The organism is Rhodococcus oxybenzonivorans, from assembly GCF_003130705.1.
Lineage (GTDB): Bacteria > Actinomycetota > Actinomycetes > Mycobacteriales > Mycobacteriaceae > Rhodococcus_F > Rhodococcus_F oxybenzonivorans.
This window is the reverse complement of record NZ_CP021354.1, coordinates 3,784,491-3,842,161: the sequence shown is the minus strand read 5'-3', so window position 1 is coordinate 3,842,161 and position 57,671 is coordinate 3,784,491. Positions and strand designations below refer to the sequence as shown.

The 57,671-nt window shown below is 66.3% G+C and carries 56 protein-coding genes (1 of these 56 only partly in view); 39 read left to right on the top strand and 17 right to left on the bottom strand.

Features of this window, described 5'->3' with window-relative positions:
• Positions 1–24 precede the first annotated feature (24 nt).
• The gene (locus tag CBI38_RS18075; RefSeq protein WP_109330927.1) at positions 25–804 is read left to right on the top strand and encodes a siderophore-interacting protein; all 780 of its coding nucleotides are present in this window, start codon (positions 25–27) and stop codon (positions 802–804) included.
• Between the two features lie 15 nt (positions 805–819).
• On the opposite strand, the gene CBI38_RS18070 is transcribed toward CBI38_RS18075, so the two are convergent.
• Positions 820–1,989, bottom strand: a complete 1,170-nt coding sequence (locus CBI38_RS18070; protein ID WP_109330925.1) for a multidrug effflux MFS transporter — start codon at positions 1,987–1,989, stop codon at positions 820–822.
• A gap of 85 nt (positions 1,990–2,074) precedes the next feature.
• Between CBI38_RS18070 and CBI38_RS18065 the strand changes: the two genes are divergently transcribed.
• A complete protein-coding gene (locus CBI38_RS18065; RefSeq protein ID WP_109335179.1) occupies positions 2,075–3,001 on the top strand; it encodes a tyrosine recombinase XerC in 927 nt (308 codons plus the stop codon).
• Positions 3,002–3,076: 75 nt separating this feature from the next.
• Positions 3,077–4,150, top strand: coding sequence for a MinD/ParA family ATP-binding protein (locus CBI38_RS18060; RefSeq protein ID WP_230989879.1), 1,074 nt, complete (start codon positions 3,077–3,079; stop codon positions 4,148–4,150).
• 9 nt (positions 4,151–4,159) lie between these two features.
• Here CBI38_RS18060 and CBI38_RS18055 read toward each other — a convergent pair whose 3' ends face one another.
• Positions 4,160–4,684, bottom strand: a complete 525-nt coding sequence (locus tag CBI38_RS18055; RefSeq protein ID WP_109335178.1) for a M23 family metallopeptidase — start codon at positions 4,682–4,684, stop codon at positions 4,160–4,162.
• Between the two features lie 331 nt (positions 4,685–5,015).
• Between CBI38_RS18055 and rpsB the strand changes: the two genes are divergently transcribed.
• The 6 genes from rpsB to CBI38_RS18025 all read left to right on the top strand — a co-directional run bounded on the left by rpsB (position 5,016) and on the right by CBI38_RS18025 (position 9,992).
• Positions 5,016–5,879 carry a 30S ribosomal protein S2 gene (gene rpsB / locus CBI38_RS18050; protein WP_109330923.1) on the top strand — a complete coding sequence of 288 codons (864 nt, stop codon included), beginning with the start codon at positions 5,016–5,018 and terminating at the stop codon, positions 5,877–5,879.
• A gap of 113 nt (positions 5,880–5,992) precedes the next feature.
• Positions 5,993–6,820: a translation elongation factor Ts gene (tsf, locus tag CBI38_RS18045; protein ID WP_109330921.1), complete on the top strand. Its 828-nt coding sequence runs from the start codon at positions 5,993–5,995 to the stop codon at positions 6,818–6,820.
• A 173-nt stretch (positions 6,821–6,993) separates the two neighbouring features.
• Complete coding sequence (gene pyrH, locus CBI38_RS18040; protein ID WP_109330919.1) at positions 6,994–7,722, top strand: UMP kinase; 729 nt, start codon at positions 6,994–6,996, stop codon at positions 7,720–7,722.
• 33 nt (positions 7,723–7,755) lie between these two features.
• Complete coding sequence (gene frr / locus CBI38_RS18035; protein WP_109330917.1) at positions 7,756–8,313, top strand: ribosome recycling factor; 558 nt, start codon at positions 7,756–7,758, stop codon at positions 8,311–8,313.
• Between the two features lie 28 nt (positions 8,314–8,341).
• Positions 8,342–9,271 carry a phosphatidate cytidylyltransferase gene (locus CBI38_RS18030; RefSeq protein WP_418328268.1) on the top strand — a complete coding sequence of 310 codons (930 nt, stop codon included), beginning with the start codon at positions 8,342–8,344 and terminating at the stop codon, positions 9,269–9,271.
• 10 nt (positions 9,272–9,281) lie between these two features.
• Entirely contained in the window at positions 9,282–9,992 is a 711-nt protein-coding gene (locus CBI38_RS18025; protein WP_109330915.1) for a class I SAM-dependent methyltransferase, read from the top strand.
• Here the strand turns inward: CBI38_RS18025 and CBI38_RS18020 are convergent, their stop codons facing one another.
• Together CBI38_RS18020 and CBI38_RS18015 are read right to left on the bottom strand one after the other, a co-directional pair.
• Entirely contained in the window at positions 9,993–10,847 is an 855-nt protein-coding gene (locus CBI38_RS18020; RefSeq protein WP_204164767.1) for an HpcH/HpaI aldolase/citrate lyase family protein, read from the bottom strand.
• A gap of 83 nt (positions 10,848–10,930) precedes the next feature.
• Entirely contained in the window at positions 10,931–11,344 is a 414-nt protein-coding gene (locus CBI38_RS18015; protein ID WP_109335174.1) for a LapA family protein, read from the bottom strand.
• A 114-nt stretch (positions 11,345–11,458) separates the two neighbouring features.
• Between CBI38_RS18015 and rlmN the strand changes: the two genes are divergently transcribed.
• Positions 11,459–12,568, top strand: a complete 1,110-nt coding sequence (gene rlmN, locus CBI38_RS18010) for a dual-specificity RNA methyltransferase RlmN (RefSeq protein ID WP_109330913.1) — start codon at positions 11,459–11,461, stop codon at positions 12,566–12,568.
• Positions 12,569–12,652: 84 nt separating this feature from the next.
• On the opposite strand, the gene CBI38_RS18005 is transcribed toward rlmN, so the two are convergent.
• Positions 12,653–12,922 (bottom strand): DUF2631 domain-containing protein, encoded by a 270-nt coding sequence (locus CBI38_RS18005; protein WP_201453466.1) that lies wholly within the window; start codon positions 12,920–12,922, stop codon positions 12,653–12,655.
• Between the two features lie 120 nt (positions 12,923–13,042).
• Here CBI38_RS18005 and dxr point away from each other — a divergent pair, with 120 nt between their 5' ends.
• From dxr to CBI38_RS17975, 6 genes are all read left to right on the top strand, one after another.
• Entirely contained in the window at positions 13,043–14,200 is a 1,158-nt protein-coding gene (dxr, locus tag CBI38_RS18000; RefSeq protein ID WP_109330909.1) for a 1-deoxy-D-xylulose-5-phosphate reductoisomerase, read from the top strand.
• Positions 14,201–14,206: 6 nt separating this feature from the next.
• Positions 14,207–15,427 carry a M50 family metallopeptidase gene (locus tag CBI38_RS17995; protein ID WP_109330907.1) on the top strand — a complete coding sequence of 407 codons (1,221 nt, stop codon included), beginning with the start codon at positions 14,207–14,209 and terminating at the stop codon, positions 15,425–15,427.
• A 41-nt stretch (positions 15,428–15,468) separates the two neighbouring features.
• A complete protein-coding gene (gene ispG, locus CBI38_RS17990) occupies positions 15,469–16,626 on the top strand; it encodes a flavodoxin-dependent (E)-4-hydroxy-3-methylbut-2-enyl-diphosphate synthase (RefSeq protein WP_109330905.1) in 1,158 nt (385 codons plus the stop codon).
• A 93-nt stretch (positions 16,627–16,719) separates the two neighbouring features.
• Complete coding sequence (locus CBI38_RS17985) at positions 16,720–17,556, top strand: GNAT family N-acetyltransferase (protein ID WP_109330903.1); 837 nt, start codon at positions 16,720–16,722, stop codon at positions 17,554–17,556.
• 53 nt (positions 17,557–17,609) lie between these two features.
• On the top strand, positions 17,610–19,424 hold the full coding sequence (locus CBI38_RS17980) for a penicillin-binding transpeptidase domain-containing protein (protein ID WP_109330901.1): 1,815 nt from the start codon (positions 17,610–17,612) through the stop codon (positions 19,422–19,424).
• Positions 19,425–19,595: 171 nt separating this feature from the next.
• Complete coding sequence (locus CBI38_RS17975) at positions 19,596–19,901, top strand: hypothetical protein (protein WP_109330899.1); 306 nt, start codon at positions 19,596–19,598, stop codon at positions 19,899–19,901.
• A gap of 4 nt (positions 19,902–19,905) precedes the next feature.
• On the opposite strand, the gene CBI38_RS17970 is transcribed toward CBI38_RS17975, so the two are convergent.
• Complete coding sequence (locus tag CBI38_RS17970; protein ID WP_109330897.1) at positions 19,906–21,333, bottom strand: APC family permease; 1,428 nt, start codon at positions 21,331–21,333, stop codon at positions 19,906–19,908.
• Positions 21,334–21,384: 51 nt separating this feature from the next.
• Complete coding sequence (locus CBI38_RS17965) at positions 21,385–22,263, bottom strand: LuxR C-terminal-related transcriptional regulator (protein WP_109330895.1); 879 nt, start codon at positions 22,261–22,263, stop codon at positions 21,385–21,387.
• 140 nt (positions 22,264–22,403) lie between these two features.
• Here CBI38_RS17965 and CBI38_RS17960 point away from each other — a divergent pair, with 140 nt between their 5' ends.
• The 4 genes from CBI38_RS17960 (at position 22,404) to CBI38_RS17945 (ending at position 27,178) form a co-directional block, all read left to right on the top strand.
• Complete coding sequence (locus tag CBI38_RS17960) at positions 22,404–24,026, top strand: AMP-binding protein (protein WP_109330893.1); 1,623 nt, start codon at positions 22,404–22,406, stop codon at positions 24,024–24,026.
• An 81-nt stretch (positions 24,027–24,107) separates the two neighbouring features.
• On the top strand, positions 24,108–24,965 hold the full coding sequence (gene map, locus CBI38_RS17955) for a type I methionyl aminopeptidase (protein ID WP_109330891.1): 858 nt from the start codon (positions 24,108–24,110) through the stop codon (positions 24,963–24,965).
• Between the two features lie 11 nt (positions 24,966–24,976).
• Positions 24,977–26,500, top strand: coding sequence for a cobyric acid synthase (locus CBI38_RS17950; RefSeq protein ID WP_418328345.1), 1,524 nt, complete (start codon positions 24,977–24,979; stop codon positions 26,498–26,500).
• Positions 26,501–26,611: 111 nt separating this feature from the next.
• Positions 26,612–27,178, top strand: a complete 567-nt coding sequence (locus CBI38_RS17945) for an alpha/beta fold hydrolase (protein WP_109330887.1) — start codon at positions 26,612–26,614, stop codon at positions 27,176–27,178.
• A gap of 15 nt (positions 27,179–27,193) precedes the next feature.
• Here CBI38_RS17945 and mtr read toward each other — a convergent pair whose 3' ends face one another.
• Both mtr and CBI38_RS17935 read right to left on the bottom strand, forming a co-directional pair.
• Entirely contained in the window at positions 27,194–28,582 is a 1,389-nt protein-coding gene (gene mtr, locus CBI38_RS17940) for a mycothione reductase (RefSeq protein WP_109330884.1), read from the bottom strand.
• Entirely contained in the window at positions 28,579–29,589 is a 1,011-nt protein-coding gene (locus CBI38_RS17935) for an alpha/beta hydrolase (protein ID WP_109330882.1), read from the bottom strand. The genes mtr and CBI38_RS17935 overlap by 4 nt, the downstream gene beginning before the upstream one ends.
• A gap of 122 nt (positions 29,590–29,711) precedes the next feature.
• On the opposite strand from CBI38_RS17935, the gene mqo reads away from it, so the two are divergent.
• The 9 genes from mqo to CBI38_RS17890 all read left to right on the top strand — a co-directional run bounded on the left by mqo (position 29,712) and on the right by CBI38_RS17890 (position 40,830).
• A complete protein-coding gene (gene mqo / locus CBI38_RS17930; protein ID WP_109330880.1) occupies positions 29,712–31,259 on the top strand; it encodes a malate dehydrogenase (quinone) in 1,548 nt (515 codons plus the stop codon).
• A gap of 62 nt (positions 31,260–31,321) precedes the next feature.
• On the top strand, positions 31,322–31,846 hold the full coding sequence (locus CBI38_RS17925) for a GNAT family N-acetyltransferase (RefSeq protein ID WP_109330878.1): 525 nt from the start codon (positions 31,322–31,324) through the stop codon (positions 31,844–31,846).
• 194 nt (positions 31,847–32,040) lie between these two features.
• Positions 32,041–33,966 carry a magnesium chelatase subunit D family protein gene (locus CBI38_RS17920; RefSeq protein WP_418328267.1) on the top strand — a complete coding sequence of 642 codons (1,926 nt, stop codon included), beginning with the start codon at positions 32,041–32,043 and terminating at the stop codon, positions 33,964–33,966.
• A gap of 67 nt (positions 33,967–34,033) precedes the next feature.
• Complete coding sequence (cobO, locus tag CBI38_RS17915; protein ID WP_109330876.1) at positions 34,034–34,648, top strand: cob(I)yrinic acid a,c-diamide adenosyltransferase; 615 nt, start codon at positions 34,034–34,036, stop codon at positions 34,646–34,648.
• On the top strand, positions 34,642–36,042 hold the full coding sequence (locus CBI38_RS17910; protein ID WP_109330874.1) for a cobyrinate a,c-diamide synthase: 1,401 nt from the start codon (positions 34,642–34,644) through the stop codon (positions 36,040–36,042). Before cobO ends, CBI38_RS17910 begins: the two co-directional genes overlap by 7 nt.
• Positions 36,043–36,049: 7 nt before the next feature.
• Entirely contained in the window at positions 36,050–36,415 is a 366-nt protein-coding gene (locus CBI38_RS17905) for a cobalamin biosynthesis protein (RefSeq protein ID WP_230989878.1), read from the top strand.
• A 47-nt stretch (positions 36,416–36,462) separates the two neighbouring features.
• The gene (gene cobA, locus CBI38_RS17900) at positions 36,463–37,689 is read left to right on the top strand and encodes a uroporphyrinogen-III C-methyltransferase (protein ID WP_109330870.1); all 1,227 of its coding nucleotides are present in this window, start codon (positions 36,463–36,465) and stop codon (positions 37,687–37,689) included.
• A gap of 131 nt (positions 37,690–37,820) precedes the next feature.
• Complete coding sequence (locus tag CBI38_RS17895; RefSeq protein WP_230990244.1) at positions 37,821–39,218, top strand: MFS transporter; 1,398 nt, start codon at positions 37,821–37,823, stop codon at positions 39,216–39,218.
• 79 nt (positions 39,219–39,297) lie between these two features.
• Complete coding sequence (locus CBI38_RS17890) at positions 39,298–40,830, top strand: flavin-containing monooxygenase (RefSeq protein ID WP_109330866.1); 1,533 nt, start codon at positions 39,298–39,300, stop codon at positions 40,828–40,830.
• A gap of 48 nt (positions 40,831–40,878) precedes the next feature.
• Here CBI38_RS17890 and CBI38_RS17885 read toward each other — a convergent pair whose 3' ends face one another.
• Positions 40,879–41,553 (bottom strand): response regulator, encoded by a 675-nt coding sequence (locus CBI38_RS17885; protein WP_109330864.1) that lies wholly within the window; start codon positions 41,551–41,553, stop codon positions 40,879–40,881.
• Positions 41,554–41,583: 30 nt separating this feature from the next.
• The gene (locus tag CBI38_RS17880) at positions 41,584–43,200 is read right to left on the bottom strand and encodes a sensor histidine kinase (RefSeq protein WP_109330863.1); all 1,617 of its coding nucleotides are present in this window, start codon (positions 43,198–43,200) and stop codon (positions 41,584–41,586) included.
• A gap of 66 nt (positions 43,201–43,266) precedes the next feature.
• Between CBI38_RS17880 and CBI38_RS17875 the strand changes: the two genes are divergently transcribed.
• From CBI38_RS17875 to CBI38_RS17860, 4 genes are read left to right on the top strand one after another with little or no spacing between them, the layout of a single operon-like run.
• A complete protein-coding gene (locus CBI38_RS17875) occupies positions 43,267–44,256 on the top strand; it encodes a Bug family tripartite tricarboxylate transporter substrate binding protein (RefSeq protein WP_109335172.1) in 990 nt (329 codons plus the stop codon).
• Positions 44,253–44,792, top strand: coding sequence for a tripartite tricarboxylate transporter TctB family protein (locus CBI38_RS17870; RefSeq protein WP_109330861.1), 540 nt, complete (start codon positions 44,253–44,255; stop codon positions 44,790–44,792). Before CBI38_RS17875 ends, CBI38_RS17870 begins: the two co-directional genes overlap by 4 nt.
• Position 44,793: 1 nt before the next feature.
• Positions 44,794–46,353: a tripartite tricarboxylate transporter permease gene (locus CBI38_RS17865; RefSeq protein ID WP_109330859.1), complete on the top strand. Its 1,560-nt coding sequence runs from the start codon at positions 44,794–44,796 to the stop codon at positions 46,351–46,353.
• Entirely contained in the window at positions 46,350–46,736 is a 387-nt protein-coding gene (locus CBI38_RS17860) for a universal stress protein (RefSeq protein WP_109330857.1), read from the top strand. The genes CBI38_RS17865 and CBI38_RS17860 overlap by 4 nt, the downstream gene beginning before the upstream one ends.
• Positions 46,737–46,788: 52 nt before the next feature.
• Here the strand turns inward: CBI38_RS17860 and yaaA are convergent, their stop codons facing one another.
• Positions 46,789–47,532, bottom strand: coding sequence for a peroxide stress protein YaaA (yaaA, locus tag CBI38_RS17855; RefSeq protein WP_109330855.1), 744 nt, complete (start codon positions 47,530–47,532; stop codon positions 46,789–46,791).
• Positions 47,533–47,621: 89 nt separating this feature from the next.
• On the opposite strand from yaaA, the gene CBI38_RS17850 reads away from it, so the two are divergent.
• The 4 genes from CBI38_RS17850 (at position 47,622) to CBI38_RS17835 (ending at position 53,136) form a co-directional block, all read left to right on the top strand.
• Complete coding sequence (locus CBI38_RS17850; protein ID WP_109330853.1) at positions 47,622–49,367, top strand: proline--tRNA ligase; 1,746 nt, start codon at positions 47,622–47,624, stop codon at positions 49,365–49,367.
• Positions 49,368–49,435: 68 nt separating this feature from the next.
• Positions 49,436–51,163: an acyl-CoA dehydrogenase family protein gene (locus CBI38_RS17845; protein WP_109330851.1), complete on the top strand. Its 1,728-nt coding sequence runs from the start codon at positions 49,436–49,438 to the stop codon at positions 51,161–51,163.
• 334 nt (positions 51,164–51,497) lie between these two features.
• Positions 51,498–51,959 (top strand): Hsp20/alpha crystallin family protein, encoded by a 462-nt coding sequence (locus tag CBI38_RS17840; RefSeq protein WP_109330849.1) that lies wholly within the window; start codon positions 51,498–51,500, stop codon positions 51,957–51,959.
• Positions 51,960–52,173: 214 nt separating this feature from the next.
• On the top strand, positions 52,174–53,136 hold the full coding sequence (locus CBI38_RS17835; RefSeq protein ID WP_109330847.1) for an alpha/beta fold hydrolase: 963 nt from the start codon (positions 52,174–52,176) through the stop codon (positions 53,134–53,136).
• Here the strand turns inward: CBI38_RS17835 and CBI38_RS17830 are convergent, their stop codons facing one another.
• From CBI38_RS17830 to CBI38_RS17810, 5 genes are all read right to left on the bottom strand, one after another.
• The gene (locus CBI38_RS17830; protein WP_109330845.1) at positions 53,137–53,757 is read right to left on the bottom strand and encodes an FHA domain-containing protein; all 621 of its coding nucleotides are present in this window, start codon (positions 53,755–53,757) and stop codon (positions 53,137–53,139) included. It lies immediately after the preceding gene.
• A gap of 105 nt (positions 53,758–53,862) precedes the next feature.
• Complete coding sequence (locus CBI38_RS17825; protein ID WP_109330843.1) at positions 53,863–54,690, bottom strand: SDR family NAD(P)-dependent oxidoreductase; 828 nt, start codon at positions 54,688–54,690, stop codon at positions 53,863–53,865.
• Complete coding sequence (locus CBI38_RS17820) at positions 54,687–55,172, bottom strand: nuclear transport factor 2 family protein (protein WP_109330841.1); 486 nt, start codon at positions 55,170–55,172, stop codon at positions 54,687–54,689. Before CBI38_RS17820 ends, CBI38_RS17825 begins: the two co-directional genes overlap by 4 nt.
• A 114-nt stretch (positions 55,173–55,286) precedes the next feature.
• Complete coding sequence (locus CBI38_RS17815; protein ID WP_109330839.1) at positions 55,287–55,730, bottom strand: ferritin-like domain-containing protein; 444 nt, start codon at positions 55,728–55,730, stop codon at positions 55,287–55,289.
• The gene (locus tag CBI38_RS17810) at positions 55,727–56,260 is read right to left on the bottom strand and encodes a hypothetical protein (protein WP_109330837.1); all 534 of its coding nucleotides are present in this window, start codon (positions 56,258–56,260) and stop codon (positions 55,727–55,729) included. Before CBI38_RS17810 ends, CBI38_RS17815 begins: the two co-directional genes overlap by 4 nt.
• A 207-nt stretch (positions 56,261–56,467) precedes the next feature.
• On the opposite strand from CBI38_RS17810, the gene rimP reads away from it, so the two are divergent.
• Complete coding sequence (gene rimP, locus CBI38_RS17805; RefSeq protein WP_109330835.1) at positions 56,468–57,040, top strand: ribosome maturation factor RimP; 573 nt, start codon at positions 56,468–56,470, stop codon at positions 57,038–57,040.
• Positions 57,037–57,671, top strand: the 5' portion of a protein-coding gene (gene nusA / locus CBI38_RS17800) for a transcription termination factor NusA (RefSeq protein ID WP_109330833.1). It continues 397 nt past the right edge of the window; only the first 635 of its 1,032 coding nucleotides appear in the window; the start codon lies at positions 57,037–57,039; its stop codon lies off the right edge, out of view. The genes rimP and nusA overlap by 4 nt, the downstream gene beginning before the upstream one ends.

Here is a 57,671-nt window from a genome sequence, read left to right as displayed (position 1 = left end):
TGATGTGTAGTGGAGAGGTGACGTATGGCCAAGCCGAGTGCCACATTGACCGTCCGCCGGACCGAGTGGCTTACCCCCCACATGGTTCGCGTTTTCCTGGGTGACCCGGGATTCGACAGCTTTGTGCCCAACGCATTCACCGACGCCTACGCGAAGCTCGAGTTCGGCCCCAGCGAACAGCCCACGCTCCGCACGTACACGATCCGCTCGGTGAACTCTGTCGAGCGCGAAATCGCCATCGACTTCGTGGTCCACGGCGACGCCGGCGTCGCAGGGCCGTGGGCGGCAGCCGCCACGGCGGGTGACACTGTGCGGCTTCGGGGTCCCGGCGGCGCCTTCGCTCCGGACACCGCTGCCGACTGGTACTTGTTCGCCGGCGACGAGACCGCGATCCCCGCCATCTCGGCGGCGGTCGAGAAGCTCAACGCGGCGGCGAAGGGGTACGTCTTCCTCGAGGTGGCAGGACCGGAAGACGAGGTCGGCTTCGACGCACCGGCAGGGGTCGACATAGCGTGGATACACCGCGGTGACACAGCAGACCGAATCGGTGACGACGCGTCCGGAGACAGCGCGCCCCTTATCGAGGCGGTGAAGAACGCCGACTGGTTGTCCGGCAATCCGCAGGTCTTCATCCACGGCGAAGCCCAGGCCGTCATGCACAATCTGCGGTCCTATATGCGACACGAGCGCGGAGTGCCGGCCTCCTCCGCATCGATCTCCGGCTACTGGCGTCGCGGGCGCACCGAGGAAGGCTTCCGCGTGTGGAAGTCCGAACTCGCCGCCAGCGAGGGCGCCGCACGCTGATTTTCGCGGTGGACGTTACGCCGTGTGCGTCCGCCGCGTCAGCAGCATGAGCGCGAGCATCGCGATGGCGCCCGAGAGCGGAATCGCTACAGCCATCGGGACCGCGGTGGCGGGGCCGGCGACTCCGACCAGAGGGGAGACGAGTGCCGCCAGCCCGAACTGGCCGGCACCCAACAGGGCGGAACCAGTTCCCGATGCCTTGGTCACCTCGCCTTGAGCAAGCGCGGTCGCATTTCCCATGACGAACCCGAGGCTCGCCACCGAGACGAACAACGGAACCAGGATCATCCACCACGACGGAGCATCGGTCGTTGTCGCGGCGATGAGCAGTACCGTGCCGCCGACAAGCAGCACCGTGACCCCGAACCCGAGCAGCTGACGGGCGCGGAACGTGCCGAGCAGGCGCGTGTTCGCGATCGCGGCAATCACCATGCCCGAAGCATTGATCGCAAACACAATAGAGAACTGGCCGGGGCTGAGCCCGAGCACGTTCTGAACGACGAAGGGTGAAGCGGAAATATAGGCGAAGAGTGCGCCGAATCCGAAGATGAACGTCAACGCATAGCCGAGATACACGCGGTTGCCGACCACATACCGGAGATTCCGGGCGAGAGCCGCGAGACCGCCTGCGTGCCTCTTCTCGACGGGAAGTGTTTCCGGCACGAGCGTGAGCACGCCGAGCACCATCACGAACCCTGCGCCGGCGAGCACCCAGAAGATTCCCCGCCAGCCAACCGGGCCCAGTAGCGCTCCTCCGATCAGCGGAGCGATAACGGGCGCGACCCCGCCGATGATCATCATGATGCTGAAGAGCCGCGCGGCGTTGTCGCCGCGGGCGCGGTCCGCAATGCAGGCACGTGCGAGCACGATCGCGGCGCCACCACTGAGGCCCTGGAAAAGTCGTGCCGCGATCAGAGTCTCGACGCTCGGTGCCAGAGCGCACACCATCGCTGCGATCGTCGTGACTACCGTGGCCGCGAGGAGAAGTCGTCGTCGACCCAGACCATCCGACAGTGGACCCACCACCAATTGGCCGATGCCGAGCCCGGCCATGAAGGTGGTGAGTGTGAGTTGAACACTGGGCGCCGACGTGCGCAGGCTCTCCGCCATGACGGGTAGTCCGGGGAGATACATGTCGGTGGCCAGCGGGGCGATCGCCGACAGTAATGCCAGCACACACAACATGGGAATGGAGATCGTTCGCTGCACGAATGAACTCTACCGGCGCGGCCGCTTGACTCGTCGTCCCTGCGCGGCGACTCTTGCCACCATGAGTACCGCCTTGCCGCCGCATCTCGAGACGGTACTCGACGAGTACGCGCGGCATCTCGGGCTCGAACGCGGACGCTCCCCGCACACAGTGAAGGCGTACCTCGCGGACGCGAGATCGCTGATGCGCCACTGGCTGTCGACAGCGCCCGGCGCACAACTCGCGGAATTGGACATCCGGGTGCTGCGCTCGTGGCTGGCCGGCCAGTCCGTTGCGGGAGTCGCGCGCACGACACTCGCTCGGCGGACGTCGTCCGTGCGAAACTTCACAGCCTGGTTGTTACGTACGAGGCGAATCCCGGTCGATCCGGGCGCCAGGCTGGGCGCGGCGAAAGCGCACCGGACGTTGCCGGCGGTTCTGCGACAGTCGCAGGCCGCCGACGCCATGGACGCCGCAGAAACGGGTGCGCGGGAGCAGGACCCCCTTGCCCTGCGTGATCGCCTCATCGTCGAAATGCTCTACGCCACGGGTATTCGGGTCGGCGAACTGTGCGGGCTGGACCTCGGCTCGGTGGATCGCGAGCGGCGGCTGCTGCGTGTGATCGGCAAGGGCGACAAGGAAAGGTCCGTGCCGTACGGCAAGCCGGCGGCCGAGGCGGTGGACGTCTGGCTGCATATCGGCCGTCCGGCTCTGGCGACCGAGTCGTCCGGGCAGGCATTGCTGCTCGGGAAGCGCGGGAGGCGGCTGAATCAACGTCAGGCGCGGACAGCCGTTCACGAGGTTCTGTCCGCCGTGCCCGGTGCCCCCGACCTCGGTCCGCACGGTCTCCGGCACACTGCGGCAACGCATCTGCTCGAAGGTGGAGCCGATTTGCGCGTGGTTCAGGAACTGCTCGGTCACGCGAGCCTGGCCACTACTCAGCTGTATACGCATGTGTCCGTGGCGAGGTTGCGCGCCGTGCACGATCAGGCGCATCCCCGCGCCTGAGCCCATTTGGTAGCGTCGCCCCACGAATCTGCAGTTTTTCTGCACTATCCCGGGGGAATCGTGGACCGCGAAAACGTGACAGGGCCGCAGCCGGCGTGGCTGAACGACGGCGGCGAAGCGCCGAGGGGGACCGCGGCTACGGATCCGTGGGGGCAACAGTCGTGGGACGAACACCCTTCGGCGACGAGCCAGCATCAGATCAGCAACCAGGACCTGGTGGCGGATGCCCTGCTCAGGCGGCCGCGACGTGCCCCCGCCCGCGGGTGGCGGCGGGGTCTGCACCGGCTGACGGGCGGAACGCTGAATCCGGGGGAGTCCGCGGGGGAAGCGCGCGACGCCGCACTCCTCGCCCGTATTCGTCAACCGATTCAGGGGGATTACCGGATAGCGTTCCTGTCCCTCAAGGGCGGTGTCGGTAAGACGACGACCACCATCGGACTGGGCTCGACATTCGCGTCCTTGCGTGGAGACTGCGTCATCGCTGTCGACGCAAACCCCGACTTCGGGACGCTGGCGCAGCGGGTACCTCTTCAGACCCATTCGACGGTCCGCGATCTCATTGCGGCTGAGCCGACGATCCGCCGCTATTCGGATGTCCGGGCGCACACGTCGCAGGCGCCGAGTCGGCTCGAGGTGCTCGCGAGCGAACAGGACCCGGCCATCTCCGAGGCCTTCAGCGAGGACGACTACCGCCGCGTGATCGACATCCTGCAGGTGTACTACAACATCATCTTGACGGACTGCGGCACGGGCATCATGCACTCTGCGATGAACGGCGTTCTGCAACTGGCAAATTCGTTGGTTCTGGTCAGCTCGCCCGCGATCGACGGAGCGCGGAGCGCGGCGGCCACTCTCGACTGGCTGGGGCATCACGGTTACGGTCACCTCGTCTCCCGCACCGTCGTGGTGATCAGTGCCGCCAGGCCGGGGTCGTCCGGAATCGATCTGACAGAGCTGGCCAATCACTTCCTGCAGCGCTGCCGGGCTGTGAAGGTGGTGCCTTTCGACGAGCATCTCGCCGAGGGGTCGGTCGTCGATCTCGACCTCGTGCGACCGCAGACACGTCAGGCATTCGTCGAACTGGCAGCGATGGTGGCCGACGACTTCCCCGAGTCGGCTGGCCGGCACGCCGTCGCGGAATGGCGATAGCTCCCCGGATCACCGCGGAACGACGGGTTTCAGCCGTATCGGTGCCACCCGGACCAGACCCAGCGGGTCGAGATAGACGCGGTCGCGGCGAAGGCCCCAATGCAGGCACGCGGCGACGGGCGCGATGCAGCCCGGGTGCCCGGGTTCGAGCGTGCCGAGCACGGTTCCCCTGCCTACCCGGAGACCGGCGGTGACGCGGGCGGTGACCGGTTCGTACGTGGTGCGTAGCCCACCGAGGTGGTCGACGGACACGACGGGTTTGCCGGCCACCGTGCCGGCGAATACCACTACCCCTTCCCCCGCAGAGAGCACCGCTTGATCGGGCACGCCGCCCAGATCGACGCCGCGGTGACCGGGAAGCCAGTCGTGCTCCGGATTGTCGAACACCCGGACGACGCGTGGTCGCGGGTGGAGCGGCCAATCGAACTCCGCGGTGGGAACCGCGTCGGCGGGCGTGGCGGCGACGACCGAGCCGCACAGCATGGTGGCGACGGCGACCGCCGACGCCAGCGTCCGAAGGGTTGCACCGATCATCGTCACGGCTGGAACCATGCCGCAGTTCCGGGGACCCGAACCCGGCGCCGGGGAATCTGTGGACAGGTCCGGGTCGATCCACAGATGCGCGGGCACCACTTGCGCGACGGGCGCGTGTGTGCCCGGGAGACGGCGGGTTAGGGCGAACGCCGCCGAGGCCGTACACTGATCGAGCGGTCTGTGCTCGCACAGTCCGACTTCGCGCGCCCGCGCAGGTTATCGGCCATCGGCTGGTCTCGCATCTCGGTGTGAGTTCCGGTGGTCACGGGCGTCAGGGCACAGCATCACCGGTGCTGTGCATCAACCGGCAATGAAAGAGAGATACACAGCCATGGCTGTTGTAACAATGAAGCAGCTGCTCGACAGCGGCACGCACTTCGGTCACCAGACCCGTCGCTGGAACCCGAAGATGAAGCGATTCATCTTCACCGACCGCAACGGCATCTACATCATCGACTTGCAGCAGACGCTGACGTACATCGACAAGGCGTACGAATTCGTCAAGGAGACCGTTGCCCACGGTGGCACCGTTCTCTTCGTCGGCACCAAGAAGCAGGCACAGGAGTCCATCGCGGCCGAGGCCACTCGCGTCGGGATGCCCTACGTCAACCAGCGTTGGCTCGGCGGCATGCTCACCAACTTCACCACCGTCCACAAGCGTCTGCTCCGCCTCAAGGAACTCGAGTCGATGGAGCAGAGCGGTGGCTTCGAGGGACGCACCAAGAAGGAAATCCTCATGCTCACGCGTGAGATGACCAAGCTGGACCGCACCCTCGGCGGTATCCGCGACATGGCCAAGGTTCCTTCCGCGGTGTGGGTCGTCGACACCAACAAGGAGCACCTGGCGGTTGCCGAGGCTCGCAAGCTCAACATCCCGGTCATCGCGATCCTGGACACGAACTGCGACCCCGACCTCGTCGACTACCCGATCCCGGGTAACGACGACGCCATCCGCAGTGCCGCGCTCCTCACCAAGGTCGTCGCTTCCGCAGTGGCCGAGGGTGTGCAGGCCCGTGCCGGACTGAGCGCCGACAAGGACGCGAAGCCCGAAGCCGGCGCCGGTGAGCCCCTCGCCGAGTGGGAGCAGGAACTGCTGTCCCAGGCGACCCCCGCGGACGAGGCCGCTGCCGCTCCGGCAGCCGAGGCGCCCGCAGCCGAAGCTCCCGCAGCAGAGGCACCGGCCACCGAGGCCTGATCCGATGACAACGGCCCTGACCAGAAGCTCGAGTGGTCAGGGCCGTTTCACGGTCTGCACCGAGTACTACCCTGACTTACGTCCCGACAGACATATGAGGAGGCTCGCTCACCATGGCGAACTACACCGCCGCTGACGTCAAGCGGCTCCGCGAGCTGACCGGCTCCGGAATGATGGCCTGTAAGAATGCTCTCGCCGAGGCCGACGGCGACTTCGACAAGGCTGTCGAGCAGCTGCGCATCAAGGGTGCCAAGGATGTGGGTAAGCGTGCGGAGCGCACCACGGCCGAGGGCCTGGTCGTCGCCAAGGACGGCGTCCTGCTCGAGATCAACTGCGAGACGGACTTCGTCGCCAAGAACGAAGACTTCCTGAAGTTGGCCGAGTCGATCGTTTCGGTCGCCGCCGCGGAGAAGCCCGCTGACATCGACGCCCTCAAGGCGCTCGAGCTCGACGGCAAGACTGTCGACACCGTCGTTCAGGAACAGTCCGCGAAGATCGGTGAGAAGCTCGAACTGAGCAAGATCGCGTCCTTCGACGGGCCGGTTGCCGTCTATCTGCACAAGCGCAGTGCCGACTTGCCGCCCGCCGTTGGCGTTCTCGTCGAGTACACCGGCGAAGGCGACGCTGCGGCCGAGGCCGCTCGCGCCGCAGCCATGCAGGTTGCTGCGCTCAAGGCCAAGTACGTGACGCGCGACGAGGTCCCCGAGGACATCGTCGCCAACGAGCGCCACATCGCCGAAGAGACCGCCCGCGCGGAGGGCAAGCCCGAGCAGGCGCTGCCGAAGATCATCGAAGGCCGTGTCAACGGGTACTTCAAGGACGTCGTGCTGACCGAGCAGTCTTCGGTTCAGGATTCCAAGAAGTCCGTGAAGGCGATCCTCGACGAGGCCGGCGTGACGATCAAGCGCTTCGTGCGCTTCGAGGTCGGTTCTTCGAGCTAGTCGTGTCAGTCGTATGACCCCGTCGGACGAGTGCGCTCGCCCGGCGGGGTCTACGTGTGCCGCCACTGCCTCGATGAGGCAGGATGAGGATGGCCGTCTGTAGGTGTCGAGCCGGCCCGTCGGTCCGCTCGGCTGTAGTGGAACCGACGAGTGCGGATGAACCGAGGAGAGCAATGTCCGAACCAGCCAGCGAACGTCCAGGATTTCATCGAGTCCTTCTCAAACTCGGTGGCGAAATGTTCGGTGGTGGGAAGGTCGGCCTGGACCCTGACGTGGTGACCAAGGTCGCCGAACAAATCGCCGGAGTCGTGCGGTCCGGCGTGCAGGTGGCGGTAGTGATAGGCGGCGGAAACTTCTTCCGCGGTGCCGAACTGCAGCAGCGAGGACTCGACCGTGCTCGTTCCGACTACATGGGCATGCTCGGCACCGTGATGAATTGCCTTGCCCTTCAGGATTTCCTGGAGAAGGAAGGCGTCGACAGCCGCGTGCAGACAGCGATCACCATGGGGCAGGTGGCCGAGCCGTACATTCCGCTGCGCGCGCAGCGTCATCTGGAGAAGGGTCGCGTCGTGATCTTCGGGGCGGGGATGGGAATGCCCTATTTCTCGACCGACACGACGGCTGCTCAACGGGCTCTCGAGATCGGCGCCGAGGTGGTGCTGATGGCGAAGGCGGTCGACGGCGTATTCACGGCGGACCCCAATCTCGACCCCACCGCGACGATGTACACGCAGATCACCCACCGCGAGGTCATCGAACAGGGACTCAAGGTGGCCGATGCGACCGCATTCAGTCTCTGCATGGACAACGAAATGCCGATCATGGTGTTCAATCTGCTCACCGAGGGCAATATTGCCAGGGCGGTATCTGGTGAGAAGATCGGAACGCTCGTCAAGTCATGACGAATCGATGCAGAACGACATGGAGGAACAGCCGTGATTGATGAAGCTCTCTTCGAAGCCGAGGAGAAGATGGAGAAGGCTGTCACGGTGGCCAAGGATGACCTGGGTTCCATCCGGACGGGCCGGGCGAACCCTGGAATGTTCTCGCGCATCGGTATCGACTACTACGGTGCGTTCACCCCGATCACGCAGCTGGCCAGCATCAACGTCCCGGAAGCGCGGCTCGTGGTGGTCAAGCCCTACGAGGCCTCTCAGCTCGGACCGATCGAGAACGCGATCCGTAACTCTGATCTGGGCGTCAACCCGTCCAACGACGGCAACCTGATCCGCATTTCCGTGCCGCAGCTCACGGAGGAACGCCGCCGTGAACTCGTGAAGCAGGCGAAGGCGAAGGGCGAGGATGCGAAGGTGTCGGTGCGCAACGTCCGCCGCAAGGCGATGGACGAACTGTCCCGCATCCAGAAGGACGGTGAAGCCGGCGAGGACGAGGTCGGGCGCGCCGAGAAGGAACTCGACAAGACGACTGCTCGTTACGTCGCGCAGATCGACGAGCTGGTGAAACACAAGGAAGCCGAGTTGCTCGAGGTTTGAGCGCGGGACGAGGAGTGGATCGGGGACAGTGACCGTGCCAACAGAACACGGGACGCCAGGGGGGCCAGCGTCCGAGGGCGAGCCTTCCGCGCAGTCGGAGGGAACGCGCCCCGCACAGTCGGAGGTGCCCCCGGCCACAGGATCGAAAGCGGGAAGGAATCTTCCCGCCGCGATCGCTGTCGGCGTCGGCCTCGGTGTCTCGCTGATCTTGATACTCGTGTACGTACCACTGGTGTGGATCGGTGTCGTGTCCGTCGCGATGGCCGTGGCCACCTGGGAGGTCACCAAGCGGTTGCGGGAAGCGGACATCAGCGCTCCACGGATACCGTTGCTCGTGGGCGGGCAAGCCGTACTGTGGCTGGGCTGGCCATTCGGTCCGGAGGGTGTGCTCAGCGCGTTCGCGGGAACCGCTCTCGTGTGCATGGTGTGGCGTCTGTTCGACCACGGACTCAAGGCGACCCCTCGGAATTACCTGCGGGACACGGCGATCACCGTATTCGTGGCCGCGTGGATTCCCCTTCTGGCCTCGTTCGCGGTGCTGATGGTGTTGCAGGACGACGGGGCGGGCCGGGTGCTCTGCCTCATGATCGGGGTGGTCTGCTCCGACGTCGGTGGTTACGCCGCCGGAGTTCTCTTCGGTAAGCATCCGATGGTGCCGGCGATCAGCCCGAAGAAGTCGTGGGAGGGTTTCTTCGGTTCCCTGCTGTTCTGCGTGATCGGCAGTCTGCTCACGGTCACCCTCATCCTCGGCGAGAACCCGATGATCGGTGTACTGCTCGGTGTGGTCCTGGTGGTCACGGCCACGCTCGGTGACCTCATCGAATCCCAGGTGAAACGTGAACTGCGGATCAAGGACATGGGCACCCTTCTTCCCGGACACGGCGGAATCATGGACCGTCTCGATTCCCTGCTGCCGTCGGCGTTCGTGACGTGGCTGGTGCTCACGGTCCTCGTGTGACCGACCGGCCGTGACCATTCCCAGCCCCAACATCTGGCACTGGCCCGACACCTACGAGCTCGAGAACCGGGCGCAGGACGCCGACGGTGCGCTGTTCCGGCATCTACGGTCCACCCTGGACTGGGAAGGCAAGACCGTCGTCGACATCGGCTGCGGTTCCGGTTTTCATCTTCCGGTCTTTGCCGAAGCAGCGAGCACGGTGATCGGCGTCGAACCGCATCCGCCTCTACTCGACCTCGCCCGGCAGCGGGTCTCCGGCCTGTCCCACGTGCGAATACTCGCCGGATCGGCCGAGCGGATTCCCCTCGAAGACTCGAGCGTCGACCTGGTGCACGCCCGAACCGCCTACTTCTTCGGCCCAGGATGCGGACCGGGAATACTCGAGGCGATGCGGGTGCTCCGACCGGGAGGAGTGCTCGCGGTCATCGATCTCGACGCGACGGCGGAGCCCTACGGTGCATGGATGCGTGCCGACATGCCGCACTACAGACCGGCCGCGGTCGAAGCCTTCTTCGCGGCGCAGGGGTTCGAGCTGACCCGGGTTCAGACGCGGTGGCTCTTCTCGGACCGGGAGTCGCTGCGCCGAGTCCTGGGCATCGAGTTCACCCGAAGCACGGCGGCGAAAGCCTATGCGCAGACGCCCGGCCTGGCCGTCGACGTGCGCTACCGCGTGCACATTCGCCGAAAGCCGGCCGGGCTGGAAGTACCGCGCACCGAGTGATTACCGACGCGGCGCGATGTGGAACAGCTTCGCGAGCGCGTGAATCTTCTTCGCCTTCGCGAGTTTGGGCAGGTCACTACCATCGCGTACCCGCGATCCGTCTTCGCCGAGGTCGGCGATCACATCCATCGCCCACTCGGCTTCGGCGGGGGAGGGGCTGAGCGCATCATTCACGGACGCCGTCTGAGCGATGGTCATGCACAGCTTCCCGGTCATTCCCATCGACAGCGTGAGCGCCGACGCGCGCGCCAGCGCCTCGACGTCCGAACCGAGGGTAGGCCCGTCGATCGGTGCGGCGATCCGGGCGGCGCGGCTCGCGATCGTCAGCCGTGAGCGCGGATAGGCCATGGCCAGCGGCGAATCGTCCATCCCCGTGTCGCGCCGGAAGTCGCCGCTGCCGAAGGCGAGCCGGAAAGTCGCCTCGGCGCGAGCGATCTCCGGCGCAGCCTCGAGACCCATGGCGGATTCGACGAGAGCGAGCACCTTCGTCCCGGCGGGAAGGCGATCGGCGGTGGCGTCGACCTGCATTCCACTCTCGGTCTTGGCGAGCATGACGCCCTCGAGGCCGGGAACGTCGTTCAGTGCCGCGAGGTCGTCGGCCCAGAAAGGGGTGGTTGCATCGTTGATGCGGACCCACGCCCGCCGATTGTCGCCGAGCCAGGCGACCACGTCGGCGCGCGCGCGAGGCTTACGGTCGGGGGTGACGGCGTCCTCGAGGTCGAGGATGACGGCGTCCGCGGCGCTCGCATGCGCCGCCTCGAAACCTTCGGGCTTGCCGGCGGGAACCAGCAGCCAGGATCGCGCCTGTTCGGCAGCGATGCGCGGTGCCACAGTCGTCTCCATGTCGGCCTTCACAGTCGTACCGTTCCGGTGATATCCACGACAACCATCATGCGCGGTCGGCGCCGAGCCGATCCACTTGCGTAACTATTGTTCAGTCAGTAATTAGTGTTCAGGCGTTGCTGCCGGTTTGCCGCGCGCCGGATCTGGATGATCCGGATTCCCCCGGCGAGGGCCATGATCACGGCGCCGGCGATCGACGCCAGCAACAACGACACGCCGAGCGGAAGCGTGAACTCCCAGGCGAACAGTTCGAGTGTTGCGCTGTCGAGGTTCTGCAGGATGAACACGAGAAGCAGTACGAGAACGATGATTCCGATGACGAGGCCGGTCCAGGTCGCGCCCGCCCGGGTGTGTCTGATGCCCTTCTTCCGTGCGACGTCCGGATGCTGGGGTCCTGGGTGGGTGGTGTCCGGGTAGGGCGGATCGCCAGGCGTGGGCCCGCCGACTGGGCCACCGCCGGCCGGGACATCCGTAGGGGAATGCGAGGGGTCGTCCGGTGTTGTCGACATAACTCGATCTTCACCCACTCGGCGCGGTTCTGCACCCGCATCGGACGGCGGAATGGCGTCGATCACGTATCCGCGCGACATCGGCCCTCGAATCAATGGGACAATGGGAAAACTATGGCTGTCTCGCTCCCCCTCGTGTTCACCGCGCCCCGGCGCGGGATGCCGCCCCGGCATCTCGCGGACCTCGACTCCGCCGAACGCCGGAAGGTCGTCCAGGAACTGGGTCTGCCCGGTTTCCGTGCCGACCAGCTGGCCCGGCAGTATTACGCGCGCTTGGAGGCGGATCCGGAGAGGATGACCGATCTTCCGGCTGCGGTGCGGGAGCAGGTGGGGGCCGCCCTCTTCCCGACGCTGCTGACACCCGTCAAACATCTGGCGTGCGACGGTGGAGATACCCGGAAGACTCTGTGGAAGGCGAACGACGGAACACTTCTCGAGAGTGTTCTGATGCGATACCCCGACCGTGCGACCCTGTGTATCTCGAGTCAGGCCGGGTGCGGAATGGCGTGTCCGTTCTGCGCGACCGGCCAGGGCGGTCTGCAACGCAACCTGTCGACTGCCGAGATCGTCGACCAGGTGCGGGCCGCGGCCGCATCCCTGCGCGACGGTGAGGTTGCCGGAGGTCCGGGGCGCCTGTCGAATGTGGTGTTCATGGGTATGGGGGAGCCGCTCGCCAATTACAAGCGGGTCGTCGCGGCAGTGCGTCGTATCACTGCCCCGCCCCCCGAGGGCCTCGGGTTGTCGCAGCGTTCGGTGACGGTTTCGACGGTGGGACTGGCGCCTGCCATCCGCAAGCTCGCCGACGAGGATTTGAGCGTCACCCTCGCGGTGTCCTTGCACACACCCGACGACGAACTGCGCGACACCCTGGTGCCTGTCAACAACCGGTGGTCGGTTGCCGAGGTCCTCGATGCCGCCCGCTACTACGCGGACAAGTCGGGCAGACGCGTCTCGATCGAGTACGCCTTGATCCGGGACGTCAACGACCAGCCCTGGCGAGCGGACCTGCTGGGCAAGAAGCTGCGCAAGGCTCTCGGTCCCCTCGTGCACGTGAACCTCATCCCGCTCAACCCCACACCCGGCAGCGAATGGGATGCCAGCCCCAAGCCGGTGGAGAAGGAATTCGTTCGCCGCGTCATCGCGCAAGGTGTGTCCTGCACGGTGCGGGACACCCGGGGGCAGGAGATCGCCGCGGCGTGCGGCCAACTCGCCGCCGAAAACTGATTCGCCGCCACGAGTAGCGACAACAGGCACGCGAAAACCCCTCGCCGAGGACTTCGGGCGAGGGGTTTCGTGGAAAGCGGGAGTTTACCGGGGCTTGCGCCGCTGGAGAATGTCGCGGACCAGGACGACGACCATGAGGCCTGCGCAGCCGACCAGCCACAGGTCCTCGACCCGGCCGGTGTGGTTACCGATGATCATCAGCAGCAGGAACAGCGCGAAGAACCAGCCGAGGAAGCGGAACGTCTTGGGCGCTTCACCACTCCAGCCCCATGCCGCCGACGGGACCTCGGCCGTATCGACGTGTGCGGCCACGACGGGGTCGCTGGACGAGGGCTCCAACTGGGTACCGGCCACGATCGATCCTCCTGCAGATTCGGTTGCGCTACTCGCCATATCGTGACATACGACCGTCCGTCGTATGTACCGGGGCCATCCATGGCGGGCGACCGCTGTTCGATCAGGAACAATGGGTGGGTGGATGAAACCAGGCCCACCCGCGTCCTGCTGCTCGGCAGCACAGGTTCGATCGGCACCCAGGCGTTGGAGGTGATCGAGGCCAACCCCGGCAAGTTCTCCGTTGTCGGCCTCGCCGCCGGTGGTGCGAATGTCGACCTTCTGGCACGGCAGATCACCGAAACAGGTGTGACATCCGTCGCAGTCGCCGATCCGCGGGCCGCTGCCACACTCGATCGGCCGGGAGTGTTGAGCGGTCCGGGCGCGGTCACCGAACTGGTGAAGAACACCGAAGCGGACGTCGTCCTCAACGCCCTCGTCGGCTCCCTGGGTCTGGAACCGACCCTGGCCGCGCTGGAGTCCGGCGCGCGGCTCGCGCTCGCGAACAAGGAGTCCCTCGTAGCGGGCGGGCCGCTTGTCACCGCCGCCGCGGCCCCCGGCCAGATCGTGCCCGTGGACTCCGAACATTCCGCGCTCGCCCAGTGCCTGCGGGGAGGCAGTGCAGATGAGGTGTCCCGCCTCGTTCTCACGGCCTCGGGTGGTCCCTTCCGGGGATGGTCCGCTCAGCAACTCGACTCGGTCACTCCCGAGCAGGCCGGCGCCCATCCCACCTGGTCGATGGGCCCGATGAACACGTTGAACTCCGCAACGCTGGTGAACAAGGGACTCGAATTGATCGAGACCCACCTGCTGTTCGGGATCGAGTACGACCGCATCGACGTCACGGTTCACCCGCAGTCGATCGTGCACTCGATGGTCACCTTCACCGACGGCTCCACGCTCGCACAGGCCAGCCCGCCCGATATGAAGCTGCCGATCGCGCTCGCGCTCGGCTGGCCGGACCGGGTCGCAGGAGCTGCCGCCCCGTGCGATTTCGCCAGCGCCTCCCGCTGGGACTTCGAACCACTCGACTCGGCGGTCTTCCCTGCTGTCGACCTCGCGCGGGAAGCCGGCAGGCGTGGCGGTTGCCTCACCGCCGTCTACAACGCTGCCAACGAAGTCGCGGCTCAGGCATTCTTGGACGGGATCATCCGATTCCCGGCCATCGTCCGCACCGTCGCCGCCGTGCTGTCCGAGGCGGACGAGTGGGCGGCGCCACCGGCTACCGTGGAGGACGTACTGGCCGCCGACGGCTGGGCGCGTGACCGAGCACGTCAGCTCGTCAAGCAGGAAGGCTAGAACTGCATGGTGTTCGCAGTGGGCGTTGTTCTCTTCGCCTTCGGAATCGCACTGTCGATCGCGCTTCACGAAGCGGGTCACATGTGGGTGGCTCAGGCCACCGGCATGAAGGTCCGTCGATACTTCATCGGTTTCGGCCCCAGAATCTTCTCCTTCCGCCGCGGTGAAACCGAGTATGGGTTCAAGGCCCTGCCGCTCGGTGGCTTCTGTGACATCGCGGGAATGACGGCCCTCGACGAACTCGCGCCGGACGAAGAAGACCGGGCGATGTACAAGAAGGCGACCTGGAAACGCCTCGTCGTGATGTCCGGCGGCATCGGCATGAACTTCCTGCTCGGTCTCGTCCTGGTGTACGTCCTTGCCGTCGGGTGGGGTCTGCCCGACCTCAACCGGCCCAGCCATGCCGAGGTCGGTGCGGTGGGCTGTGTGGCCGCCACCCAGGGGCCCGCTCCCGACTACGCGCTGTCTCCGTGCACCGGTACCGGTCCCGCCGAGGAGGCAGGTATCCGGGCGGGCGACATCATCGTCGCGGTGGACGGCAAGGAGACGCCTACCTTCGCGGACGTCGCCGCCGCAACGCGACCGCTGTCGGGTGCAGTGGACTTCACGATCGAACGGGACGGCACCGAGCAGACCGTCGTCGTTCCGGTCCAGCAGGTGCAGCGGTGGGTTCTGGAGGAGGGGGAGAGCCAACCGCACGAGGCGACCGTCGGTGCTGTCGGCATCGCCGCGCCCCCGGCCGTCGTCGAGCATTCGGCGGTGTCCGCGGTCCCGGCCTCCTTCGGATTCACCGGTGACATGTTCGTCATGACGGCCGAACGTCTGGTGCAGATGCCGAGCAAGGCTGTCGACCTGTGGCACGCCGTGACCGGCGGGGAACGGGACCCGGAGACACCGATCTCCGTGTACGGCGCGAGCGTGATCGGCGGCCAGATCGCCGAACAGGGGATCTGGGAAGCGTTCGTTCTCCTCCTCGCGAGCCTCAACTTCTTCCTCGGCATGTTCAACATGCTCCCGCTGCTCCCACTCGACGGCGGACACATGGCAGTGACGCTCTACGAGCGAATTCGCGACTGGTTCCGGAGCAGGCGAGGTTTGCCCCGAGGCGGCCCCGTGGACTACCTGAAGTTGCTGCCCGTGACCTATGTCGTGATCGTCATCGGCGGCGCATACATGCTGCTCACCCTCACCGCCGACATCGTCAACCCGATCAAGCTCTTCCAGTGATCGCTAAACTCGGACCTGAAGCTACGAAAGAAGGCACCCACGTGACCAGCCCTGTCGGATTGGGTATGCCCGAAGGCCCGGCCGCCGTTCTCGCGCCCCGCCGCAAGACCCGCCAACTGCAGGTCGGGACAGTCGGCGTCGGCAGCGATTTTCCGGTGTCCGTGCAGTCGATGTGCACCACGAAGACCCACGACGTCAACGCGACCCTCCAGCAGATCGCCGAACTCACCGCGTCCGGCTGCGACATCGTCCGAGTCGCTTGCCCACGCCAGGAGGACGCCGACGCACTCGCGACTATCGCGAAGAAGAGCCAGATCCCGGTTATCGCCGATATCCACTTCCAACCGCGCTACATCTTCGCGGCCATCGAGGCGGGGTGCGCCGCGGTGCGCGTGAACCCGGGCAACATCAAGGAGTTCGACGGACGCGTCAAGGAAGTCGCCAAGGCGGCCGGTGAGGCAGGCATTCCGATCCGCATCGGAGTCAACGCCGGGTCGCTCGACCCCCGGCTGATGCAGAAGTACGGCAAGGCGACGCCGGAAGCGCTCGTCGAGTCGGCTCTGTGGGAAGCCGGGCTGTTCGAGGAACACGGGTTCGGCGACATCAAGATATCGGTGAAGCACAACGACCCGGTGATCATGGTGGAGGCCTACCGTCAGCTGGCAGCGCAGTGCGACTACCCCCTGCACCTGGGCGTGACCGAGGCCGGTCCGGCGTTCCAGGGAACGATCAAGTCGGCCGTCGCCTTCGGTGCGCTCCTTTCCGAGGGCATCGGCGACACCATCCGGGTATCGCTGTCGGCGCCGCCCGCTGAGGAAATCAAGGTCGGAACGCAGATCCTGCAATCACTGAACCTGCGCCCGCGCAAGCTCGAAATCGTGTCGTGCCCCTCCTGTGGGCGCGCCCAGGTGGACGTCTACACGTTGGCCGACGAAGTGACCGCCGGGCTCGAAGGCATGGAAATCCCGCTGCGCGTTGCCGTCATGGGCTGCGTGGTGAACGGTCCCGGCGAGGCCCGCGAGGCAGACCTCGGAGTGGCCTCCGGAAACGGCAAGGGCCAGATCTTCGTGAAGGGCAAAGTGATCAAGACTGTGCCGGAAGCGCAGATCGTCGAAACGCTCATCGAGGAAGCGATGCGCATCGCGGAAGAGATGGAGGGTGACGCGTCGGCCGGGTCCCCCGTCGTGACCGTCAGCTGACCCGCCCGCCCCTTGGGCATCGAAACGTCTCCCGTTTCTGGCGTGTTCGTGGCAATCTGGTGGGCAGAACCACTAGCTGACAAGGTTGGGTAGATGCTCAAGCTCCTCGGTGCCAAACAGTTGAGCAGTCGAGACGCGGCACATGTGCTCCGCGTTCTCGACGCCGATCCTGTCGCCGCCTGCATGGTCGCCGCGCGCGTCGAAGAATGCGGAGTCGATCCGCGGATGATCCACGGGGAGTTGTGGAGTCGAGGGGGACCGCTCGAGTCTCTGTGTTTCTCCGGTGCCAACTTCGTTCCGCTTCGCGGCAGCGTCGACGACATGCGCGCGTTCGCGGACCGAGCCTGCCGGACGCCCCGCATGTGTTCGTCGCTGGTGGGCCGGGCCGAGCTGACACTGCCGTTGTGGGAGATGCTGGAAATGGACTGGGGCCCCGCTCGCGAGGTCCGGGCCGACCAGCCCCTCCTCGCGTTGGCCGGCAAGCCGCACTGCCGCCCCGATCCGCTCGTCCGCCAAGTCCGGATGCACGAACTCGAGCAGTACCTTCCCGCAGCCGTGGCCATGTTCATCGAGGAAGTCGGCGTCGACCCCCGCGCCAATGACGGCGGTCGCGGGTACCGACGCCGGGTCGCCAATCTCATCGCCGCCGGCCGAGCCTGGGCCCGGTTCGAGGACGAACAGGTGATCTTCAAGGCCGAGGTCGGGTCGGTGTCGTCGCGGGTGGGACAGATCCAGGGCGTCTGGGTCCACCCGATGTATCGAGGGCAAGGATTCGGAGCCGCGGGAACGGCAACCGTGGCCGAGGCCGTCATCGCCGACGGCCGGATCGCCAGTCTGTATGTCAACAGCTTCAACACTGTGGCCCGCAGTGCGTACGCACGCATCGGTTTCAGCCAAGTCGCGACGTTCGCCACAATTCTCCTGGACTGACTCGCTGGCCGCCTACCGTGCCGACGGTGGTCGGAGACATACCATGAGCGGCGATGAACCTCTGGCCAACCACTCGATTCCGCGTCGTGCGGTCCATCGCCCTCGGCGGCGCGGCCGCGCTGATCCTCGGCTCGACGGCGTGCACACCGAAGCCCGACGGCCCCGCGCCCGCCGCTGAGGCATTTCTCACCGCCTTCGCCGACCGCGATTCCGAGCAGGCCGCACAACTGTCCGATCGGCCCGACGATGCTCAACGAGTTCTCGAGTCGGCCTGGGAGTCGCTGCAGGCGGAGTCGCTCGAGGCGAAGACGACCGACGTGGACATCAACGGAGACACGGCCACCGTCGGCTACGCCTACGAATGGCATCTGCCGAAGAATCGGGTATGGACCTACTCAGGTGAGCTGCATATGGGGCGCCGGAACGGGGAGTGGGCGGTCCGGTGGAGCTCCACCAACATCCACCCTCGGCTCGGCGACCGGCAGACGATGTCGCTCCGGTCGACTGCGGCTCCCCGCGCTCGCGTCAACGAGCACTCCGGCTCGGATGTTCTGGTTCCCGGCGTCGTGTACCGCGTCAAATTCGACGCCGGGGAGTCGGGCAACGTCATCTCCACGGCGCAGGGGCTTGCCGCCGCGCTCTCCCCGTTCGACAACACGCTCACTGCGCAGTCGATCGCGGAATCCGCGACGGCGGTCGAGGGTGACTACCTCGTCACCCGACTGCGGTCCGAAGACTACGAGCGGGTCGCGGGCGTCCTCGGTGCCCTTCCCGGAGTCAGTGTCTCGGACGAGGCGGACCTGGTGGCCACGGATCGCACTTTCGCCCCGGACCTCGTCGGACAGGTGAAGAAGACGGTGATCGACGAGGTCGACGGCAAGGCCGGGTGGAGCGTGGTCACCGTCAACCAGAACGGCGTCGACACGGATGTCCTCACCGAGACCCCGCCGCAGACCTCCCCGTCCTTCTCGATCAGCCTCGACCGGCCCATTCAGGTTGCGGCGCAGAACGCCGTCGACGCCAGGACCGACCAGGCCATGATGGTGGTGATCCAGCCGTCGACCGGAGACGTTCTCGCGGTGGCGCAGAACAAGGCGGCAGACCGGGACGGGCCGGTCGCCCTGACAGGACTCTACCCTCCGGGATCGACGTTCAAGATCATCACCGCCGGGGCAGCCATCTCTTCGGGGATCGCGAGCCCCGACACGATGGTGCCGTGTCCGGGACGTATCGAGATCGGGGAGCGCAGCGTTCCCAACTACAACGAGTTCGCGCTGGGCACCGTGCCGATGGCCACGGCATTCGCCCGTTCGTGCAACACCTCGTTCGCGAAACTGGCCAGTGAGATGAAGCCGGACGCGCTGACGGTCGCGGCGTCGCAATACGGGATCGGCCCCGACTACCAGGTCGTGGGCCTGCCGACCGATTCCGGCTCCGTCCCCCCGGCCGAAGAGCTGGTGCAACGAACAGAGGACGGCTTCGGCCAGGGCAAGGTCGTGGTCAGTCCGTTCGGAATGGCCCTGGCCGCGGCGACGATCGCGCACGGTTCGACTCCCGTTCCGCGGTTGATCGCCGGACGCGAGACCGTCATCGAGGGTGACCATCCGCCGATCAGCCCCGACATGGTCGAGGGGCTGCGCTCGATGATGAGGCTCGTGGTGACCAGTGGCACAGCTGAACGGATCGAGGATCAGGGCGAGGTCTACGGAAAGACGGGGGAGGCCGAGGTCGAGGGCGGCTCGCACGCCTGGTTCGTCGGTTATCGAGGTGATCTCGCCTTCGCCACGCTGGTGGTCCGGGGCGGGAGTTCCGACAATGCGGTCGCCGTCACCCGAGACATGTTCGCGGCGTTGCCCGAAGGGTATTGACCCTGCGCCGGTGTCGCCGAGGCGCCATCGGCCGATCGGGGGACACAGGTGTAGTCGGTTCAGGGACCCGTTCGGGGGACAGACACCGCCGCCGGGAGCGCCCATAGTGGGTGGCAGAAGATTTTCGCAACCGCGGGGTCGAAGAGATTACGCAGACAGGAACTTTCACACATGACACTCGTCTCGGAAGAAACTCGGGTGGACGCATCGGATGGCGTCCGCACAGTGTTGTTCGTCGGCAATCCGGACCCAGGCACAGAACTGACTCAGTGGCTCGCGATGAAGGAGTGGGCGTCGGGCCGCGGAATCGCGTCGATCAGCTCCTGCGAAGGAGACGTCCTGTGCGTCATCGCCACCGAAGACGTCCTCGACGGGCTCTGCACCCCGGTGGAAGCCATGGCGATGCAGCAGGCGAGGGCCCGTGGGGTGCCCTGCGTCAGCGTCCGCAACGCCCGCCTTCTGAGGGATGCTCTCTGACGCGCTACTCGTGTTCGGCGAGCTTTTCGGGATCGAGTTCCGGGCCGCCTTTTCCGAGCCTCTTGTTCACGAGCACTGTGCCCGCCCAGAGGACGACGCCGATCCCGAGTAGCACGCCGGCGATCTGATACTGCACGATCGGGCGGTCGGCGAAGGGTGTGACGAGGAACCCGCACGTCAGGGTGCCGACGATCGGGAGAATCGTCGGAACCCGGAAGTGCTTGTGCTCCACGGGCTGTTTCCGGAGTACCAGCACGGTGATGTTCACGATCGTGAACACGCACAGCAGGAGCAGGGCCGTGGTGCCGCCGAGTTCGGGCACCTCACCGACGAACGTGATCAAGCCGAACGCGACGAGCGTGGTGAAGACGATGGCCACGTACGGGGTGCGGCGGCGGGCGTGCACTCTCCCGAACGGAGGAGGGAGTACCTTCTCGCGGCTCATGCCGTACAGCAGCCGGCTTGCCATCAGCATGTTGATCAGTGCGGTATTGGCGACCGCGAACATGGTGATGAAGGCGAAGATCCCGATAGGGAAGCCGGGGGCGCCGGCCTGCACCACCTTGAGCAGTGGTGTGTCACCTTCGCCGAGGTCGCTCACCGGTACCAGGGCGATAGCCGTGATGGAGACGAACACGTAGATCGCCCCCGTGACGAGAAGTCCCGTCAGCAACACCTTGGGGAAGATCCGGCTGGGTTCCTTGCACTCCTCGGCCATGTTGACCGAATCCTCGAAACCGACCATCGCGAAGAAGGCGAGCGCGGTACCCGCGATCACAGCACCGACCGCGGACCGCTCACCGGTGTCGAACGTGGCGACCCGGGAGAAGTCACCGTCGCCCACGCCGAGTGCCCACAGACCGATCATGATGATGATCAGAAGCCCGGACAGCTCGATGCACGTGAGAACCACATTGGTTTTGACGCTCTCGCTGACCCCACGGAAGTTGATGATTCCCACCAGCGTCATGAACGCGAGACCGAGGAGGGTGATCCCGATTCCGGTGGTGAAATCGAGATCGAAGGCTTCGACGAAGTTGGCCGCGAAGGCACGCGACGCTGTGGAGGCAGACGTGATGCCGGAGCACATCACGGCGAAAGCCACCATGTACGTCAGGAAGTGCACCCCGAAAGCCTTGTGTGTGTACAGCGCAGCGCCCGCTGCCTTGGGGAACTTGGTGACGAGTTCGAGGTAGCTGAAGGCCGTGACGATGGCGACGAGGAAGGCGATGAGAAAGGGCAACCACACCACGCCACCGACCTGGTTCGCCACCTTGCCGGTCAGCGCGTAGATGCCGGTTCCGAGGATGTCGCCGACGATGAACAACAGAAGCAGACCGGGACCCATGACCCGCTTCAGGCTCGGCTGCTCGGAAGAACTCGCACCGGACGCATTCGAGCTCGACGCGTTCGAATCCGTTGTCGATCCCATGACCCACCGCCTTTCGCTGCGCGCGCTTCCCGGCCGAGAAGACGCTTGTCGCTAGGGGAGTAAACCCAGCCGGCGTGCGGTGACCACGGCTTCGTGGCGGGACCGCGCGTCCAGCTTGTTCATGGCACTGCGCAGGTAACTCTTGACGGTCTCGGCCCCCACCGACAGCCGCTGGGCGACCTCGGCGTTGGTGCATCCCAGCGCGACGTGCGCCAGCACGTCGATCTCTCGGGGGGTGAGGGTGATACCAGCGTCGTCAGACGCGTCGGCACCATCGCCACCACCGGGGCGGACGACTGCCGCGAGCCGCTGGGACAACCCGCGCAACTGCTCCTGCAACGACGGATCGGTGACCGTCTGGGCCACACTCCGCATCTGAGCGTGTATGTCGCGAAGCTCTTCGGTGGTGGCGCCGTCGACACCCTGCGCGTCCAACGTCGTGAGCATCTGGAGGCGGCGGTCGACCTCGTCACGAATGGCGATCTCTGTACCGAGTCGGCGCGAGGCCGCGACGACGACATCCGCGGTCCGATCACCGATCGGGGCGCACTCGCGGATGGCGGCGTAGAGGACGGCCCGGGATTTGCCCTGCACGATGACGGGCACGGCCAGGATGGAGCGGAGACCCTCGCTGAGGACGGGGCGGTCGAAGTGGTGCGTGATGGTCTGGGAGGAGCTGTAGTCGTTGACCGAGACAGGCCTGCGCTGAGCCACCACTCGGCCGCCGAGGCCGGACAGCGGTGGGATGGCCAGCCCTTTGAGGTTGTTGGTACGTGTTCCGAAGAACTCGCTGAGATGGAGGGTGTCGTCGCTCACTTCACCGCCGAAGAGAACCGGCACGACACCCTGGGCGGCGATCGTGCGCAGCTCACCGCGCAGGGCGTCGCCGTCCCGGGGGCGTAGTAGCGACGGGAGAACCAAGTGGGTCACCCCTTTCCGGGGGTAGTCAGGGCGGTCTGTGAGCTAGATCATAACCGTAGCGAGTTCGGATGAGGCCACGCTGTCGCCGACCCGGCCCCGCGAACGTTCGGACCCCGATATACCAGCCCGCAGAATACGAGGAGTACCGCATGACCACCGATCCCACCGCACGCGTGCGTGAATTGCTCGATCAGTACGACACGCCGACCGCCGCCGCGGCGGAGCTGCTGTGTGATCGACACCCTGCCGACGACGTGGCATTCACCGTTGTGGAAGCGGATCTGACCTCGACGGACCTCACCTACGGATTCCTTCGTGAACAGTCGTCACGGTGTGCGGCAGCCTTGGCGGACCTCGGCGTCGAACCGGGTGAGCACGTGGCGACGCTGATGGGCAAGTCGGCGGAACTGGTTGTAGCCCTGCTCGGGATCTGGCGTCGCGGGGCGGTCCACGTTCCGTTGTTCACGGCGTTCGCCTCCCCGGCCATTGCGTTCCGACTCGAGGCGAGCAAAGCGAAGGTTGTGATCGCCGATGCGAACCAGCTGCACAAGCTGAAGCCCGGTGAGGACATTCCGGCAGACGCGCCCTGGCAGGTGGTGGTCGTCGGCGGCGAGAAGTCCGGCACTCTCGACTTCGAGACGCTGGTAGCGTCGCACGATCCCAGCGATGCCCGGGGTGCGGCCGTTGCCGTCGGCGGTGACGGACCCCTCGTCCAGTTGTTCACCAGTGGGACTACCGGAACCCCCAAGGGCGTGCCGGTCCCGGTTCGGGCGCTGGCGTCGTTCCACGCCTACCAGGAGTTCGGGCTCGATGTTCGCAAGGACGACGTCTTCTGGAACGCCGCGGACCCAGGATGGGCGTACGGCCTCTACTACGCACTGCTCGGGCCGCTCGCCGCGGGGACGCGCAGCATCCTGCTGCACGCGGGATTCTCGGCGCCGCTCACCTGGAAGGTCATGGAACGCTTCGGGGTCACCAACTTTGCGGCCGCCCCGACCGTTTACCGGAGTCTGCGGGCGGATCCGACGCCGATCCCCGAGACGGTGCGGTTGCGGCGTGCGTCGTCTGCCGGTGAACCGCTCACCCCGGACGTGATCTCGTGGTCGAAGGCCAACCTCGGGGTGCTGGTGCGCGATCACTACGGGCAGACCGAGCACGGAATGTTCATCGCCAATGCGTGGGCGGAGGGTCTGCAGGACGAGGTCCGCGACGGCTCGATGGGCAAGCCGCTCCCAGGCTGGTCCTGCGCGGTACTCGCCGACGACTCCGACGCGATCGCCCCGCCCCGGACTCCGGGCCGGGTCGCCATCGACACCCGGAACAGCCCGCTGTTGTGGTTTACCGGGTATATCGACGCACCCGAGAAGACCGCGCAGCGCTTCACCGGCGACGGCCGCTGGTACCTCACCGGTGACGCGGGCCAGACCGACGAGGACGGCTTCTACTTCTTCTCGGCCCGCGACGACGACGTCATCATCATGGCCGGATACCGGATCGGGCCCTTCGACGTGGAGAGCGTGCTCGTCATGCACGACTCCGTTGTCGAGGCCGCGGTCGTCGGAATGCCCGACGACCTGCGCGGTGAGGTACTCGAAGCCTTCGTCGTCCTCCGCGACGGAGTCGAGGGCACCGACGCACTCGAAGCCGAGCTGCAGACCTTGGTGAAGAAGAAGTTCGCTGCACACGCCTATCCGCGCACCGTGCACTTCGTTCCGCACCTTCCCAAGACTCCCAGCGGCAAGGTGCAGCGCTACCTCCTGCGCCAGCGGTAGGCGCTTCGCGTTCGTGCGCCTTTCCGGTAGTTCCCGCTACCAGAAAGGCGCACGGAGAAGGGCAGGTCTACCCTGATACCCATGTCTGTCCGCACAGCATTGAGCCCCGGAACCGTGTCACCCGTCCTCGCCGTGCCTTCGAGTATCGAGCGGCCCGAGTACGCGTGGAAGCCGACGGCCAATGAGGGTCACGAGCCGTGGGTGCAGACACCCGAGACGATCGAGGCCATGCGCCTGGCGAGCCAGATCGCCGCCCGCGCTCTTCAAGAGGCGGGAAAGGCGGTGGCGCCCGGCGTCACCACCGACGAACTCGATCGCATCGCCCATGAATACATGATCGACCACGGCGCCTATCCGTCGACGCTGGGTTACAAGGGTTTTCCGAAATCCTGCTGCACCTCGCTCAACGAGGTGATCTGCCACGGGATCCCGGATTCGACCGTCATCCAGGACGGTGACATCGTCAACATCGACGTCACGGCCTACATCGGCGGGGTGCACGGAGACACCAACGCGACCTTCCTCGCAGGCGACGTCGCCGAGGAGAACCGCTTGCTGGTGGAGAGGACGCACGAGGCCACGATGCGGGCCATCAAAGCGGTCAAGCCTGGACGCGCGCTCAACGTGATCGGCAGGGTCATCGAATCGTATGCCCACCGCTTCGGCTACGGCGTGGTCCGGGACTTCACCGGCCACGGCATCGGCACCACGTTCCACAACGGCCTCGTCATCCTGCACTACGACGAGCCGTCGGTCGACACGGTGATCGAACCGGGAATGGTGTTCACGATCGAGCCGATGATCAATCTCGGTGACATCGCCTGGGAGGTCTGGGAAGACGACTGGACCGTGGTCACCAAGGATCGCTCGTGGACTGCCCAGTTCGAGCACACGATCGTGGTCACCGAGACCGGCGCCGAAATACTCACCCTGCCTTGAGCCCGGGCCAACTGAAGGGCGCACTGCTCGTCGCCGGAACTACGTCGGACGCGGGGAAGAGCGTGCTCGTCGCCGGCTTGTGCCGGATGCTGGCGCGTCGCGGTGTCCGGGTGGCGCCGTTCAAAGCGCAGAACATGTCCAACAATTCCGTCGTCACTCTCGACGGCGGCGAAATCGGACGTGCGCAGGCGCTGCAGGCCGCCGCGTGTGGACTGGAACCGAGCGTGCGTTTCAACCCGGTGCTACTCAAACCGGGGAGTGATCGGACGTCCCAGCTGGTGGTGCGTGGCCGCGCCGTCACTTCGGTCGGTGCCCGCGATTACATCGAGCACCGCGACCATCTCCGGGTGGTGGTGGCCGAGGAACTGGCGTCCCTGCGGAACGAGTTCGACGTGGTGATTTGTGAGGGCGCGGGCTCACCCGCCGAGATCAATTTGCGCGCAACGGATCTGGCTAACATGGGCCTTGCCCGCGCCGCCCGGATTCCGGTGCTCGTTGTCGGCGACATCGACCGCGGCGGAGTGCTTGCCCACCTCTTCGGCACGGTGGCTGTGCTCTCGCCCGAAGATCAGGCGTTGATCGCCGGCTTCATCGTCAACAAGTTCCGCGGCGACGTGTCGTTGCTGACCCCCGGCCTCGAGCAGTTGACTGCCCTGACCGGCCGGCCGACTCTCGGTGTCATTCCGTTCGCGCACGACCTGTGGCTGGACGCGGAAGATTCGCTCGGCGTCGTGGGCGACGCCCCCGTCGGGCGTCCCGGACCGCCGGTGGGAAGCGAATGGCTGCGGGTCGCGGCGATCCGCCTGCCACGAATTTCCAACTCGACGGATGTGGAAGCGCTGGCGTGCGAACCCGGGGTTTCGGTTCGCTGGGTCAACGATCCTTCCCGCCTGCAGGATGCCGACCTGATCGTCCTGCCCGGCAGCAAGTCGACGGTGTCGGACCTCGAGTGGATGCGGCGCAACGGAATTGCCGATGCCGTGGCGGCGCAGGCGAAGCTCGGCCGCCCGGTACTCGGCGTCTGCGGCGGCTACCAGATGCTCGGCTCCGTGATCGTCGACGACGTCGAATCCGGTCGCGGCCAGACCCCGGGTCTGGGACTGCTCGACCTCGAGGTGGAGTTCGCGGCAGACAAAGTGCTGGGCCGGGTCACCGGTGACGCGTACGGGGTCCCGGTCGACGGTTACGAGATACACCACGGTCGGGTCCGGCGTAACGGTGATCAGCCGCTGCTCTACGCGAGCACCGGGGCGGCGGAGGGGAGTATCCGCGGAGCTGTCTACGGAACGCACTGGCACGGTCTGCTCGAGAACGATCGATTCCGCCGTCTACTCCTCGACGATGTCGCGGAGCATTCGGGTCGAACCGGCTTCGTCCCCGCCCCCGACACCGACGTGGCCGCCGTGCGGGTCGCGCAGCTCGACCTGTTGGCTGATCTCGTCGAGAAGCACGTGGATGTGGACGCCCTGGACACCTTGCTCGGTGAAGGTGCCCCGGAGGGGCTGGCCACCATCGGCTCCCGCCTCTCTTTCTAGGCAGTCGCCCGCCGCACGATCGGCCATGCTCCGATCTGCCGGACTAGCTTGTGAACCGGACCGGATAAGGGCGCGAGCGCAAGGCGGCGCGGATCGCGTAGGTTTTCTGCCATGGAACTGACACACGTGGCTGTGGGAGACGGAGACTGTACTGTTCGGCTCGACGGGCCGTCGACCAGGCACGCTGTCCTGCTGCTGCCCGGTGCGGGGGACGCCCCGGACGTCTACGACGATGTGTGCGCCCGCCTGCACAATTCGGATCTGCGCACCATCGTGCCCGAGTCCATCGAAGGTCTCGACGACTCCGCTGTGATGGGGCTGCTCGACGAGCTGAAGGTGGGATGGGTCAACCTCGTGGGAAGCCGCGAGGGCGCCGAGCTCGCCTGGACGCTCGCCGCTCGCCAGTTCGGGCGCTTCGCCAGTCTCGTCGTTGCCGATCGGGGTCACCCGGCGGCGCCCGACGACAAAGGTGTGGTCCGCGAAGCGGGATGCCCACCGGTGGAGCTCCCGACCACCGTGATGGTCGGAAGCTCCACGCGGCGAGCCGAGGCCGATGCGAGTGGTCGCTTCGTCTACTCGGATTTCCGCGTCGTGGAACTCGACGGTGTCACCAATGTCCCGGCCTCGGCTGCCGCCGCGCTCGCCACCGAGATCGTTCTCCGCACCAGCCCCTGGTAGCGAGCGCCGGGTCGATTACAGGCCGCTGTCGTCGACGTCGAGCCCGAGCAGGGCGTTCTCGACGACCTCGGGGAGAGCCGGGTGTATCCAGTACTGGCCCCGAGCCAACCGGTGTGCCGTCACATCGAAACTCATGGCCTGGATCAAGGGCTGGATCACCGTGGAGGCCTGTGCGCCGATCACATGCGCGCCCAGCAGTCGCCCGGTGCCACGCTCGGCGATGATCTTGCAGAAACCCTCGTCGTCTTCCATGGCCCACCCGTAGGCGACGTCCCCGTAGGCCTGAATCTTCACGGTGACGTCCCAGCCCGCGTCCCGAGCCTCGCGCTCGGTGAGCCCGACGTGGGCGATCTGCGGGTCGGTGAACACAGCCGCGGGCACGACACGATGGTCGGTACGGCGCAGGCCCGACGTGTCCTGCCACGCGTCCCGCAGCAGGTTGTGCTGGACGACGCGCGCTTCATGGTTGGCGACGTGCTTGAGCTGATAGGGCGAAGAGACGTCGCCGAGCGCGAACACCCCCTCGGCGCTGGTGCGCTGGAACTCGTCGACGACGACGCGCCCCTGGTCGAGGTCGATGCCGCCGGCGGCCGCATCGATCACGTCCCCGTTGGATCGACGGCCGGTGGCCACGAGGAGGGCGTCGCCCGACACGACCCGTCCGTTGTCGAGTTCCACCGCGACCCCGGCACCGTCCGGGCGCACCGACGCCACCGTCCGGCCACGGTGCACATCCCACTTCGAGACCGCCAGATCCGTGAACTGACGGGCCACGTCGTCGTCCAGATGGCGCAAAAGGTGCTCGCCCCGCGAGATCAGCGACACCCGCGTGCCCAGTGCCGAGAACACGTGCGCGAACTCCGCGGCAATGAACCCGGCTCCGATGATCACCAGGCGCTCGGGGAGTTCGGTTAGCCGCATGATGTCGTCGTTGGTGTAATACGGCACCCCCGAACTGCGCACGACGTCCGGGATGATCGGCCGCGATCCCGCAGCGACCACCACCTGATCCGCGGTGATGACCTCACCTGCTCCGGTGTCGATCGTCCGCGGCCCGACGAAGGACGCGTGCCCGCGGAAGAGCGTCGTATTCGGGGTGTCTTCAGCGCGGTAGCGCTCACCGCCCGCGGAGATGGGATCGATCCGGCCGAAGACTCTTTTGACGATGTCGGGCCAGCGCACACCCTCGAGCTGGGCGTCGACGCCGAATTTCGCGGTATCGGTGACCGTGCGGGCCACTTCGGCGGCGTAGACGAACATTTTGGTCGGAATGCACCCGACGTTCAGGCACGTCCCGCCGAACGTGCCCTTCTCGAGGAGTGCGATCTTCTTGTCCGAAAAGCGTTCGTCGGGAAGGGAATTGCCCGACCCGGAGCCGATGATGGCGAGATCGAAGTGGGTCATCGCGGCGTCTCCGCGGAATTGTGGCCGTGCAGCCAGTCGAGCCAGAGGTCCACCTCGGCGAACGCCTGGGCGCGAGGTTCGTCCGAAGACAGGAAGACGTCGTGCCGGGCGCCCGGAATGGGCACTATCGTCGTGCGGTCGCCGAGACACCCGGCCCACCGGGCGATCTGCCGGACATCGAGGACTGCATCGGCTGTGTCGACCTGAGGGTCGTATCTCGGAGCGAAGTACGACGCCTTGGAACGCAGAATCAGCGCAGGAACACCGATATCGAGACCCCGGTGCAGTTGCGCATGCCCGCGGCGCACCGCCCGGAGCCAGCCGAAGGTGACGGGAAAGCCGCCCAGCGGTTTCCAGTCCAGGTTGTAGTTCCAAATTCCGTTGCCGTCGACGTGGAGACTCACCCCGTAGGTGTCGAGGGTGGTCTTCGGAACGATCGACTTCCGCTTGACACGGCCCAGTGCGTCGACGGCCACCGTTCCCACATTCCGCAGGTACGACGGCCCCTGCAGGTCGAACCACGGGCTGTTCAGGATGACGCCGCTGACGCCGAGGGCCGCGGTGCCGCCGGCCTTCTTCTGCCGTCGGTGAAGCCACAGCGGGAGTACGAGTCCTCCGGTGGAGTGTGCGACCAGCAGGACCTGGCCCTCGCCGGTCTGCTCGCGCACGACGCGGAGCGCTTCGTCGAGTTCGGCGTCGTACAGCGTGAGGTCCGACACGAAGTGCGCCGTCTGACCGGGTTTGAGGGAACGACCACACTTGCGCAAATCCAGGGCGAAGAAGGCGTATCCCTGGTCGGCGAAGTGCTCGGCCAGGTGTTTCTGGAAAAAGTAGTCGGTGAACCCGTGCACGTAGAGCACGGCCCGGCCGGTCCGTTTCGTCTCCTGTGCGGGCTGGTAGCGGATCAACGTTGCCTCGACCTCACCTTCGCCGTCGGGATCGGTACCGAGGGGGATGGTCAACTGCTGATATCCGTCGCCGAGGACGTCGGGAGCCCATGTAGTCACAGATCACAATCTAATGGGCGATCCCGGGCCGCGGGGAGGGGCACAATTGGGGCAGGTAACTTCTGCTCATACGCGCGGGTAACCTATGCGGCGAACACGGCAGGCGGATGCGCGCACGGCTAATGGACAAGGAAGTCGATTCTCCAGTGTCAGATCAGAACGCGGTAGAGACGAAGACGGATGTAGTGCTGGTGGGCGCGGGCATCATGAGCGCGACGTTGGGGGCGATCCTGCGGCAGGTGCAGCCCGACTGGTCGATCACCACCTTCGAACGGCTCGACGCCGTCGCGGCCGAGAGCAGCGACCCGTGGAACAACGCCGGCACCGGTCACTCCGCGTTGTGTGAACTCAACTACACACCCGAGAACCCCGACGGCACCGTCGAGATCGCGAAGGCCGTCAACGTCAACGAGCAGTTCCAGGTGTCGCGCCAGTTCTGGGCGCACGCCGTGGAGAACGGCGTCCTGACCAAGCCGAAGGAATTCATCAACCCGATTCCCCACGTCAGCTTCGTGCACGGCGAGGCCAACGTGAAGTATCTGCGCGCCCGTTACGACGCGCTCGCCGGACACCCTCTCTTCGCGGGCATGGAATACGTGGAGGATCCGGTCGAGTTCGCCCGCCGCCTGCCGTTGATGGCGAAGGGCCGCGACTACAGCGATCCGATCGCGCTGAACTGGACCGAGAACGGCACCGACGTCGACTTCGGTGCCCTCACCAAGCAGCTTCTCGGCTACGTCGGTGCATCCGGCGGCATCGTGCATTTCGGTCACGAGGTCACCGATCTCACCAAGCAGTCCGACGGCAGCTGGGTCGTCAAGGTCACCAACCGCCGCAACGGTGCCAAAAAGGTGGTGCGCAGCAAGTTCGTCTTCGTCGGCGCCGGCGGCGGTGCCCTGCATCTCCTGCAGAAGTCGGGTATCTCCGAGGCCAAGGGCTTCGGCGGATTTCCGGTCAGCGGAGCCTTCCTGCGCTGCACCAATCCGGAACTCATCGACCAGCACCGCGCCAAGGTATACGGCAAGGCAGCCGTGGGCGCTCCGCCCATGTCGGTGCCGCACCTCGATACCCGGGTGATCGGTAGCAAGCCCGGACTGCTGTTCGGCCCTTACGCCGGCTGGTCACCCAAATTCCTCAAGGAAGGTCGCATTACCGACCTCCCCGGTTCGGTCAAGCCCGACAACCTTCTGTCGATGCTCGGCGTCGGTGTCAGTGAACTCGGCCTGGTCAAATACCTGATCAGCGAGCTCACGAAGTCGGAGGCCGGACGCATCGACACGCTGCGCGAGTTCGTACCCAAGGCCGTGGGCAAGGATTGGGAACTGATCACGGCCGGCCAGCGTGTCCAGGTGATCCGGCGGGCCAAGGGCAAGGGCGGTGTCCTCGAGTTCGGCACCGCCGTGGTCAATGCCGCGGACGGCAGCATCGCCGGTCTGCTCGGTGCGTCTCCCGGCGCGTCCACGGCTGTGCCGGCCATGCTCGACGTGCTCGAGCGCTGCTTCCCGGACCGGTACGAGTCCTGGAAACCGAAGCTGCAGGAAATGGTGCCGTCGCTCGGGGTGAAGCTCACTGACGAACCGGGGCTGTTCGCGCAGGTCTGGGAGCACACGTCCAAGGTTCTTCAGCTCGATACCATCGCGGTGGAAGAGGCCTCGGTCGCCGCGGTCTGACGACGACGGGCGGGCTCGGCTGCGGGCGCGCGCCGAGCGGGCCTGTGCCATAGTTGCTTGTCATGACGGCAACTGCAGCACTGAAGCGTGCGTGGGCACTCGATCTCGACAACAAGACGCTCTATGAGTTGCTGAAGCTTCGAGTCGAGGTGTTCGTCGTGGAGCAGGCCTGCCCGTACCCGGAGCTGGACGGGCAGGATCTGCTGGCGGAGACGCGCCATTTCTGGTTGGAGCAGGACGGTCAGGTGGTCTGCACGCTCCGGCTGCTCGAGGAGCACGGCGACGGCACCACCTCGTTCCGGATCGGGCGACTGTGCACGTCGCGGCCCGCGCGTGGGCAGGGCCATACCACTCGTCTCCTGCGGGCGGCGCTCGCAGAGGTGGGGTCCGCACCCTGCCGGATCAACGCCCAGACCTACCTGGTGGATATGTATGCGAAGCACGGATTCACGCCGGATGGCGAGGAGTTCGTCGAGGACGGTATCCCGCACGTGCCCATGAAGCGTGGTGGCGGGGCGCCCCGCGGTGCGGGGGATACGGCGTCGGTATCGGATGCGCAGGGTGCCCCGTCGACGGCGGGCCGGTGAGCGCCGACTAGGGTCGGCGAAGGAATGTCCGCGGGGAAGTCCTGTTCCAATCAGGCGCGGTCCCGCCACTGTGACGGATCTCTGATTCGCTGCTGCCACGGGCGCGGCGAATCGGAAGTCCCAGCCAGATCGCCGCGGCATTCGTACCAGCCAACAGCTCTCGGCGAGGAAACCGGGGCGTGAAGGGATGCATCGTGCGCACGAACCGTGACGTGGACCAGTCTCCACGGGACTCCTCGACGGGTTTCCCGTTCAGTGCGGTGGTCGGTCAGGACCAGCTGCGTCTGGCGCTCGTCCTGTGCGCCGTCCACCCGGGCATCGGCGGCGTCCTGGTGCGGGGCGAGAAGGGCACGGCCAAGTCGACGGTCGTCCGGGCGCTCACCACGTTGTTGCCGGCGGTCCGTGACGAGAACGGCCCGCGGCCCGCGCGGCTGGTCGAGTTGCCGGTGGGAGCCACCGAAGACCGTGTGGTCGGTTCACTCGACCTCGAGAAAGTCTTGCGCGACGGTGAACGCGCCTTTCGTCCGGGCCTGCTGTCCGCCGCCCATCAGGGCGTTCTCTATGTCGATGAAGTGAATCTGCTGCACGATCATCTGGTCGACGTTCTTCTCGACGCCGCAGCGATGGGCCGGGTGCATATCGAGCGGGACGGCATCTCCCACTCGCATCCGGCGCGGTTCGTTCTGGTGGGCACCATGAATCCGGAAGAAGGTGAACTGCGGCCGCAGCTTCTGGACCGTTTCGGCCTCGCTGTCGATGTCGCTGCGTCGCGTGACGTCGATGTGCGGATGGAGGTGGTGCGGCGGCGCCTCGACTTCGAACGCGACCCGCAGACGTTCGCCGCTCGCTATGCCGAGCAGGATCACGCTCTGGCCGCCGCCATCCTGGAAGCCCGGAATCGACTCGATTCGGTGGAGCTCGACGACACCGAGCTGCGCCGGATCGCGTTCCTGTGCGCCTCGTTCGACGTCGACGGTATGCGCGCCGATCTCGTCCTCGCTCGCACGGCCACCGCGCACGCCGCCTGGCGCGGTGCGGACGCCGTGACGGCAGAGGACGTGCGGGTTGCTGCGGAGTTGACGTTGCCGCACCGGCGCAGGCGGGACCCGTTCGACGAGCCGGGCCTCGACCAGGATCAACTCGACGATGCGTTGCGTCAGGCCGACGAGGACACCAGGGCGGCCGAAGAACCGCCCGCCGAAGCACCGTCGAGCGAGGATTCGTCCGAGCCGACCGCGGGCGAGGCCGCGGAGGATCCCGACGGACCCGACGACCCGCGCGGACCCGGGGGCGGAGCGCCGCCGCCGGAGCGGCCTGCCGGGCCTGCGGGCTCGCAGTTCACCACCAAGCTGCTCGAGATTCCCGGTGTCGGCGAAGGCGCTCCCGGCCGGCGCTCGCGTTCCCGCTCGTCGCGCGGTCGAGCGGTACGGGCAGCGAACGAGCAAGGGCACGGCCTGCACCTCGTGGGCACGCTGTTCGCGGCAGCGGAACGGCAGGCCGCTCGCGGACGCACGGCCGGCCGGATGATTCTGGACTCCGCCGACCTGCGAGGCGCTGTCCGAGAAGGCCGCGAGGGAAACCTCGTGGTGTTCGTCGTGGACGCGTCCGGCTCGATGGCGGCACGGGATCGACTGTCCGCGGTCACCGGGGCCGTCGTCTCACTCCTGCGCGATGCCTATCAGCGCCGGGACAAGGTGGCCGTCATCACCGTGCGTGGACGAGACGCCGAACTGGTTCTGCCACCGACATCGTCGGTGGACATCGCGGTCCGTCGGCTGCGCGGGATGCGCACCGGCGGTAAATCGCCTCTGGCGGAAGGCTTTCTGCGGGCTCGGCAGGTGGTATTGCGTGAGCGGCTCCGTGACCCGCAACGCCGGGCGCTCGTGGTCACACTCACTGACGGACGGGCCACGGGCGGCAAGGACGCTCTGCACCGCGCCAGAGTGGCGGCAGGGTTGCTCGCCGACAGTGCAGTCGCCTCGGTGGTGGTGGATTGCGAGACCGGAATGGTCCGGCTCGGTCTGGCGGCAGAACTGGCTCGGCACCTGCGTGGTGGGTACGTCCGACTCGGTGAACTCTCCGCGCAGCACGTCGCAGGTGTCGTTCGCGCTGCGGCATAACGACATTCGACGTAACGGAACCGGCATACAAGAAGCCGGGTGTTATCGAACGGTAGGAGAGTAGGACATGCCCAAGGGTGTTCCCGAGAACGTCCCGAACGACGGCCTCACCACGCGGCAGCGAAGGAACGCACCGATACTCGCGGTCCACACCGGCCCGGGTAAGGGAAAATCCACCGCGGCTTTCGGGATGGCGTTGCGTGCGTGGAACCAGGGCTTCGACGTCGGGGTGTTCCAGTTCGTGAAGAGTGCCAAGTGGAAGGTGGGGGAGGAGGCGGCGTTCCGTGCCCTGGGGCAACTCCACGAGGACACCGGGGTCGGCGGCGCCGTCCAATGGCACAAGATGGGTGAGGGCTGGTCGTGGGCGCGGAAGCACGGCTCCGAGGAAGACCATGCCGCGGCCGCTGCCGAGGGATGGCGTGAAATCGCCCGGCGGCTCGCTGCGGAGGAACACCGCTTCTATGTGCTCGACGAGTTCACCTATCCCCTCAAGTGGGGGTGGGTGGACGTCGACGAGGTTGTCGCGGTGCTGCGTGACCGGCCGGGTGCTCAGCACGTCGTCATCACAGGCAGGGATGCCCCGCAGGCGTTGATCGACGCGGCCGACCTCGTGACGGAAATGACGAAGATCGCCCATCCGATGGACGCCGGCCGCAAGGGCCAGCGAGGCATCGAGTGGTGACTGCGCACTCTGCGGTTCCCGCCGTAGTCATTGCGGCCCCCGCCTCGGGGAGCGGAAAGACGACAGTCGCCACGGGCTTGATGGGTGCGCTGGGTCAGTCGGGAAATGCGGTGGCGCCGTTCAAGGTCGGCCCCGACTACATCGATCCCGGCTACCATGCCTTGGCCGCGGGTCGGCCCGGACGCAATCTCGACCCGGTGATGGTGGGAGCCAACCGAATCGGCCCGCTCTACCGTCATGGGAGCACCGAGTGTGACATCGCCGTGGTCGAGGGTGTCATGGGATTGTTCGACGGCAAGATCGACGCCGCGTCTGCGGAGCCGTCGGCCGAGGGGTCGACAGCACAGGTCGCGGCACTGCTCGGCGCTCCCGTCGTGCTGGTGGTCGATGCCCGCGGGCACAGCCAGTCTCTGGCCGCTGTGCTTCACGGATTTTCGACGTATGACGCGTCGGTGCGCATCGGCGGTGTGATCCTCAACCGGGTCGGAAGCGCCCGGCACGAGGAGGTGCTGCGGCAGGCGAGCGAGCGCGTCGGGCTCCCTGTGCTGGGCGCGGTTCCCCGGATGGCGGAACTGGAAGTGCCGAGCCGGCATCTGGGCCTCATTCCCGCAGCCGAACACGGCGCCGCTGCCATGCAGGCCGTCGAGGCAATGACTCGGCTGGCCGCCCGGCATCTCGATCTGGCGGCGATCCGGGCGCTAGCGAGCTCTGCGATCGACGGACCCGCGTGGGATCCCACCGTCGAGGTGGGTGACGTGCCCGCCGGTGCTCGCCCGACGGTGGCAATCGCCGGCGGCCGAGCCTTCACTTTCGGGTACGCCGAACATCGAGAACTGCTCGCGGCGGCCGGAGCGCGCGTCGTGACCTTCGACCCGCTGCACGACGAACTGCCCGCGGACACGTCCGGAGTCGTCCTTCCGGGTGGCTTCCCGGAAGAGCATGCCGCCGCGCTTGCCGGGAACGGGCGCCTCCTCGCACAGATACGCGCACTGGCCGACGGCGGCGCACCGATCCACGCCGAATGCGCCGGACTGCTGTATCTCGCGCGCAGCCTCGACGGTTCAGCGATGGCATCGGTCATCGATGTCGACGCCTCGTTCGGCTCGCGCCTGACTCTGGGCTACCGCGATGCCGTGGCATTGACCGATTCGCCGCTCTTCGCTGCGGGCGAGCGGGTGGTGGGGCACGAATTCCATCGAACGTCGCTCACCCGGGCAGAGGCGCCCGGCTATGCGCCGGCGTGGGGATGGCGGCCGTGGGACGGTGCACCCGCGCGCGAAGGTTTCGCCGGAGGGGGCATTCACGCGTCGTACCTTCACACGCATCCGGCGGGACACCCCACCTCTGTCGCGCGGTTCGTGAGCGCGGCCCGCGACTTCGCCGACCATGGTTGAGGTCTGCGTGGGCATCGGGTTCCGCACGAGTGCGTCGAGCGCCGACATCGTCTCGGCGGTGCGCGCGGCGTTGGAGTCCGCGAACGTCGAGGCGCCCGTGACATTGATCTGCCTGGGCACTCTCGACCGCAAGGCGAACGAGCCTGCCGTCGTGGGTGCGGCCGCGGTACTCGGGGTTCCGGTCCTCGGATTCGACACCGGAGATCTCGCTGGCGTCGTCGTCCCACACCCGTCCGGCGTGGTGCATGCACACACCGGGTCGCCGAGTATCGCGGAGGCGGCGGCGGTACTGAGCGCCGGCTGCGGGCCACTGATCATTCCCAAACGGTCCGCGAATGGCGTCGTCGTCGCGGCAGCCCGTAAAGTTTCGTAGGTTCGAGACAAGACTTACCGGAAAATCTGGAGAAACGGGGATAGCGCGTGACTGCCGCCACCGGAGACGAGACCAACTACCTGGTCGGCCTCAATTTAACCGATCGCCGTGTGGTCGTGATCGGTGGCGGAAGCGTCGCACAGCGTCGACTGGGCCTGCTCATCGCATCGGGAGCACGCGTGCATCTGATCAGCCGCGCCGTCACTCCCGCGGTCGAGGGGATGGCGACGTCCGGGCAGATCACCCTGGAATTGCGCGACTACCGGGACGGTGACCTCGACGGCGCCTGGTACGCCATCGCCTGCACGGACGAACCCGACACCAATGCGACGATCGTCGCCGAGGCCGAACGGAACAGGGTGTTCTGTGTCCGGGCAGACAACGCCCGGTACGGCACGGCCGTCACCCCGGCCAGCGCGGGCTACGACGGCTTGAGCATCGGTGTGCTGGCGGGCGGCGATCACCGCCGCTCCGCGGCTGTGAGAAACGCCCTGGTGGAGGGCCTGCAGTCCGGAGTCGTTCCCGACACCGACGAGGCGCCCGCTGCCGGTGTGGCGCTGGTAGGCGGAGGTCCCGGTGATCCCGACCTCATCACCGTCCGTGGCCGCCGACTGCTGTCGCGCGCCGACGTCGTGGTGGCCGATCGCCTGGCGCCGCCGGAGCTTTTGGCCGAACTCGGTCCCGATGTCGACGTGATCGATGCTGCGAAGATTCCGTACGGCCGCGCGATGGCGCAGGAAGCCATCAACGCTGCCCTGATCGACAACGCCAAGGCGGGCAAGTTCGTGGTTCGTCTGAAGGGCGGCGACCCCTACGTGTTCGGACGGGGGTACGAAGAGCTCGAGGCGTGCGCGGCAGCAGGCGTCCCCGTCACGGTCGTCCCCGGTATCACCAGCGCGATCTCGGTCCCGTCGGCCGCCGGAATTCCGGTGACCCACCGAGGAGTCACCCACGAGTTCGTGGTCGTGAGCGGTCATGTGGCTCCCGACCACCCCGATTCTCTCGTCGACTGGTCGGCGCTGGCGCGGCTGAAGGGCACCATCGTGTTGCTGATGGCCGTCGAACGCATCGACGCGTTCGCCACGGTCCTGATGGCGGGCGGCCGGCCCGTGGACACCCCGGTCACCGTCATCCAGGAGGGCACACTGCGTACTCAGCGCACGCTCCGCGCGGATCTGCAGAGTGTCGCGGCCCGGGTGAAGGAAGAGCAGATTCGGCCGCCCGCCATCGTGGTCATCGGACCGGTGGCAGGGTTTAGCGTGGACGCTGGGTAACGTGAACGCTCGTGTCTGATTCCCGAGTGCCGAAATCTGCTTCAGTGAACTCTGCGGCAGATGCCCCAGCGGTCCCGGCCGCGGCGACCCGTGTGCTGGGTCTCGCCATCATCGTCCTCAGTGGATTGCAGATGATGGTGGTCCTCGACGGGACCGTCGCCAACCTGGCCCTGGCTCCCCTGCAGGCAGACCTCGGTCTCACCGACAGCGGCCGTAACTGGGTGCTGACCTCCTATGCCTTGGCGTTCGGTGGGCTCATGCTCCTCGGGGGCCGGCTGGGGGACGCCTTCGGCCGCAAGAAGATGTTCATCGGCGGCGTCGCGCTCTTCACCGTCGCCTCCTTGTTGTGCGGCCTCGCGGTCAACGAATTCATGCTGATCGGTGCCCGCTTCCTGCAGGGTGTGGGTGCTGCGGTGGCCTCGCCCACCGCGCTGGCCCTGGTGGCCACGACGTTCGCCGCCGGTCCCGCGCGCAACCAGGCCATCGCGATCTTCGCTGCAATGACGGGGATCGGATCGATCGCGGGACTGATCATCGGCGGTGCACTCACCGAAGTGTCGTGGCGGCTGATCTTCCTCATCAACGTGCCGATCGGTGTGGTCATCGTGCTGTTCGCCTTCACGTCGTTGAAGGAGACGGCCGGTGAGCGCCTGGCGCTCGACGTACCGGGCGCCGTTCTGGCGACGGTCGCGGCAACCGGTGTGGTGTTCGCTCTCACCGAGGGGCCGGAACTGGGGTGGACCAGTCCCTTCGTGATCGGTGCGCTCATCGCGGGTCTGCTGCTGTTCGTCGCGTTCCTATACGTCGAGCGCACCGCCGACAACCCGTTGCTTCCCTTCTCGCTGTTCACCGACAAGAACAGGGTGGCCACCTTCGTCGCCATCTTCTTCGCAGGCGCCGTGATGTTCACGGTCGCCGCCTTCGTGGCGCTGTTCGTCCAGGACATCCTCGGTTACAGCCCACTCGAAGCGGGCCTGGCCTTCATCCCGTTCGCGTTCGGTCTGGGAGCCGCGGCCTTCGTGGCGTCGAAACTCGCCGTCCGCATCCAGCCGCGCTGGCTGGTGATCGCTGGGGCGGCCATCATGGTGGTGGGCCTGCTCTACGGTTCCACCCTGGACGCGTCGGCGACGTATCCGGCCAACCTGTTCGTGCCGGTCGTGGGAATCGGTTTCGGCGTCGGACTTGCCGTTGTTCCGCTTCCTCTGTGCGCCATCGCGGGAGTACCGGAAACCGAGATCGGACCGGTGGCCGCCATCGCTCAGGTCGCGCAGACGCTCGGCGGCCCGCTCGCCCTCGCTCTCATCGGGGCGATGGCGACGTCCCGCACGCTGTCCCTCGGTGGGGTGTCGGGCAAGATCGGCGACATGACGCCGGCGCAGATCACTGCGCTCGGTGAGGGCTACACCTTCGCCCTGGTAGGCAGCGCCGTCTGTGCCCTGATCGCCGGGCTGGCGGCACTGTTCATCCGGTTCACTCCGCAACAGGTTGCGCAGGCGCAAGCGGCCGAGAAGGCAGCGCAGCAGTCCTGACTTTCCCTCCCTGGGGCGTGCGGGCGAAAAGATCCGTAATCGTTGTGCCTGGGTTCTGTAACTGTCTAGGGTCATTTATATGGATGACCGGGTAACAGACACTGCAGCGGTCGGCGTCGTTCCGGAGGACAGCGTGCGGCACGTTCGCACGGTGATCATCGGCAGTGGTTTCGCGGGACTCGGTGCGGCTATACGACTGAGCAAGGACGGGCGGGAGGATTTCCTCGTCCTCGAGCGGGACAGTGACGTCGGGGGCACGTGGCGCGACAACACCTATCCCGGCGCCGCCTGTGACGTGCCCTCGCACCTGTACTCCTACTCGTTCGCACTCAACCCCGAATGGTCACGTTCGTTTTCGGCACAACCGGAGATCCAGCACTACATTCGCAGGGTTGCGCGTCAGTACAACGTCCTCGGAAAGCACGTCTTCGATTGCGACGTGACCGAGGCCCGCTGGAATCGCGGCGTCTCGCGGTGGGAGCTCACCACCAGCCGCGGCCACTTCTCGGCGGACACCGTGATCTGCGCGTTCGGGGCGCTGGCCGAGCCCTCTCTGCCGAGCATTCCCGGGATCGAAGTATTCGACGGCGAGATCTTCCACTCGGCGCAATGGAATCACGATGCCGACCTCACCGGCACACGCGTTGCAGTGATCGGCACGGGAGCATCGGCAATTCAAATCGTTCCTGCCATCGTCGACCAGGTGCAACACCTGGACGTGTATCAGCGCACCGCCCCCTGGTTGCTGCCGCGATTCGACCGGGCCTATACCCGGATCGAGCGGTGGGCCTTCCACCACGTGCCCGGCGTCCAGCGACTGCTCCGCGCCGCAATCTACGGAGGCCGGGAAGTGCAGGTGGTCGGTCTTGCCAAGGCGCCCGTCTTCATGAAACCGCTGGAGTGGCTGGCGCGCATGAAGATCCGGACAGAGATCAAGGACCCGGCCCTGCGTGAGAAGGTCACTCCGAACTTCCGGATCGGCTGCAAGAGAATGCTGATTTCCAACGACTACTACGCGGCCCTCGACCGGGACGACGTCGAACTCGTCACCGACCCGATCGCGGAGATACGAGAGCATGCGGTGGTGACGAGGGACGGCACCGTGCGTTCGGTGGATGCCATCGTCATCGCGACCGGATTCCAGGTGACGGATTCACCGATGTTCGAGGTCATCTTCGGGCGGGACGGACGCAGTCTGGCGCAGGTTTTCGGTGAGGCCGGTATGCAGGCCTACAAGGGCGCGACTGTCGCCAACTTCCCCAACATGTTTTTTCTCGTCGGACCCAACACGGGGCTCGGCCACACGTCGATGGTGTACATGATCGAATCACAGATCAACTACGTCGCTGATGCTATTGCGGCGTTGGAGCAGAACGGAATTCGCACGGTCGAGGTCCGCAAGGAGGTTCAGGACGATTACAACCGGGACCTTCAGGAGAAGCTGTCGAACAGCGTCTGGATGACGGGCGGATGCGCCAGCTGGTACCTCGATCGGCACGGCAACAACACCACACTGTGGCCCGACTTCACCTTCAAATTCCGCCGCCAGACACAGCGTTTCGACATCGCAGCCTACGAGGTGTCCGCCGACGCGGGCACGCCGGTGGGGTAGCGGCGGCCACGGCCCACTGTCCTGATGCCGTCCTGATGCCGGACTGCCTCAGTGGCGAACGGGCCGGTACCGGCGAACAGGTCTGCCCGCGCCCCCGTACTCGAGGCGTACTTCGAGTAAACCCTCGGCCAGGTAATGCTCGAGGTACCTGCGCACGCTCACCCGGGACAGTCCCGCGAGCTCGGCGCATTCCATGGACGACAACTCGCCCCGCTCCTGCACGATGTCGAGGACCAACTTGCCGGTTTCGACGCTGAGCCCCTTGGGGAGGCGGCCCGGGTCGGCGTTCTTGCCTGCGCTGCCGAACAGGGAGTCGATCAACGACTGATCCGCGCCGGATTGCGATTCGAGTGCCCGTGCCCGTCGCCGAAAGTTCTCGAGCTTCTCCTGCAGGTGGGCGTACTCGAACGGTTTCACCAGGTAGTCGGAGGCGCCGCCGTGCAGCGCCCGGCTGACGGTGTCGATCTCGCGCGCAGCCGTGATCATGATCACGCCGACCGGATTTCCCTCCGCCCGGAGGGACTGGAGGACATCGAGTCCGGACATGTCCGGCAAGTACACGTCGAGAAGCACGAGATCCGGCCGACGGGAGCGCACGGCATCGAGGGCGTCGGCCGCGGTCCGCGCGACTGCGACGGTGGTGAACCCCGGCGTCTTGTCGACGAACCGGCGGTGTATCTCCGCGACCATGAAGTCGTCGTCGACGACCAGCACCTCATACATCGTTCCGCCGAACGGTCATGGTCGGAGAGTCTAACTACGGGGAACGTGGACGGTGAACAAAGCGCCTCCGGTGCCGGGCGCGTCCGACACCGATGCGAATCCGCCGTGCTGCGCGCTGACCAGTCGCACCAGGGCCAGCCCGATCCCGCGACCGCCTGGCACCCCTGTCTTGGACGTGACTCCCCGGGAGAAGATTTCCTCGCGCATCGACTCGGGTACCCCGGGGCCCGAGTCGGCGACCTCGATCAAAATGCCGTCGCCGTCCGTGATTCGAATCGATATCGTCGCGTGCGGTCCGCCTTCGGACACGTCGACGGCATTGTCGATGAGATTTCCGACGACGGTGATGACGTCGGTCGCGAGTTCGGGGTCGAGTGCGTGCAGGCGTGAATCGGGCTCCAGTGTCAGAGACACTCCGGTCTCCGCCGCCAACGAGGTCTTCGCGATCAGGAGGGCGGCCACGGCGGGATCGGAAATCCTTTGCGTCACAGCGTCGCTGATTTCTGCGCGGCGTCGAGTGAGCGTTCCGACGAATTCGGTGACGGCGTCGTAGTCACCGAGCTGCGTGAGTCCCGAGATGGTGTGCAACTGGTTGGCGAATTCGTGCGTCTGCGCGCGCAGCGTGTCGGTGACGCTCTTGTGGGACGACAGCTGGCTCTGCATCGACGCGAGCTCGGTGCTGTCGCGCATGGTGGTGACGGTGCCGATCTTGTGGCCCTGGCTGGTAGCGGCCCGCCGGCTGAGCGCCAGCATGCGCGAGGACGTCGAGAGCACCACGTCACGGCCGTCCTCGCCGGTGAGGAGATACCGGCGGACGCCCGGGTCGAGTGGGACGTCGTCGACATGCCTGCCGACGACGTCACCGCTGAGGTCGAGTAGTTCCTGGGCGCTGTCGTTGAGGAGCGTGATGATGCCGTCGGTGTTCACCGCCACTACGCCCTCACGGATGCTGTGAAGCAGGGCCTCCCGGTGGTCGGCGAGACTGGCGATCTCGGCGATCTCCAGCCCCCGGGTGTGTGTCTTGATTCTGCGTGAGAGGAGCCACGAACCGAGAAGTCCCAGCCCGGCGCCGATACCGAGGTAGAGGAGCAGGCGCGCACCGGCACTGCTGAGCAGGGCCCAGGTCGACGGGTAGTCGTCGCTGACCGACACTGCTGCCAGGACATCACCGGTGGCCGTGAGGATAGGAACGTGGCCGACGATGGCGCGCCGGTCGTCGACCACGACATCACCCGACCAGGCGCGGCCGGTCAGCACGTCGCTGCCGCCGAGTTCCGCGGGCAGCCCGATCCGGGTGGGGTCGGAGGACACTGCCGTCACCCCTTCGGGTGTGACGATCTCCGCCAGTGTCGCGCCCGACAGATTGACTGCCCGATCCACTTCAGGGGCGAGGACCCGCTCGACCGACGGGTCCGAGAGGCGGTCACGCACCACCGGGGTCGAGGCGACGTTCTCGGCCACGGCGATCATGCGCTGGCCCTGCAATTCGCGAAACTCCACCGTCGATTGGTGAACCGAGACGGCAGCGACCGCGAGAAGGACGACGCCGACGACCACCAGCTGGAGCAGCAGGACCTGCCCGGCAAGACTTCGCACTCTGGGGTGACGTGGTGACCACAATGAACTTAAGTTCCATTTCGTTCGCATAGGTGACGTGCGTCACCAATGGGGACAGTATTGCCGAAGATCACATCGATGGCGAAATGGGGAACGATGGCGAGAACAGGTGGCGGAAGCAGCGTACGCGCGGTGCTCCTGCTGGCGCTCGTAGGCCTTCTCGTGGCCGGGTGCGGAGTTACCCGTGGCGAGGACGAGGGCTTGCACAGGGTGCGGATGATGGTTCCGAACAGCCCCGGCGGCGGCTACGACCTCACCGCGCGGACTGCGGTGAAGATCATGGAAGATCAGGACATTACCGGCCGAGTCGAGGTCTTCAACGTCATCGGTGCAGGCGGAACGGTCGCCATGGCTCGACTGATGAACGAGTCGGGCAACGACGATCTCATGATGATGATGGGTCTCGGAGTCGTCGGTGCCGGTTACACCAACGGGTCGTCCGCCCGCGTGTCCGACGCGACCGCATTGGCGAAGGTGGTGGAAGAGCAGGAAGGCATTCTGGTTCCTGCGGATTCGCCGCTGCGCACCATCGACGACTTCGTCGCGGCGTGGCGGGCCGACCCGGCCTCGGTCACGATCGGCGGCGGATCGTCACCGGGCGGGCCGGACCACCTGTTCCCGATGGAGACCGCCCGCGCGGTAGGGGTGGATCCCAATGCGGTGAACTACGTCTCCTACGACGGTGGAGGTGACCTGTTGACGGCGCTGCTCGGACAGAAGATCACCGCAGGCACCTCGGGGCTGGGGGAGTACGTCGACCAGATCGAAGCCGGTCAGGTGCGCGTGCTCGCGGTGTCGGGTAGCGAACGAATCGAGGGCGTCGATGCGCCGACGCTGTCGGAGGCGGGAATCGATCTCACCTTCACCAACTGGCGTGGAGTCCTTGCGCCCCCTGGCCTTTCGGACAGTGCCCGGGCCGACATGGTGGAAGCGTTGGAGAAGTTGCACGACACACCCGAATGGAAGGAGGCCCTGGTGAAGAACGGTTGGAGTGACGCCTTCATGACGGGACCGGATTTCGAGCAGTTCCTACGCGACCAGGACGAGCGGGTCTCGTCCACCCTGTCCGAACTGGGGTTGGCATGACCACGCCCGTGCCACCGCCCGCCGGCGCCCCCGACGTGGCCCCGGCGCCACGCAAACGGGACCTGGCGCAGTTCATCGTCTGTGCGGTCATGCTCACGGTGGGCGTGTTTCTCATCGTCGACGCACTGACCCTCAGCGCCGGGTTCGCGAAGGTGGACCCGGTCGGGCCGCGGCTGTTTCCGCTGGCGGTGGGCATCGGGCTGCTCGTCCTCACCGCGATCCTCGCTGTCGCGATCCTGCGCGGCTCCACGGGGGAGGCCGACGGGGGCGAGGACGTCGACCTCGATTCGTCGAGTGACTGGCGAACGGTAGGGCTGCTCGTCGGTCTGTTCGCCGCCACCATCGCGCTGATCGACTTCCTCGGATGGGCGATCACCGGAACGTTCCTCTTCGCCGGGGCGGCAACGATTCTCGGCAGCCGTCACTGGGTACGCAACATCGCCATCGGCGCGGTGCTTGGCTTCGGTAGCTTCTACGCGTTCTACGTCGGGCTCGGAATCCCGCTGCCCGCAGGCATTCTGGACGGAATTCTCTGACATGGACAATCTGAACTGGCTGCTGCAGGGGTTCGAGCAGGCAGCCACCCCGATGAACCTCCTCTACGCATGCCTGGGCGTCCTGCTCGGTACCGCCGTCGGCGTCCTTCCCGGCATCGGCCCCGCCATGACCGTGGCGCTCCTGCTCCCCGTCACCTACAACGTCAGTCCGAGCGCCGCCTTCATCATGTTCGCCGGCATCTACTACGGCGGAATGTACGGCGGCTCGACCACATCCATTCTGCTGAACACCCCGGGGGAGTCGTCCTCGGTGATCACGGCCATCGAAGGCAACAAGATGGCCAGAGCAGGACGAGCGGCGCAGGCTCTGGCGACCGCGGCGATCGGTTCCTTCGTCGCCGGATCGATCGGCACGATGCTGCTCGTACTCTTCGCCCCCGCGGTCTCGAGTTTCGCTGTAACCTTGGGCGCCCCTTCTTATCTCGCTATCATGCTGCTGGCCCTCGTTGCCGTCACCGCGGTGCTGGGAAGCTCGAAGCTTCGTGGATGCATCTCCCTCCTGCTCGGGCTCGCGATCGGGCTGGTCGGGATCGATTTCCTCACCGGGCAACCGCGCGCCACATTCGGGATTCCGCAGCTGTCCGACGGCATCGATATCGTCGTCGTGGCAGTCGCAGTCTTTGCGCTGGGTGAAGCCCTCTGGGTGGCGGCGCACCTGCGCCGCCGGCCGGCCGAGGTCATTCCGGTCGGCCGGCCGTGGATGGGGAAGAAGGACTGGAAGCGGTCGTGGAAGCCATGGCTGCGAGGGACCGCGTACGGATTCCCGTTCGGGGCACTCCCCGCCGGTGGCGCCGAACTCCCCACCTTCCTGTCCTACATCACCGAGAAGAAGCTCTCGAAGCACAAGGACGAATTCGGCAATGGCGCCATCGAAGGGGTCGCGGGCCCCGAGGCGGCCAACAACGCCTCCGCGGCGGGCACGCTCGTGCCCATGCTGTCGCTCGGTCTGCCCACCAACGCGACCGCGGCTGTCATGCTCACCGCCTTCGTCTCGTACGGGATCCAGCCGGGACCGACCCTGTTCGAGAAGGAACCGCTCCTCATCTGGACGTTGATCGCCAGCCTGTTCATCGGCAACTTCCTCCTGCTCGTCCTGAACCTGCCTCTCGCGCCGCTGTGGGCCAAGCTGCTCCGCACCCCGCGCCCCTACCTGTATGCGGGCATCTTGTTCTTCGCTGCACTCGGCGCCTTCGCCGTGAACCTCCAGTGGCTGGACCTGGCGCTGCTCCTGGTCTTCGGCCTGATGGGTCTGATGATGCGCAGATTCGGATTGCCCGTGCTGCCACTGATCATCGGTGTCATCCTCGGTCCGCGCATCGAACGGCAACTGCGGCAGAGTCTGCAACTCGGTGGCGGCGACTGGGGGAGTCTGTTCACCGAGCCGGTGGCAATCATCGTCTACGTAATCATCGCGCTTCTGCTTCTCGCCCCGCTCGTCGCGAAGTTCGTCCGTTCGCGGCTTCCCGTCCCCACACTCGACTTCCCGGAGGGACCGTCCGCCGACGACTCCCCCGACACCAGAGAGAAGGCGCACGCATGATCGTCGTCGGTTACACCCCGGACCGGTACGGAGAGGCAGCCCTCGACCACGGCCTCGCAGAAGCACGGCTGCGCCAGACGTCGCTGGTGGTGATCAACTCCTCGAAGGGCGACGCTCTTGCGGATCAGTCGTTCGCCGACCACACGCAGCTGCAGAAACTGGAAGAGAAGCTCGCCGACAGCGGTGTCGAACACGAGGTCCGGCAAATCGTCGGCGACGAGGTAGTCGACGTCATCATCGAGGCGACGACAGCACCGACCGCCGAGCTGCTCGTCATCGGTATCCGCGACCGCACCCCCGTCGGGAAGCTGCTGATGGGGAGCACTGCGCAACGCCTGCTGCTGTCCTGCCGCAAGCCCGTCCTGGCCGTCAAACCGGAGTAGACCCCCTGTGAGTACTTGTTAACCGCCCGCGGTTGACAAGTACTCACAGGGGTTAGTCGGTGAGGATGATCAACTCCCGCTTCGAGGCGACCTCGACGCGGAGTCCGGCCTTCGCCGCCACGCGGGCGACGCCGCGCACGTCCTGGGGTTCGGCGCGGGAAAGGGTGAGTGCGCGGGCGAGCAGCCCCTTGTGGTGTTTGTTGAAATGGCTCACGACGGTGCGGGTGCCGTCCGGCTTCTCGGTGAGCACGGTGGCGATCACCGCATCCGGAATCGGGCCGAGCTGCTGATACGTCCCGGATCGCAGATCGACGACGAGGCCATCCGCTTCCGCGGTGATTGCCCGGCTCAACTCCGGCTTCCACAACGACCGGAGGGTCCCCAGACCGGGCAGCTTCGACCCGCCGGACAACCGGTAGGCGGGGATCAGGTCACCCGCGCGCACCGCGCCGAACAGTGCCGATCCCATCGCGAGGCGCGAGAGCGCCTTCGACTTCTGTGCCTTGGTGAACGACTTCGCGTCGAGCGCGTCGAACAGGACACCGGTATATCGTTCCAACGCCGGCCGGGTCGGCGACACCCACAGCTTGGCGTTCCGCTCGATCTCGTCGGCCTGCGTCGGGCCGAGGCCCAGTGCCTCCTGCGACGCCTCCGCATCGGCGGCGAGAGCCACCAGCGCCGACACCAGCACCTCTCGAGTGTCGGTGAGCTGCGGCATGGACAGCTCGGCCAGGTCGAGGGGGGCGTCGGCGCCACCATCGGACTTGGTTTCTGAGGGAGGAAGCAACACCAGCACGGTGGAGACCCTACCGATCGCCCCTTTCATCGATGCCGAAGCCGTGCCGACGCAGTGGTGCGGCTACCAGCGGACTATTCTGATGACCCGTGATTACCCGCCTCTCCCACCTGTTCCTCCGCACCTTGCGTGACGACCCCGCCGACGCCGAGGTCCCGAGCCACAAGCTGCTGGTCCGTGCCGGCTACGTACGGCGTATCGCTCCCGGTGTGTACTCGTGGCTGCCGTTGGGTTTGCGCGTGCTGCGTGAGGTCGAGCGGGTGGTGCGGGAAGAGATGAACGCGATCGGCGGCCAGGAGATTTCCCTGCCTGCGCTTCTGCCGCGCGAACCCTACGAGGCCTCCAACCGCTGGACCGAGTACGGCGACGGGCTCTTCCGCCTCAAGGACCGCAAGGGCGGCGACTATCTGCTGGGCCCCACTCACGAGGAGTTGTTCGCCCTCACCGTCAAGGGTGAGTACAACTCCTACAAAGATTTCCCGGTCACCCTCTACCAGGTGCAGACCAAATATCGCGACGAGGAGCGCCCCCGCGCCGGGATTCTCCGTGGTCGCGAATTCATCATGAAGGACTCGTACTCTTTCGACCTCACCGATGACGGTCTCATCGCCTCATATCAGGCCCACCGGGACGCCTACGAGAAGATCTTCACCCGTCTCGGTGTGAAGTATGTGATCGTGTCGGCCACTTCGGGCGCTATGGGCGGAAGTGCGTCCGAAGAATTCCTGGCGGAGAGCGAGATCGGCGAGGACACCTACGTCCGCTGCCTCGAGTCGGGCTACGCCGCCAACGTCGAAGCGGTCGAGACACTGGCGCCCGAGCCCATTCCCTTCGACGGGCTTCCTCCCGCGCAGGTGCACGACACGCCGGACACACCGACCATCGCGACGCTCGTCGACTGGGCCAACGGGGCCGACCTCGGCCGGACCGTGACGGCCGCCGACACGTTGAAGAACATCCTGGTCAAGACCCGGCAGCCCGGCGGCAAGTGGCAGTTGCTCGGAATCGGCATCCCCGGTGACCGGGAGATCGACGACAAGCGCCTCGGTGCGTCCTTGGAGCCGGCGGAGTTCGAGATGCTCACGGAGACCGATTTCGAGGCCAACCCGTTCCTCGTGAAGGGGTACATGGGACCGAAGGCTCTGCAGGAGAACGGTGTTCGCTACCTCGTGGACCCCCGGGTGGTGGACGGCACGAGCTGGATCACCGGCGCCGACGAGCAGGGTAAGCACGTGGTGGGTCTCGTCGCCGGCCGCGACTTCACCCCAGATGGCACCATCGAGGCGGCGGAGGTTCGAGACGGGGACCCGTCGCCGGACGGCGCCGGTGCCCTGGTGGCTGCCCGTGGCATCGAGATCGGCCACGTTTTCCAGCTCGGTCGCAAGTACACGGATGTGTTCTCCGTCGACGTTCTGGGCGAGAACGGCAAGCCGGTCCGGCCCACGATGGGCTCCTACGGTGTAGGCGTGTCCCGCCTCGTCGCCGTGATCGCGGAACAGCACCACGACGACAAGGGTTTGCGCTGGCCGGCGGAGGTGTCTCCCGCCGACGTGCACGTAGTGATCGCCAACAAGGACGACACCGCGCGTGAGGGCGCGGAGGGGCTCGCGGCACAACTCGACAAGGCCGGACTCGAGGTCATTCTCGACGACCGTAAGGCTTCGCCCGGCGTGAAGTTCAAGGACTCCGAGCTGCTCGGCGTGCCACTGGTCGTGGTGGTCGGGCGCGGCTGGGGTGAGGGAAAGGTGGAGGTCCGCGATCGCTTCACCGGCGAGAGCCGTGAGGTTGCCGCCGAGTCCGCGCTGAGCGAGATCGTGCAGACCGTCAGGGGCTGATCAAATCGCCGCGCGCCTTTCGTCTCGACTGTTAGCTTGGCCTGACACGTCCGGACGAAAGGCCCGCTGTGACGAACTCCCTGCTGTTCGAGCCGACTTCCTACGACCCCGAGCATTTCGACCCCGAGACGCGACGGCAACTGCGGTCGCTGATCGACTGGTTCGAAGCGCGGGGCAAGAAGAGGCTGCTCGAGGACGATCTCGGGGCGGTATGGCCGGCCGAATTCCTCGAGTTCGTGAAACGGGAGAAGCTGTTCGCGACCTTTCTGACTCCTGCCGAACTCGCGGACGGCAACCCGGACAAGCGCTGGGACGCCGCGCGCAACGCCGCGCTGAGCGAAATCTTCGGGTTCTACGGGCTGGCGTACTGGTACGCGTGGCAGGTGACAGTACTGGGGCTCGGTCCGATCTGGATGAGTGCGAACCGGGCGGCGAAGGAACGCGCCGCCCGACTCCTCGACGAGGGCGGGGTGCTGGGTTTCGGTCTGTCGGAGAAGGCACACGGCGCCGACGTCTACTCGACGGACATGCTTCTCACACCCTCTCCGGACCGGGACCTCGCCTTTACCGCGACCGGCGACAAGTACTACATCGGCAACGGCAACGTCGCCGGCATGGTGTCGGTGTTCGGGCGCCGCACCGACGTCGAGGGCAGCGACGGGTACGTCTTCTTCGTCGCCGACAGCAGGCATCCCGCCTACCACCTCGCGGGCAACGTGGTGCACGGGCAGATGTACGTCAGCACCTTCCGGCTCGAGGAGTATCCGGTGCGCGAGGAAGACATCCTGCACACCGGCGTGGCTGCGTTCGAGGCGGCGCTGAACACCGTCAATGTCGGGAAGTTCAATCTGTGCACCGGGTCGATCGGAATCTCCGAGCACGCGTTCTACGAGTCGATCACCCATGCCCACAACAGGGTCCTGTACGGCAACCCGGTCACCGACTTTCCGCATGTGCGCGGGAACTTCGTCGACGCCTACAGCCGGTTGATCGCGATGAAGCTGTTCAGTGCCCGCGCAGTCGACTATTTCCGCAGCGCGAGTCTCGACGATCGCCGGTACCTGCTGTTCAACCCGATGACGAAGGCCAAGGTCACCTCCGAAGGGGAGAAGGTGATCGCGCTACTGCACGACGTGATCGCGGCGAAAGGGTACGAGAAGAACACCTACTTCCGGGAGGCGGCTCAGCTGATCGGCACACTGCCGAAGCTCGAGGGCACCGTGCACGTCAACGTCGGACTCATTCTGAAGTTCATGCCGAGCTACCTGCTCAACCCCGCGGAGTACCCGGAGATCGGCACCCGGCTCGACGCCGTCGACGACACCTTCTTCTGGGCTCAGGGCCCGACCCGCGGCGCGGGCAAGATCCGGTTCCACGATTGGACGAAGGCATACGAGGCGCACTCGGACATTCCCAACGTTGCCCGGTTCTACGAGCAGGCAACGGCGTTGCGGGAACTGCTCACCACCGCTCCGCCCGATGCGGCGCAGCAGAAGGATCTCGATTTCCTCCTCGACCTCGGTCACCTGTTCTCGCTCGTCGTCTACGGGCAGCTGATCCTCGAGCAGGCGGACATCCTTCACCTGGATCGCGAACTGATCGACCAGATCTTCCATTTCCAGATTCGGGACTTCTCCGGCTACGCCGTTGCGCTGCACGGAAAGTCGTCCGCGACCGAAGGGCAGCAGAAGTGGGCGCTCGGTGCGATCCGGCGTCCGGTCGTGGACGCGGAGCGATTCTCGCGAGTGTGGACGCAGGTGGAGAGTTACGACGGCGCCTACGAGATGAGCCCGTAGGGGTTGGTCCGGCCTTCGACGGTCGGTGGTGGCGACGTCGGTCGTGCGGCAGGGGTGCGGGAATGGCCATCCCAGGGTGGCTGGCCTCGGTGGTGTAGGCAGTGCATTCTGGTGTGGCAGAGACACTCGCCGATATTCACGTGGAATGCCGCAGACGCGGGTTGCGCTCGGCGGGTGCCGTTTTCGCGGTGGACCGGCACCAGCGGGTGCCGATTTTCCGCACAGATTCATGCTGGCACTCTCGGGTGACGAGTGCTAAATTTTCAAGTGCGCAGTGATGGTGGATGTCCGCCGCGGTGGCGGGCACCGTTGGAGACGTGGGAGGTGTGTTGCTGTGCTTCGCTTCGACCCCTTCAGTGATCTCGAATCCATGACGAAGAGCATGCTCGGCTCTCCGGTCGGTTCCGCCCGGGTGCCGCGATTCATGCCGATGGATCTGTACAAGGTCGACGACCACTATGTTCTGCACGCCGACCTGCCCGGTGTCGATCCGGGATCGGTCGACGTCAGTGTCGACAACGGGACGCTCACGCTGACGGCTCATCGGAGCGCTCAATCCGAGGAGAACGTGCAGTGGATCGCCTCGGAACGGTTCACCGGTACATTCCGGAGGCAGCTTTCGCTCGGCGAAGGTATCGACTCCGAAAAGATTTCGGCGTCGTACGAGAACGGGGTGCTGAGTGTGACCATCCCGGTCGCCGAACGGGCGAAGCCGCGCCGGATCGAAGTATCCAGCCTCGGTGCCGGTGAGCATCGGACGATCGAAGCCGGTCCCGCGGGTGGTGACTCGAGCTGATCGAGCGGCGTGGACGATTGTCCCGGAAGCCCCCTCTCCGAGGGGGCTTCGCCACGTCGTCATCCCCACCAAGGGTGTAAATGACGACACCTTCAGGGGGCGAGCGCCACCTCTGAGGGTGCTGGAGGGTTCGGTTGCCGGACGGCAAGGTGGACATCAGTCGAGGAGCGGTAACACTCCACCCGTCCCGAGCGAAGATACCGAGGAGGCCCTCATGTCGAACACCCCGGTTTCATCCGAGCACGATGGTCGCCGGCTCACGGTCCGGACCGAAGACGGGATTCCTCTTGCGGTGCGAGAGTTCGGGTCACCCGATGCGCCGACCACGGTGGTGTTCGTCCACGGGCATTGCCTCCGCACCGAATCCTGGTGGGCGCTGCGCAAGCAGTTGGTCCGCTTCTGGCGCAACGAGGTGCGCATGGTCTTCTACGATCATCGCGGGCACGGCGAGTCCGGAGAAGCCCCTGCGTCGACGTATACCATCGACCAACTCGGTCGCGATCTCGGTTCGGTGCTGAACGCGGTGGCGCCCCGGGGTCCGATCGTTCTCGTCGGACACTCGATGGGCGGAATGACCGCGTTGTCGTATGCGCGGCAGAATCCGCACACGATCGGTTCGCGGATCGTCGGGATGGCCCTGATATCGACCGCCGCATACGATCTCGCCGAGGCGGGCCTCGCCCGCCATCTGCGCAGTCCGGCAGTGTCGTTGCTTCGCAGCGCTGTCCGGCGGGCGCCGCGGGTCGTGCACGGATCGAAAAAGCTCGGCCGGACAGTCGGCACTGCACTGGCGAAAGCGGCGGAGGCACGTAACCGGCCCGTCGACCCGCGGCTCGCCGCTCTGGTGGCCGCCATGGTCAACACGACCTCCGTGGTGACGATGTCCAGCTTCCTCGAATCGCTGCTCGGCTTCGACGAGCGTGCCTCCCTCGCGGCTCTCGCGCATATCCCGTCGTTGGTCCTCTGCGGCTCGGTGGACATGCTCACACCGTTCCAGCACTCTGCTGCCATGGCGTCGCTGCTGCCCGCATCGCAATTGGTCAGTGTCGACGGGGCGGGACACTCCGTCATTCTCGAACGTGCGGCCGATGTGGCAGCCGCGATCATCGGGCTGGTCGAGCGGATTGCGCACACCGCGCCCGCCGCCTCCGGCCGTGAACTGATGGCGGTCGGCTGATCAGAGATCGCGTTCGTTGATGATGCCGCTGCGCATCGCCCGCTCCGCCAGGCGAACGCGCTTCTGATTCTGCGGCAGATCCCCGACCCCGAACTTTGCGAACAACGTCCTCAAGTGCGTCTTGATCGCATCGACGCTCAAGAAGAGCTCCTCGGCAATCTGTTGATTCGACGCCGGATTCGCGAAGGCGGCACCGTGCTTGTAGGGCCGGCACAACGCCGTGAGCACGCCGCGCTGCGTCTCCGTGAGAGACCGGACATCGGGCATGTCGGTGCCCATTTGGGTTGCCTCGTCGGGTCCGCCGCCGAACTCTTGATAGCGGATGCGGGTGGCACCGATGCGGATGCTGTCGCCCTGCCGTAGTCGCCGCCGTCCGGCGAGGCGTTCGCCGTTGACGAAGGTGCCGTTACGGGACAGTCCGTCGTCGAGAATGGTCCAGTGCGAGCCCACGCATTCGACCACGGCGTGGAGTCGTGACACCTCATCGTCTTCGGTGAGGGGGAGGTCGGAACCCGGCGATCGTCCGATGGTGACGCGCGGCGATTCGAGGGAGAGGTCCACGGTGTGGTGGTGACCTTCCCGATCGGAATAGCTCAGACGAGATTCAGTGTCTCGGTCCACGGCGACAACCCTTCGGCACGTTCCTATCCTGCCCCGCCGCGGGTGTGCTGAGCAAGATCAAGTGCGGCGGGGTGCTTGCGGTGTCGCCGCATCGACAGCAGCGGGTCAGAAGACGGGCCCGCCGCCGAACGCCGCCCGGTGGGACGGCGGGGTGCGGCCGTTCGTGTCGGTGATTCCGTACTCGCGCGCGAGTTCCGCGGTCACGAAGGTGTGACCGCTGCGGTCGGGAAGGGACGGATCGTCGACGAGCCCGCAGATCACCTGACCGACGAACTGCGGTGACTCGGCGTCCGCGACAGGAAATCCCGCGATGCTGTCGACACCGCTGGCGAGGATCATCTCCGTCCGGACGATCCCCGGCCACAGGGACACCGTCCGCACGTCGTGCGGCGCCAGCTCGACGGCCATGTCACTGGCCATCTTGTCCAGCCCCGCCTTCGACATGCCGTAGAGGACGGAATGAAGGTGGCTCCGGGTGCCGAACGACGAGATGTTGGCGATCAGGCCGCGGCGCCGGGGAACCATCAGCCGGGCAGCCTCCACGGACGCAACGTAGTGGGCCCGCAATCCGACGCCGATGAGGGAGTCCCAGTCGTCGAGCGGACGCTCCCAGAAGGGAGTGCTGAATCCCCCGAACCCTCGCGGACTCGCCCACACGTTGTTGACCAGCAGGTCGAGCCGGCCACCCTGCTCGTCGGCGATGCGCCGGAACAGGGTCCGCACGTCGGCGTCGTTCCGGTGATCGCACGCAACGGCGACTCCGGTGCCGCCGGAGTCGGAGACCGTCTCGGCAGCGGCAACCAGTGGGCTGCCTTCCGGTGCGGGGCCCCGGCCGGTCAGGTACACCGTCCATCCCGCCGCGCCCAGAGCCGTGGCTACACCCTTGCCGACGCCGCGGCTCGCACCGGTGACCAAGGCAACGCGGGCGGTCACTGCACCACCACCGTGTCCGAAGTGAGCGGACGGGTTATCGACCATCTCACGCTGTAGTGGCACCGCGACATTCGCCATTCACCGTTCTCGACCCGATAGTCGTCGTCGTACTCGCCGGAGGACACCGTCTCCGTACCGTGGAGCAGATCGATCTGACGGAAGGCCAGCGTCCACGCGCCGGACGCCTCGGTCTCGCCGTGCAACTCGATGTGGGGATGAAAGCCGTGATGCATGTCGAGGATGACCGGCCGACCGTCCACTTCCCGTAGTGCAATGTCCGTGAACACCTGGGTGATGCGGTCAGCGTCGTCGAACCGGCCGAGGACGCCGAAGTCGATCGACGCGCCCGACGAGACGAAGCAGGCCCGGAACGCGTCCGGGTCCTTTCCGTCACAGGCGCGCCAGTACCGGTACTTCAGCGCCTTGATGGCCTCGACCCTCTCGAGATCGTCCAGACGCCGTTCCATCGAGCGATCGTCCACGCCGTCGTCCTCTCGTTCCACCAGTGGCCTGGCTGAGACGCTAGGCCGAGAACGAGCCGCGTGGGTGTGCGCATCCCGGTGGCCGGGAACCGGATCGTCGGGGCCTGTACGCGGTTACGGTTGGCCGGGGAAGACCGCTGTCGTGGGGTCTGTTCCGAGCGCGAGACGCCAGCCCGCTTCCCGGATCGCCGACTCCGTCAGCCCGGCGACACCCAGCGACCGCGTGTCCTCCGTCTCGCCGTGCTCGACGACAGCGCGCCAGGCGATGGCGGTATCGGCCTCTACTCGTGCGGCGAGCTGGGCCGCCGAGACAGGGTCGGTGACCGGGAACGGCAGGGTGTAACCCGCCTCGGCGGCCGGGGCCGTCAACTCTGCGGCCGTCAACGTGTCGACCAGGGCGTCGCGGCGTGCACGGTGGCCAGCGGCGCCGGCAGCCACCTGATCCGCACGAACCGGATTGGAGAATGCAGCAACCACCCCGTAGGCGAATACTGCGGCATGCTCGGCGGCGAGTGCGTCGGCGAGACTCCGCCCCTCGGACTCGGTAGGAGCGGTCACGACAGCACCACCGCCAGGTAGGTGGCGCACGCGGCGCTGATGGACGCCGACAGCCCGGCGCGGTAGCCACTCAGAGTCCGCGCCGAATCAGCTGCACTGCGCTGGGACTCGGCGAGTTCGGCGCGTAGCTGATCTAATGTCGGCGGGGGAACCGGCGCGGTCGGTGCTGCGGACGCGGACGGCGAGGTGGTTGGCGTCGTTCCGTCCGGATAAGTTCCTGCGGCTCGGGCTATTTCGGCATCCAACGCGTCTGCGTGCGCGGTGCGTTGGACGCGGACGAGGTCGAGCGCGGCGCTGCGGTCGGGGAGCAGTGCGATCGCGGCCGCAGCGCCTGCGGCATCACGCCGGGCCAGCTGCGACTGGGCGACGAGGGAATCGACCTCTGCCCGGTCGTTCGTGTCCTCGGTGCACCCCGCCAGTAGGGCGACACCGGTGGCGCCGACGGCGGAGACTGCTGCGAGCCGGAGAGCGGCGCGCCGGGACACGGCCGGGCCGAACGTCGGCGGTCGGGAGGCGGTGGGCGTGAGCACCGGTCCATGGTGCCAGGTCTGGTGGCGAAGCCGGGAATCGGCGAGCGGTGCTGGTCACGGAAGCCTCCGATCGGCGTTACTCTTAGATGCCCGAACCCGTCGGAACGGGTAGCGGTGCCGCGTGCGCCCAGCACGTAAAACGGCAGCCCCAGACTTCCGACGAACGACCCGCCCGACGAACGACAACTGAAACGAGGAGCTTTCCCGATGCCGGTTCCATCCAAGGAGAGGGTGACGGAGCTCATCTCCGACCTGGTGCACAGCCAGGGTTACGACTTGGAGGACGTTGCCGTCAACCTTGCGGGCAAGCACAGCGCGGTCCGGATCATGGTGGACAGCGACGCCGGGCTCGAGCTCGATGCCGTGGCGCGCCTGAGTCACACGATCTCGGAGGTCTTCGACTCGGTTCCCGACTTCGGGGAGACTCCGTACACGCTCGAGGTCACCTCTCCCGGTATCGACCGGCCGCTCACACACGAGCGGCACTGGCGCCGGGCCCGCGGCCGGAAGGTGCGCATCGACCTTCCGAACGAGACCGTCGTGGGCCGGATCGGTCGGTGGGACGACGACGCAGTCGAGGTGGTGATCGGGTCGCGGTCCGGGCCGGAGGTTCGCCGAGTACCCGTGTCGGACATCGAGAAAGCCATTGTGCAGGTGGAGTTTTCGAAGCCCGATCCGCGAGAGTTGGAGCTCGCAGGTGGAATACCCGAGGGTCGGGTGTCGCCGTCCGACTCCGATATATCGGAAGAGGAAGAAGTAGTAGAGGAGTTGGACAAGTGAATATCGACATTGCGGCGTTGCGCGCCATCGAGGCTGACAAAGGTATTTCGATCGAAACCGTCATCTCGACGATCCAGACGGCGCTGCTGACGGCCTATCGGCACACCGAGGGCCACAAGAATCATGCGCGGATCGACGTCGATACGAAAAGCGGCATCGTGCGCGTGATGGCGCACGACGTCGACGCGGACGGCAACATGGTCGGCGAGGAGTGGGACGACACCCCGGAGGGCTTCGGCCGCATCGCGGCGACCACCGCGCGTCAGGTCATCCTCCAGCGCCTGCGCGACGCCGAGCACGAGCGGAGCTTCGGTGAGTACTCCACCCACGAGGGTGAGATCGTCGGCGGTGTCATCCAGCGCGACACGCGGGCGAATTCCCGAGGCATGGTCGTCGTGCGGATCGGCAGCGAGGCCAACGGTGCCGAGGGGCTGATACCGCCCGCCGAGCAGGTTCCCGGCGAGACCTACGAGCACGGCGAGCGTCTCAAGTGCTACGTCGTGGGGGTGTCGCGGGGGCAGCGCGGACCACAGATCACCCTGTCCCGGACACATCCGAATCTCGTCCGGAAGTTGTTCGCGCTCGAGGTTCCGGAGATCGCGGACGGGTCGGTGGAGATCATCGCCGTGGC

Bases quoted from the DNA above. Each gene is read 5' to 3' on its own strand.
- CBI38_RS17960 (WP_109330893.1), top strand. From the start codon at position 22,404: ATGACCACCGATCCCACCGCACGCGTGCGTGAATTGCTCGATCAGTAC.
- CBI38_RS17895 (WP_230990244.1), top strand. From the start codon at position 37,821: ATGATGGTGGTCCTCGACGGGACCGTCGCCAACCTGGCCCTGGCTCCC.
- CBI38_RS17970 (WP_109330897.1), bottom strand. From the start codon at position 21,333: ATGGGATCGACAACGGATTCGAACGCGTCGAGCTCGAATGCGTCCGGT.
- cobO (WP_109330876.1), top strand. From the start codon at position 34,034: ATGCCCAAGGGTGTTCCCGAGAACGTCCCGAACGACGGCCTCACCACG.
- CBI38_RS17875 (WP_109335172.1), top strand. From the start codon at position 43,267: ATGGCGAGAACAGGTGGCGGAAGCAGCGTACGCGCGGTGCTCCTGCTG.
- CBI38_RS17865 (WP_109330859.1), top strand. From the start codon at position 44,794: ATGGACAATCTGAACTGGCTGCTGCAGGGGTTCGAGCAGGCAGCCACC.
- CBI38_RS17995 (WP_109330907.1), top strand. From the start codon at position 14,207: ATGGTGTTCGCAGTGGGCGTTGTTCTCTTCGCCTTCGGAATCGCACTG.
- CBI38_RS18075 (WP_109330927.1), top strand. From the start codon at position 25: ATGGCCAAGCCGAGTGCCACATTGACCGTCCGCCGGACCGAGTGGCTT.
- CBI38_RS17890 (WP_109330866.1), top strand. From the start codon at position 39,298: ATGGATGACCGGGTAACAGACACTGCAGCGGTCGGCGTCGTTCCGGAG.
- CBI38_RS17945 (WP_109330887.1), top strand. From the start codon at position 26,612: ATGGAACTGACACACGTGGCTGTGGGAGACGGAGACTGTACTGTTCGG.
- CBI38_RS17980 (WP_109330901.1), top strand. From the start codon at position 17,610: ATGAACCTCTGGCCAACCACTCGATTCCGCGTCGTGCGGTCCATCGCC.
- CBI38_RS17870 (WP_109330861.1), top strand. From the start codon at position 44,253: ATGACCACGCCCGTGCCACCGCCCGCCGGCGCCCCCGACGTGGCCCCG.
- pyrH (WP_109330919.1), top strand. From the start codon at position 6,994: ATGTCCGAACCAGCCAGCGAACGTCCAGGATTTCATCGAGTCCTTCTC.
- CBI38_RS17835 (WP_109330847.1), top strand. From the start codon at position 52,174: ATGTCGAACACCCCGGTTTCATCCGAGCACGATGGTCGCCGGCTCACG.
- CBI38_RS17885 (WP_109330864.1), bottom strand. From the start codon at position 41,553: ATGTATGAGGTGCTGGTCGTCGACGACGACTTCATGGTCGCGGAGATA.
- tsf (WP_109330921.1), top strand. From the start codon at position 5,993: ATGGCGAACTACACCGCCGCTGACGTCAAGCGGCTCCGCGAGCTGACC.
- CBI38_RS17985 (WP_109330903.1), top strand. From the start codon at position 16,720: ATGCTCAAGCTCCTCGGTGCCAAACAGTTGAGCAGTCGAGACGCGGCA.
- rpsB (WP_109330923.1), top strand. From the start codon at position 5,016: ATGGCTGTTGTAACAATGAAGCAGCTGCTCGACAGCGGCACGCACTTC.
- rimP (WP_109330835.1), top strand. From the start codon at position 56,468: ATGCCGGTTCCATCCAAGGAGAGGGTGACGGAGCTCATCTCCGACCTG.
- mqo (WP_109330880.1), top strand. From the start codon at position 29,712: ATGGACAAGGAAGTCGATTCTCCAGTGTCAGATCAGAACGCGGTAGAG.
- mtr (WP_109330884.1), bottom strand. From the start codon at position 28,582: ATGACCCACTTCGATCTCGCCATCATCGGCTCCGGGTCGGGCAATTCC.
- CBI38_RS17860 (WP_109330857.1), top strand. From the start codon at position 46,350: ATGATCGTCGTCGGTTACACCCCGGACCGGTACGGAGAGGCAGCCCTC.
- rlmN (WP_109330913.1), top strand. From the start codon at position 11,459: ATGGCTGTCTCGCTCCCCCTCGTGTTCACCGCGCCCCGGCGCGGGATG.
- CBI38_RS18015 (WP_109335174.1), bottom strand. From the start codon at position 11,344: ATGTCGACAACACCGGACGACCCCTCGCATTCCCCTACGGATGTCCCG.
- CBI38_RS17975 (WP_109330899.1), top strand. From the start codon at position 19,596: ATGACACTCGTCTCGGAAGAAACTCGGGTGGACGCATCGGATGGCGTC.
- CBI38_RS17925 (WP_109330878.1), top strand. From the start codon at position 31,322: ATGACGGCAACTGCAGCACTGAAGCGTGCGTGGGCACTCGATCTCGAC.
- CBI38_RS18065 (WP_109335179.1), top strand. From the start codon at position 2,075: ATGAGTACCGCCTTGCCGCCGCATCTCGAGACGGTACTCGACGAGTAC.
- map (WP_109330891.1), top strand. From the start codon at position 24,108: ATGTCTGTCCGCACAGCATTGAGCCCCGGAACCGTGTCACCCGTCCTC.
- CBI38_RS17880 (WP_109330863.1), bottom strand. From the start codon at position 43,200: ATGCGAACGAAATGGAACTTAAGTTCATTGTGGTCACCACGTCACCCC.
- CBI38_RS18055 (WP_109335178.1), bottom strand. From the start codon at position 4,684: ATGATCGGTGCAACCCTTCGGACGCTGGCGTCGGCGGTCGCCGTCGCC.
- CBI38_RS18070 (WP_109330925.1), bottom strand. From the start codon at position 1,989: ATGTTGTGTGTGCTGGCATTACTGTCGGCGATCGCCCCGCTGGCCACC.